Genomic DNA, 57,671 nt, shown 5'->3' on the forward strand with positions numbered 1-57,671 from the left:
CATCGCTGATGCGGCGCGCGGTGCGATAGACCTTGCCGATGCGGTCCTGCCGCGCGCAGCGGCGCTCCAGTTCGTCGTCCGCGAGCGCGTCGCTGTGCAAGTGCTCGCCGCCCATCAGCACGAAGTCGAGCGCGAGCACGTGGTCGCGTGTCTTGCCGTACGTGCAGCTGCCCTGCCCGCTCGCGTCGGTGTTGATCATCCCGCCGACCGTCGCACGGTTCGACGTCGACAGCTCGGGCGCGAAAAAGAGGCCATGCGGCTTCAGCGCGGCGTTCAGCTGGTCCTTGACGACGCCCGCCTGCACGCGCACCCAGCGCTCGTCCGCGTTGATTTCCAGAATCCGGTTCATGTTGCGCGACAGATCCACGACCACACCGTCGGTCAGCGACTGCCCGTTGGTGCCCGTGCCGCCGCCTCGCGCCGCCACCGCGACGTCGCGGTGCGCGGGCTCGGCGAGCAGCCGGGCCACCAGCCGGACGTCGTCCGCATGCGCGGGACAGATCACCGCTTGCGGCAGGCGCTGGTAGATCGAGTTGTCGGTGGCCTGAACCGTCCGGTTCGCATGGTCCGCGCGGATTTCCCCGGCGAATCCGGCCGCCTGGAGGGCGGCGAGAAAGTCACGGTACGCGTTCGCGGGCGGGCTGGCGGGACGGGGCAACGGGGCGATCGACATGGGGTAAAAGCGCAAGGTGGACGAACCGGTGTGCTCGCGTGCTCGGAAACATGAGTTTTGAGCAAGTTTCCACGCGACCGGGAATTCCAGTATCTTTGTAAATTCCGCGAGAAACAAACGAATTCTCATCCGGCGAATATTGCATAAAACTCATGAATTACCGTCGCCTCACCCCATCGATGTCGCTGCTGCTCGTGTTCGAGGCAGCCGCGCGGCACGAAAGCTACACGCGTGCAGCCGAGGAACTGTCGCTGAGCCAGAGCGCGATCAGCCGGCAGGTCCAGACGCTCGAGGATCAACTCGGCGTGCCGCTGTTCCGGCGCGAGGGCCGTTCCGTGAAGCTGACCGAAGTCGGGCGCCGCTACTTCGTCGAGCTGAGCGGCGCACTGGGGCGCATCCGCGGCGCGACGCTGCAGGCGATGTCCCACCAGGCCGGCGCCGGCACGCTGCGGCTCGCGACGTTGCCGACGTTCGGCTCGAAATGGCTGCTGCCGCACCTGCACGACTTCTACGCCGCGCATCCGGGCGTGACCGTGCACCTTCATTCGCGGATCGGCGCGATCGATTTCCTCAACGACGACCTCGACGCAGCCATCACCGTCGGCGCGGACGACTGGCCCGGCCTGCACGCGCATCGGCTGTACAACGAGTTCCTGATCGCGATCGCGAGCCCCGATGCGGGCAGGCGCCGCAAGGCCGAAGCACGCACGCCTGCCTGGGCCGCGCAGCAGACGCTGCTGGGCGTAACGAGCAACCAGCAGGCGTGGGCCGAATGGTTCTCGCACTATCGGCTCGACCATCGGCAGATGCGTATCGGCCCGAGCTTCGAGCTGACGTCGCACCTGATCCAGGCCGTGCGGGCCGGGATGGGGATCGGGCTGGTGCCGAAGGTGCTGGTGGAAGACGAACTGAGCCGCAACGAGCTCGTGTCGATCGGTGACGCGATTACCAGCCAGCGCAGCTATTACCTCGTCTATCCGCCGGGGAACGAAACGCTGCCGTCGCTCGTCGCGTTCCGCGAATGGTTGCTGAAATCGTGCTGAAACACCGCGGGTCAGGCCGCGATCCGATGATCGCCGGTCACGCGCGCCATTCGTCGAGAATCTGCTCGGCGAGGTAGTCGCACGGCGCACGCGCGGACTGCGCACTGCGCGCCAGCACGACCTCGAGCTCCCCCAGCGGCGGCAGCCCGTGGGCCTCCGAAAGCTGAACGAGATGATCGGGAATGCAGCAACGCGCCAGCGGCGCGACAGCGAGCCCGGCCTCGACCATGCTGAGCAGCCCGAGGTAGCTCGGGCTTTCATACGACATCCGGAACGGGATGTGCTGCCGGTTCAGCGCCTTGATCGCGTGATCGCGCGCCATGCTGCCGCCGTGCGTGAAAAAGGCCACCGGCAGCGGCCGCTCTTCCCAGACGTTCCGTTTCGGCGACCCGGTCCAGACGATCGGCTCCATCCGGATCAGCTCGCCGGTCACGCCCTTGATCCGCGTGAGACACGCGAGGTCGACCGTGTTGTCCTTCAGCATCGGCACGAGTGCGCTGCTCGGCTGGCCGATCACGCGCACTTCCACGCGCGGGTGCATCGCGGCGAATTTGCCGAGCACCTGCGGCAGCAGCGACGAGATGTAGTCGTCCGGCACGCCGATCGTCACGCGGCCGCGGATCTCCGGGCGCACCACCGACGCCCACGCCTCGTCGCGCATCGCCAGCATCCGGCGCCCGTATTCGGCGAGCGTCCTGCCGTCGTCGGTGGCCGTCACGTTGCGCGTATCGCGGATGAAGAGCGGCTTGCCGAGCGCATCTTCCAGCGCCTTGATCTGCATGCTCACCGCCGACGGCGACCGATGCACGGCCTGCGCGCCCTGCGCGAACGATCCGGATTCCGCAACTGCCACCACCATCGCCAGCACATCGAGGTCGAGCTTCTTCATTTCATTCAGAAAATCTGATCAATCGATTCAGTTTATCCCGTTTTACTGTTCATCTCCACGGTCGGACAATGAATCCCGTCAGCACTCGTTGCAGGAAGCGGAAAACATGCACACGTCCGGATCGCTCTACGGATTTCTCGCCATCGGCGGCATGCTCGCGGTCACGCCGGGGCCGAACATGGTCTACGTGATGTCGCGCTCGATCGCGCAAGGGCGCGCGGCCGGGCTCATTTCGCTGGCCGGCGTGATGATCGGTTACCTGATCTACATGTTCGGCGCGGCGTTCGGTATCACGACGCTGTTCATGAGCGTGCCTTATGCGGGCAGCGTGCTGGGCGCGATCGGTGCGGCCTACCTGCTGTACCTCGCTTGGCAGGCGGTCAGGCCCGGCGGCCGTTCGCCGTTCGAGGTGCGGACACTGCCGAACGAGCAGCCGCTGCGGCTGCTGGCGATGGGCGCGACGACCAGCGTGCTGAATCCGAAGCTCGCGATGCTGTTCGTGTCGCTGCTACCGCAATTCATCGACTACCGGCAAGGTAGTGTGTTCGGCCAGTCGCTGTTTCTCGGTTCACTGCTGATCGCCGCGTTCGCGTCGGCAAACGGGCTGGTGGCGATCTGCTCGAGCAGCATCGCGAAGTTCCTGCACGGGCGCCCGATGCTGCTGCTCGCGCAGCGCTGGGCGATGGGTCTTATCCTCGGCGGCCTCGGTGTGCAGATGGTTGTCGACGCATCGAAGATGGCGGGTGTGGCGTAATGGCCGCGAGTATGTCTGAAATGAAATCGGCCAGCAGACGCCACACTGCCGGCTGTCACGCACATCAAGCTTTGAACGCGCCGTCGATGCAGCGCATTCACTTCGTCAGCAGTTCGGCTTCCAGCTCGCGCAACCGTTCCGGAAACCGGACGCGCAGCACCAGAAACCACCCGAGCCCGATCGCCAGCAGCGCGACGAACACATAAGGCAGCCATGCGTAGACGCCTTCCGGCACCGGATACACGCTGCCGGCGAGCGGAATCGCGAGCAGCACGACGGCAACGACGCTGATCGCCACGTGCCGCGCGCGAAGCTTGCGCTGCCGGTGCAGATAAAGCGGCGCGCCGATCGCGACCAGCACGTAGGCGAGCAGCCAGCCATACGTCGCGATCGAGCTGAGATAGCCGTACGAATCGAGCAGCGCCGTGCCTCGCGCCGTCAACACCAGCGCGGTCGCCAGCGCCAGCGCCGCAATCAACGCGACTGCGACGTGCGGCGTCGCATTCGTCGCGTGCGCACGCCCGGTCGACGCATGCAGCACACCCTGCCGCCCGAACGTGTAGACGATCCGCGCCGCCGCATTGATCGACGAGAAGAACGCCGCGAAGAAGCTCAACGCCACCCCTGCGTCGATCAGCACGCCGATCCACCCGGCCCCCAGTCGATGCGCCAGCACCGCGAGCGGGCCGTCAACGCGGTCGAGCGGCGGCGTCTGGCCGTGGAATGCGCTCACCATTCCGTATGCGCCGATCACGAACAGGATCGCGGGCCCGACCACGCTGATCAGCACCGCGCGCGGAATCGCGCGAAACGGATCGCGCGCCTCGGCGCCGAGCACGGTCGCGCTCTCGAAACCCGTGAAGCTGAAGAACGCGAGCACCATCCCGAGCTGAAGCTGCGTCGGCTTCACGCCTTCGAGCGTCAGCTGTGCGCGATCGACCGGATGCGTGCCGAACGCGATCGTTGCGATCACGACGCCAGCGATCAACAGCAACGTCGCGAGTTCGACGAGCAGCGTGAAGCGCGTGGAAAGCCGGATGTCGCGAAACGCGATATACCACGCGGCGAACGCGGTAACGATCGTGAGGCCCAGCACCGTGCCGACCGGCGTCGCGCTGCCCAGCATCCCCGTTTCGCGGCCGAGCACGAGAAACGTGTTGATCGTTCCCTGCAGGATGCCTGCTGCTGCCACCGCATAGGCGATCAGCAGCGACCAGCCGCAGATGGCGCCCCAGATCGGTCCGATGCCGGCCGACACGTATGCGTACAGCGCGCCCGGCGACGCCGAATCCCGCGCGAACACCGAGATGCTCCACGACGAGAACAGCAGCGCGACGATGGCGAACACGTATGCAAGCCACGTGCCGTTACCGGCAGTCGCGAATACGGCAGGGATCAGCACGCCGATCCCGCCCGACACGCCGACGAGCCCGATCGACTGCGCAATCAGTTCGGGCAGGCTCAGGTAGTTGCGCCGCAGGCCGCCCGCCTGCGGCGCGGCGTCTTGCGCAGGCAGCGCCTGCGCGGATGTCGCTGGATAACTCATCGATTTGCCTCGTCAGGGATGAACCGGTGCGGCGTGCGCCGCGTCGGCGTCGGCGGCCGCCCGTCAATTCCAGGAATGGCGCGCAGGCTTCACGCCGTTCAGGTAGTAGTTGCCGATCGCGTGGTACTTCCAGCGCACCGGGTCGTGCAGTGTGTGCACGCGCGCGTTGCGCCAGTGGCGGTCGAAGTTGTATTTCGCCAGCGTCGATTTGCTGCCGCCGAGTTCGAACAGCTTGCTCGCGGCAAGCAGCGACACTTCGGTCGTCGCGATCTTCGCCTCGCCGACCGCGATAGCGGCCTGCGCGACCGCCTCCTCGCCCGGCTCGCGCTTCGCCGCGTCGACGAAGCGCCCCGAGCGCGCGAGCAGCGCTTCGGCCGCATGCACGCGGTACGCGATATCGCCGATCTGCGCGACCGTCAGCGGGTCCTCGCTCGCGCGTTCGACGCCGCTGTCGATCCACGGGCGCGCATGCTGCCGCACGAACGCGATCGTGTCCTGCAGCGCGGCGCGCGCGATGCCGAGGTCGATCGCGGCGGTCGTGATCTGCGCAAACGGGCCCGCGAAGGTCGGGCGGTCGTACGAACGCTGCGTGTGGAAGATCTCGATCGCGCTCACACGCACGTTCTCGACGATCACCGTGCCGCTCGCGGTCGTGCGTTGCCCGAAGCCGCTCCAGTCGTCCACCACGGTCAGCCCCGGCGCGCCCTGCCGCACGAACGCGAGCACCGCCTGGTCCGACTCGTCGAGCGCGAGCACCGGAATCCAGTGCGCGAACAGCGTGCCGGTCGAATAGAACTTGCGGCCGTTCAGCACGAACGCGTCGCCGTCGCGGCGCACGCGCGTCTGGATATCAAGCACGTTCTTGCCGCCGGCCTCGGAAAACGCATTGCCGTAGCGCGTGCCCTTCAGAACGAGATCGAAGAAGAAGCGCTTTTGCGCGTCGCTGCCTTCCAGGCGGATGTCCTCGATCAGGCAGTAGTGGTTCTGCGGTATCTGGCCGACCGACGGGTCCGCCTGCGACACGATCGCGATCACCTCGGCGAGCGTCACGCTCGACACCTCCGCGCCGCCGTATTCACGCGGGACGGTGATGCCCCACAGGCCGCTCGACGAGAACAGGTCGATCTCGTCGAACGGCAGTTTCCGCTCGCGGTCGCGCAGCGCGGCGTGCTCCGCCAGTCGCACCGCGACCTGGTGTGCGACGTCGATCGCTTCGGCGTCGGAGCCGATGACGGGAACGGACGTAGCGCCCGCTTGCGATTGCGTGTTTTCTTCGATGATTTCCGTCGACATGAAATTTCCGGCAAAGCTCTGGAATCGGTTGACGACGCCGTGCAGGCAGCCGCCGACCTCCTGTTTCGATATCCGAAACGTCAAACCGGATACGCTCACGATGGCCGCCGCCGGCGCACCCTTCGATCGTCCGGCGCGGCCCGCTTGACCGCCTGCGACTCGCTGGCCGCCTACCTCACGCGGCGACTGCCTGCCGCTGCGCCTCGAGTTCGCGCACGAGCGGCAGCACGCGCTGGCCGAAGTACTCGACTTCCTCGATGAAATGCAGGAACCCGGCGAGCACGAGATCGACGCCGATCGCCTTCAGCGCGACGATCCGCTCGGCGATCTGTTGCGGCGTGCCGATCAGGTTCGTGCGGAAACCGTCGTTGTACTGCACGAGATCCTCGAACGTGGATTTCGCCCAGCTGCCCTCGCCTTCCGGCGACGCCTTGCCGGCTTCCTTCGCCGCATCGCCAAACGCGTGCACGGCCTCGACGTGTGCGTGCCGGACGATGTCGTCGAGCACGGCCCGCGCCTCTTCCTCGGTGTCGCGCGCGATCACGAACGCGTTGACGCCGATCCGCACGCGGTGGTTGTTCGCGGCCGCCTTCGCGCGGATGTCGTCGATCTGCGCCTTCAGGTTCTCCGGCGTATTGCCGTTCGTGAAGTACCAGTCCGACACGCTGGCCGCGTTGTCGCGCGCCGCACGCGAACTGCCACCCTGGAAGATCTCCGGGTGCGGTTTCTGCACGGGCTTCGGGCTCAGCGTGTAATCGTTGAAGCGGTAGAAGTCGCCCTTGAATGTGAAATTGTCCTGCGTCCAGATGCCCTTCAGCGCCTGAATGAACTCCTTCGAGCGCCGATAGCGTTCGTCGTGCTCGAGCCACGGCTCACCGATCGCGGTGAATTCACCCTTGAACCAGCCGCTGACGACGTTGATCGCGATGCGTCCGTTCGAAATGTGGTCGATCGTCGCGAGCTGCTTTGCGACCACGGCCGGATGCCAGGGCCCCGGCAGGATCGCCGCGAGCACCTTCAGTTTGGTGGTCGCGTGCAGCAGCGCCTGGCTGAACGAGACCGACTCGTGCTGGTGTTCGGCGCCATAGCCGGCCGTGAAGCGGATCTGGCTCAACGCGTAGTCGAAGCCGGCCGCCTCGGCCGTGCGCGCGAGCTTCTGGTTGTATTCGAGGCTCCAGTCGGTACGCTGCTCGATCGTGCTGACGACGAGTCCGCCGCTGACGTTCGGCACCCAGTACGCGAATTTGACGCCGTCGGCCGGAGATTTGTGAATGCTCATGAGAGGTCCTGATCGAAGGGGGAAACGAAAGACGGGCTATGCGGCCGCGGCGGCAAGCGTTCTCGGACACAGTTGCGGCGCCGCACGCTCCATCGCGAGCGCGATGCGTACGCGCAGCGCGGGGTTCGCGAATTCGTAGTGGTCGAAATCGCTTTCGGCTACATACAGGTCGATCGGCAGCGTGCGTGACGGACGTTGCAGGCCGCCCGACAGGGCGACCACGTCGAGGGTGTTGCTCATGCCATGCGTTCCCGTTGTCAAGCCGCGCGTTGCCGCGCCGATACGGTGTGGGGTTCGCAAGGAGCGTGCCATTCTCGACGGATGCGCGATCGTGGAGATCATCTGCATCACGAAGTTTTATTCAATCGCCCATCGGGTAAGGCTTACGCGGACAAATAGCCAGCCATGGAAAGCGTTTCACCAATCGCATCGCATCGATATTCCACAGCGCGATGAACCGACGGAAACAGCGTTGCTGATGCGCTGCTGCTCAATCAGCAGTTTCGCGCCCTCCGTTCGTCGGATCGCTGCGATCGGACACCGTTTCATCCTGCACAGCAATCCGGCTTTCGTTATCAGAAATCGATGTTTCCCGTCCGGCCCAAAACACTGAACACTCTGATGACCAGGCAGCAACCGGACCGCGGCGCCAGTCGACGCTGGTTCGAACCGTTCGATCGACTCACGCCTTCATCGCCATGACCTCCCTGTTTGCAACGCTGCGTCCTGTCAACCTTCGTGTCGTCACAGCGCAGCCGGACGAATCGCGCGGCGCGCCCGTTCTCGAGCGCTCCACGCACCATGTGCGGGCCCGCGCCCGCGCGCCCGTGTTCGTCGACCCGCGTTCGCTCGCGCTGCTCGAACGCGTGCGGCTCGTCGCGCCGAGCGACGCAAACGTGCTGATCGTCGGCGAGACCGGCACCGGCAAGGAGTTGATCGCGCGCCAGGTGCACGACGGCAGCCATCGTTGCGGCGGCCCGTTCGTCGCCGTGAACTGCGGCGCGCTGTCCGACACGCTCGTCGACAGCGAACTGTTCGGTCATGAGAAAGGCGCATTCACGGGCGCGGTCGGCGCGAAGCCCGGCTGGTTCGAAGCCGCGAACGGCGGCACGCTGTTTCTCGACGAAATCGGCGACCTGCCGCTGTCGATGCAGGTCAAGCTGCTGCGCGTGCTGCAGGAGCGCGAGGTCGTGCGGCTCGGCTCGCGCACGGGCATTTCGATCGACGTGCGCGTGGTGGCCGCGACCAACGTCGACCTGCAGCAGGCGGTGATGGACGGACGGTTTCGCGGCGACCTGTTCTACCGGCTCAACGTCGTGCGGCTCGACGTGCCGAGGTTGCGCGAACGGCCGGGCGACATCCTGCCGCTCGCGCGCCACTTCTTCGACGAATACCGCAGCCGCCTCGGCCATGGGCCGCGCAGCATCGACCCGCGCGCGGCGCGCCGGCTCGAAGCACATTCGTGGCCCGGCAATATCCGCGAACTGGAGAACGTGATCCATCACGCGCTGCTGGTGAGCCGCCACGATGCGCTGCAGGACACCGACCTGAACCTGTCGTCGTCATGCGTGCCGGCCGTGGCTGCCGGCGTGCGGGAAGCGGTAGGTCGCGTGCCCGCTCAGGATGCGCTCGAACTGGCACTGTGCGCGCTGTTCGACGAGGCGCACGAGAACCTGTTCGAACGCATCGAGGATACCGTGATGCGGGTCGCGTTCGATTTCAGTCACCGCAACCAGATCCAGGCCGCGCGACTGCTCGGCATCAGCCGGAACGTGTTGCGTGCGCGGCTGATTCGCGCGAAGGTGATCGCGGCGGTCAAGTAAGCGCGATCGTGCGGCTGCATGCGCTGCCGCGAGTCAGCAATGCGGGCGGCGGACGCTTCGGCACGTCGCAATTCATCGCCGGCATGAGCTGGCGAAGCCGACGCGCGACTCGCCTCCGCAACGGCGAGCAGCGCGTGGTCCAGCTGCTCGCCGTGCGGTACGCCACTATTTCCCGACGCCGCCCGTCACGCCGCCGAGCAACGATGTAACGGGGGCGAGCGGATTCGCCGAGGAACCCGCTCCGCCCGCCGCGCCACCGAGCGTGCCGGTGACCGTCGACACGAGATTCGTCACCGGCGCCAGCGGGCTCGCCGCGCCGGCACCGTTCGTGCCGCCGAGCGCACCGGTCAGCGACCCGAGCGGCGTCGAGCCGAGCCCCGACAGCAAGCCGCCGAGCGGGCCGGACGGGCTCGAACCGTTCGACGGACCGTTCTGCACGGTGGCGACGGAAGCGCCCGCAAGACTCACGATCAGCCCGGGAATCGGCGCGACGCCGTTCGGACCGTTGTAGTTCACGAGTCCACCCGCGTTCGTGACGGTATTGCCGATCGCGCCGACGAGCGCCCCCACCGAGCCGACGGCTGGCTGTGACGAAACGGATCCCATCCGCGAGCCCGTCGTCGCCAGCGCGCTGCCGACCTGCCCAAGCAAGCCTGCCACCGGCTGCCCGAGGCCCGTGGTCGCGCCAATCTGTTGCGTCGCCTGACCGGCCGTGATGACCAGCGGTGTGACGGCCGAACTGAGCGGCTGCGTGACCTGCTGCACGGCACCCGATGCCAGCGTCGCGCCGACCGTGTTGCCCGCCGCGCCGAGTCCGCCGGCCACGGTGTCGAGCACCGCGCCGACGGGTGTCGTCACCGGCGCGAGCGGCGCCAGCGGCCCCGAGCCGAGCGCGCGGACGGTCTGCGCGAGGCCCGCAACCGGATTCGCCGTTGCGCCGACGACGTCGCCGAGGCCGGCGACCGTCGTACCGACCGGGTTGGACGTCGAACCGATCTTGCCGAGCCCGTCGCTGAGCGCATCGGCCGCGGCGCGCGAAATCGTGCTGACGCTCGAGATCGTGTCGCCTGCGCTGCGCGTCACGGTATTCCCGAGGACCGGTAACGACATCGCGCTGACGGTCGAGCCGACGCCGGCCGCGAGCGCGCCCGCGGTACTCACGACGCCGCGCGTGCCGGGGGCGCCGCTGGTGCCCCAACCGCCGTCGGGGGTGTTGCTGTCGGGCGTATTGCCGCCGATGGTTGCGCCGCCGGTGCTCGCGGCCGCGCTCGACGGCGCGGCGACGTCGGTGCCGCCACAGGCGGCCAGCATGCCGGCGGCGGCGAGCAACGCCGTGAACGTGACAATGCGGGTTCGATACATGGTGGTCTCCTCGCGGTCCAGGCGATGGAATGTTCGATTGAGGACCGGAGGAGAATCAGCATTTTCCATGCCATTGGCGCCAATCGAACGGGCCGTCCCGCCGCCACGCCAGCATCCGCGCGCCCGTGCAAGCGCCTGCCCGCGATCACGATCGATACATTTCTGGCCCATGAGCGGCTCTGTTTTCGTTACATTCGTGCTACGAATGCTTCGATGTTACGTAACGCCGGCCGCGGCACGCCGCATTCGGCGCGGCGCCTACCATTCACAGTACGAAAACCGACGGCACCGCATGCGTGCCGCCGGGCCTCGGCCCACCGTCAGGAACCCGTTGCCATGAAAAAGCTCGTGAACCACCCGTCCGCTGTCGTGCGCGAAATGCTCGAAGGCATCGCGCGGCAATCGCCGCATGTCGCGATCCTCGGCGACGAGCAAGTGCTCGTGCGCCAGCCGCTGCCCGAGCCGTCGCAGCGCCCCGTCGCGATCGTATCCGGCGGCGGTAGCGGTCACGAGCCCGCGCACGGCGGCTATGTCGGCGAAGGGATGCTGAGCGCGGCCGTCTGCGGCGAAGTGTTTACGTCGCCCCCGACCGACGCCGTGCTCGCCGCGATCCGCGCGTGCGCCGGCCCGAACGGCGCGCTGCTCGTCGTGAAGAACTACACGGGCGATCGCCTCAATTTCGGGCTGGCCGCCGAACTCGCGCGAGCCGAGGGCATTCCGGTGGAGACCGTGATCGTCGCCGACGACGTGTCGCTGCGCGGCCGCGTCGAGCGCGGGCAGCGACGCGGAATCGCGGGCACCGTGCTGATCCACAAGCTGGCCGGCGCGGCCGCCGCGCGCGGGTTGCCGCTTGCCCGCGTCGCGGCAATCGCGCGCGACGCGGCGGCCGAACTCGGCACGATGGGCGTCGCGCTCGACGGCTGCACGATCCCCGGCGCCGACAAGTCGGGATTCAGCCTCGCCGATCACGAGATCGAACTCGGCCTCGGCATCCACGGCGAGAAAGGCGTCGAGCGCACCGCGCCACAGGCGGCCGACGCGTTGGTCGAGACGCTGCTGTCGAGTATCGTCGCCGACCTCGTGCTCGATCGCGGCGAACGCGTCGCGCTGCTCGTCAACGGTCTCGGCGCGACGCCGGACATGGAACTGGCGATCGTGCTGCGCGCCGCGTACGACAACCTGAGCCGGCGCGGCATCACCGTCGCGCGGGCATGGGGCGGCACGTTTCTGTCGGCGCTGAACATGCCCGGTTGCTCGATCTCGCTGCTGCGGCTGAACGACGAACGCGTGGCCCTGCTCGACGCGCCGACGCACGCGCGCGCATGGCCCGGCGGCGGCGCCGTCAACGCGCAGATCCGGGTGGCTGCGGCTGCCGCGCCCGACCAGCCGCTGCCGCAGCTCGATGCGGCCGGCCACGCGTGGGCGGCGCGGCTGCAGCCGGCGCTGCACGCGATCGCGCAAGCGTTGATCGACAACGAAGCCACGCTGACGGAACTCGACACGGCCGCCGGCGACGGCGATCTCGGCGCGAGCATGCATCGCGCCGCGCAGGCGATCCTCGCGTTGCCGGAAGCCGCATACGGCACGCCGGCCGGCACGCTCGCGGCGCTGGGCACCGCGTTGCGCCGCGCGATCGCGGGCAGTTCGGGGCCGTTCTATGCGACCGCGCTGCTGCGCGCGTCGCGGCGGCTCGCCGATGCTGCGGATACCGCCGCACCGTCGGCACGCGACTGGGCTGCGGCATTGCGCAGCGCGGCGGATGCGATCTCCGAACTGGGCGGCGCACGTGCCGGCGATCGGACGATGCTCGATGCGCTGGTGCCGGCCGCCGATGCGTTCGATCGCGCGCTCGATCATGATCGCGACCCAGCTGGCGCATTGGCGCAAGCCATCGAGGCGGCCGAACACGGCGCGCAACGAACGGCCGGCATGACGCCGCGCGCGGGGCGTGCGAGCTATCTCGGCGAACGCGCGATCGGCACGCCGGATGGCGGCGCGGTGGCGGTCGCATGCTGGCTGCGCGCGTTGTTGCCGCACGTGCGCTAAACAGCGGTCGAGGGCTGCGCGAGCCAACGCGCGCAGGCCCTCGTGCGAGACGCATACTCCATGCGGAAGCCTGATCGCTGCACCGCGCGACCACGCGATCGAACTCATTGTGGCCCCGGCGCGGCAACGCCGGAACTGGCAATGACGCGCGTCGTGTGTCGCGAACCGGAGAACGCACACGCCCGCGATCGTCGCGAGCGCGGCGTTGCATGCCGCATCCGTCGTCTCCGCACCGATGCACACGCGCACCGCGTTCGGCCGCTCGGTGCAGCCGACGAGGAACGGATCGGGCGACGTCACCTCGATGTCTCCGTCGTTGCTTCCACATGGTCGCTCAGAAAGAGTGCAATCGTGTGCGGAACCGGGACGGTGCGGCGCGCGTGGCGTGATCCGGTTGGTTGGCGTGGCCGGTGCGCGGTCATCCAGGATCGCATCGGGCTTACAACGTCCCTACAACCCTAGGCCGACAGCCAACCCGCCACGTGCGATCGCCGCGTTCGAGCCGGATTGCAGGCGATGCATAAGAATCCGCCGCACGCTTGCAATCTGACAACTTGACCATCCCCGGATCGACCGCCTAAATTGCTCGTTGCAGATCGGCGCCCCGGCGTGCGGCATGACATGCGGATGACACAAACGATAGTTTGCTATCGAATGTTTTTGCCCCTATCATCTCGCCCATGACCAACCTGCACGACCTCCGCCTCGCCGTCAGCAGCCTGCTGGTGCTCACCGCGCGCAAATGGCGCCGCACGAGCGACACCGTGTTGACGGCGTACAACGTGTCCGAAGCGTGCGCGACGCCGTTGCTGATTGCCGGCCGCCTCGGCGAAGGCGTGCGCCAGGGCACGCTCGCCGAACACGTCGGTATCGAGGGGCCGTCGCTCGTGCGCCTGCTCGACCAGCTGTGCGCGGCCGGCCTCGCTCGCCGCGACGAGGATCCGCACGACCGCCGCGCGAAGACGATCTCGCTGACGGCCGCCGGCCGCGCGGTCACCGCGAAGATGGAGGAAGACCTGCGCATGCTGCGCGCCCAGGTTCTCAAGGGCGTCACGCGTGCCGATCTCGAAGCGACGCTGCGCGTGCTGAATGCGTTCAACGCGGCCGATGCGCAGCATCCGGCATCGCGTCCGTCTAATCCCGCCGATTCCGCGTCATGACCTATCCGAGCCTTCGCGACTGGCTGTTCTCGGGCAAGACGTTCGCCGCGTCGATGCTGGCGTTGTACCTCGGCCTGTATTTCCAGCTGCCGCGCCCTTACTGGGCAATGGCGAGCGTCTATATCGTGTCGAACCCGTTCGTCGGCGCCACGCGCTCGAAGGCGCTGTATCGCGCGCTCGGCACCGCGCTCGGCGCGGCCGCCGCGATCCTGTTCGTGCCGCCGTTCGTCGAGACGCCGTTCCTGTTCAGCATCATCGTCGCGACCTGGTGCGGCACGCTGCTCTACCTGGCGATCTCCGACCGCACTGCGCGCAGCTACGTGTTCATGCTCGCCGGCTATACGATGCCGCTGGTCGCGCTGCCGACAGTGACCGATCCGTCGACGATCTTCGACGTCGCGATTGCGCGGACCGAGGAAATCGTGCTCGGCATCGTGTGTGCGAGCGTGGTCGGCAGCGCCGTGTTCCCGAACCGGCTCGCGCCCACGCTGATCGAGCGCACCGACGCATGGTTCAAGGACGCCGCGTTCTACGGCCGCGAGACGCTGTCGGGGCATATCGCGGGCAAGGCGTTGTCGGCATGCCGGCAACGCCTCGCCGCGACCATCACCGGCCTCGAGTTCCTCTTGAGCCAGCTGAGCTACGACCATGCGCACCCGCGCGTGCTCGCTCGTGCGCAGGCGCTCGCGGGCCGCATGCAGCTGTTCCTGCCGCTGATGTCCTCGCTCGCCGATCCGCTGATCGCGCTGATGCGCGACCTGCACGTGCGACCGCCGGCACTCGACGCGCTGCTCGCCGACGCGGCAAAGTGGTTCGACGCGCCGTTGCCGGCCGTGAAGGCCGGCACCGACGGCGATGTGGCCCACGATCCGGTCGCGGACAATCTGCGCGAGCGCATCGCGTCGCTGCAGCCGTCCGACAGCGCGCTCGCGAGCTGGGACGGTGCGCTGCTGTCGAACGCGCTGTGGCGGCTGCATCAGGTCATCGACATCTGGCAGGACTGCCGCTCGCTGCGTGCGCTGATCGCGAATGAGTCGGGTGTCTGGCAGCCGCGTTACCGACACTGGCGGCTCGGCGGCACCGAGCGCTTCTTCGATCGCGGGATGATGCTGTTCTCGACGCTCACCGTCGTGCTCGCGATCGTGTTCGCATGCTCGCTTTGGATCTCGTCAGGCTGGCACGACGGTGCCGCGGCCGTCACGCTCGTGGCCGTGTCGTGCAGCTTCTTCGCCGCGCTCGACGAACCCGCGCCGCTGGTGTTCAAGTTCTTTCTGTCGACGGCCGCGAGCGTCGTGTTCGCCGGGTTGTACCTGTTCGTCGTGCTGCCGCACGTGCACGACTTCCCGATGCTCGTGCTGATGTTCGCGGGGCCGTTCATCCTGATCGGCACGCTGCTGCCGCGCCCGCAGTTCAACATGGTGACGATGCTCGTCGCGGTGAACACCGCCACCTTCATCAGCATCCAGAGCGCGTACGATGCCGATTTCTTCGTGTTCCTGAACAGCAACCTCGCGGGCGTCGCCGGGCTGCTGTTCGCGTACGTGTGGACGCGCGCGACCCGTCCGTTCGGCGCGGAACTCGCGGTGCGGCGCCTGCTGCGTTCGGGCTGGGAAGACGTCGCGCGCTCCGCGTCGACGCAGCCGCTCGACGACCAGCGCAACCACGCATCGCGCATGCTCGATCGCGTCACACAGCTGCTGCCGCGCCTCGGTGCGTCGGACGACCACCGCCATCCGTCGATCGAGAGCTTCCGCGACCTGCGCATCGCGCTGAACGCGCTCGACCTGCGCCGCTCGCGCCGCAAGCTGACAGGCGACGTGCCCGACGCGATCGACCGCGTGCTGGCCGGCGTCACCGATCACTACGCGCGCTGCGCGGCCGCGAATGCGCGACAGCCTGCACCGCCGGCGTTGCTCGGATTGATCGACGACGCGCTGCAGCGCGTGGCCGGCCGCAACCTGCCCGGCACGTCGGCCGCATCGGCGGGCGACGGCACGACGCACGACGCTCCCGCGGCGGCGCCCACGCCCGCGACACACCGCCGGCTGCACGATACGCTTCACGCGCTCGTCGGCTTGCGCCTGTCGCTGTACCCGGCCGCGTCCGCGCAGCCGCCGCATGCCGCAACGGACGGAGCGCGCGCATGATCCCGCTTTCCAACCTGTCTTTCCGACCGCGACCATGATCGGCGAAATCGACATCTTCGGCGTATTCGTGCCGGCTCCGCTCGTGCTGATGCTGATCGCCTACCTGATCAACATCGTCGTGCGCGCACTGCTCGAACGCGTCGGCTTTTACCGCCTCGTCTGGCACCGTTCGATCTTCGACCTCGGCATCTACGTGTTTGTGCTTGCCGCAGTCGTCATCGTGTCTCACCATCTCGTGGCTAGCTAACCATGAAAAAAACCTGGCTCTCGGCAGGGCAGATCCTGCTCACCCTGATCGTCGTCGTCGTGGCCGCCCTCGTACTGTGGCGGATCATCAACTACTACATGTTCTCGCCGTGGACACGCGACGGCCACGTGCGCGCCGACGTGATCCAGGTCGCGCCCGACGTGTCGGGGCTCATCACCGCGGTGCAGGTCGCCGACAACCAGGAGGTGAAGCGCGGCCAGGTGCTGTTCGTGATCGACCAGGCCCGCTACACGCTCGCGGAGCGGCTGGCCGAAGCGACGCTCGCGCAACGCCGTGCGACGCTCGCTCAGGCAAAGCGCGAATATGCGCGCAACCTGCAGCTCGGCAACCTGGTCGCCAGCGAGCAGGTCGAGGAAAGCCGCACGCGCGTCGAGCAGGGCGAAGCCGCCGCCGCCGATGCACAGGTGTCGCTCGACACCGCGAAGCTCAATCTGCAGCGCACGACGATCGTGAGCCCCGTCGACGGCTACCTGAACGACCGCGCGCCGCGCGTCGGCGAATACGTGCCGGCTGGCCGCGCGGTGCTGTCCGTTGTCGACCGCAACTCGTTCCGCGTTGACGGCTACTTCGAGGAAACCAAGCTGCGCGGCATCCAAATCGGCCAGCCGGTCGACATCGTCGTGATGGGCGAGCCGCATCCGCTGCGTGGCCATGTACAGAGCATCGTCGCCGCGATCGAGGATCGCGACCGCACGCAAGGCGCGAACCTGCTGCCGAACGTGAACCCCGCATTCAGCTGGGTGCGGCTCGCGCAGCGCGTGCCGGTGCGCGTCGTGCTCGACGAGGTGCCAGACGACTTCCGGATGATCGCCGGTCGCACCGCGACCGTCGCGGTGCGCACCCACACGCGCCGCGACGACAATGCGAAGCTGGCTGCCGGCGCCTCCGCGGCAGCCGTGCCGCCTGCGGCATCCGCACACGCGGCCGTCAGCGCGACGGGAGCATCGCAATGAAGCGGCACGGCTTGCGCCTCGCGGCGGCACTCGCGCCGCTCGCGCTCGCACTCGGCGCGTGCAAATCCGTCGGCCCCGACTACAAACTGCCCCAGCAGGCATACGTGAATGCGCCGCTCGCGAACCACGCGCTCGACGACGCGAACGGCACGCTCGTGTCGCGCGATGCGGTGCCCGGCAACTGGTGGCAGCTGTACGACGATCCCGTGCTCGATGAACTCGTGCGCAGTGCGCTGAAATCGAACACCGACCTGCGCGTCGCCGCGGCCAACCTCGCGCGTTCGCGCGCAGCGCTGGAAGTCGCGAACGAGCAAGGCGGCTTCTCCGGCAGCGCGGAAGCAGCCGTGCAGCGTGCGCAGGAATCGGCCGAGCAATATCTGCTCGAAAACAAGCTGCCGGTCGTGAACGAAGGCGCGGTCGGCATCAGCGTGTCATACGAGCTCGATCTGTTCGGCAAGCTGCGGCGCGGCGTCGAGGCCGCGCGCGCGGACAGCGAAGCCGTGCAAGCGGCCGCCGACCTCGCGCGCATCACCGTCGTCGCGGACGTCGTGCGTGCGTACGTCGAATCATGCTCCGCCGGCGACGAACTCGCGATCGCGAAGCAGTCGCTCGCGCTGCAGCAGCAGCGCGTGAAGCTGTCGCAGCGCCTGCGCGACGCGGGACGCGGCAACCAGACCGACGTCACGCGCGGCGTCACGCAGGTGCGCACGCTCGCGGCCGACATCCCGCGCTTCGAAGGCCGCCGCAAGATCGCGCAATACCAGCTCGCCGCGCTGCTCGCGCGTTCGCCCGCCGACCTGCCGAAGCGGGTCGCCGAATGCGAGCGCCTGCCGAAGCTGCGCCAGCCGATTCCGATCGGTGACGGTGCCGCGCTGCTGCGCCGCCGTCCCGACGTTCGCGAAGCCGAGCGTCAGCTCGCCGCCTCGACCGCGCGGATCGGCGTCGCGACCGCCGCGCTGTATCCGTCGATCAGCATCGGCGCGTCCGCCGGTTCGGTCGGCGTCGCCGCCGACCTGTTCTCTTCCACCACGAATCGCTGGTCGTTCGGACCGCTGATCAGCTGGTCGTTCCCGATCAACGGCCAGCGCGCGCGCGTGCGCGAAGCGGAAGCGGCGACCGGCGGCGCGCTCGCGCACTTCGACGGCGTCGTGCTGAACGCGCTGCGCGAAACGCAGTCGAGCCTCGCGGCCTATGCGGCCGACGTGCAACGCACCGATGCGCTGCGCACGGCCTACGAATCGGCGCGTAGTTCCGCTGACGAAACGCACCGGCTGTATGCCGCCGGCCGCGAGTCGTTCATTTCGGATCTCGATGCGACGCGCACGCTGACGAGCGTGCGTGCGCAGGTCGCCGCAGCCGAAGGCCAGGTCGCCGCCGACCAGGTGAAGTTGTTCCTCGCGCTCGGCGGCGGATGGGAAGGCGATGGAACGGCCGCTGCGGCGCAGCAGACCTCGGCGGCGGGGGCGCCGGCTGCCGCGTCGGCCGCTGTAAAGTAAGCGCGCGCGGGGCGGCACGGCGTACACGAAATGCCTGTTGTCGCGCAGCATCGTGCGCGGTTTCGCATGTCCAGTATGCCGATGCCGACGTCGCGCTTCACCTGCATTGCCGGTAAACTCGTCCGCGGTTTCCGCCATTCGCTCGCCGCCCGCCGGGCGGCCCTTTCCCGGAGAGTCATCATGCGCACCAGCGCCCGCAATCAATTCGCCGGCCAGATCAGCGCCGTCAAGCCCGGTGCCGTCAACGACGAAATCACGCTGCGTACCGAGGACGGCCTCGACATCGTCGCCGTGATTACGCACGGAAGCGTAGCATCGCTCGGTCTCGCGGCCGGCGCGAAGGCCTTCGCGCTCGTCAAGGCATCGTCGGTGATCGTGATGGTCGACATCGACAGCAGCAAGGTGTCGGCGCGAAACAGTGTCGCGGGCACCGTGTCGTCGATCGCGAAGGGCGCGGTCAATTCGGAAGTCGTGATCAAGGCCGCAGGTGGTACGGAGATCGTCGCGATCGTCACCAACGACAGCGTCGATCGTCTCGGCCTCGCAAGCGGCAAGGCCGCGTCCGCGCTCTTCAAGGCGTCGAGCGTGATCGTCGGGGTCGAGTGATCGCCCGGTCGATCGTGCAACGACGTCCCGCCATTCGCCGCGCCCGGGGGGGCGCGCAACGCGCGGCCGGCTTGCAGGCGCATACGATGACGTCTGCGCTCGAGCATGCGCATCGGCGCATATTGCAAGCGCTGCTGTCCGGCGCGGCCGACGCCGATTCCCCGGATGCAAGTCTGTTCGGTGAGCTCATTGCGGCACGTGCATGCCGCAATGAGCTCGCGCTGCTCGGCCTGTCTCCCGCCCGGTTGAGCGGCCTGCTTGAGCGCCAGTTTCCGCACCTGAATTCCACCGATGCGGCCGCGTTCGTGCCGGTGCTCACCATCGCACCGCTGCCGGCCGTGCACGCGCGGTTCGTCGCGACGCTGCACGCGCTGCTGATGCGGGATGCGCATCCCGCCGCCGCGCACGACGATGCCGACTGCGTCGCTGCAATCGTCGCGCATGCGTGCCTGCGCCCCGATCACCTGTGGCGCGATCTTGGTCTTGACGGACGCGACGCGGTCACCGCGATGCTCGATCGCTATTTCCCCGCGTTTGCCGCACGCAATGTCGCGCAGCTGCGCTGGAAGAAATTCCTCGCCCAGGAAGTGGCCGCATCGCTTGGCCTCCAGCCCGGGCCCGCGCCCGGATGCCCGGGCTGCGAGGATTTCGAATTCTGCTTTCCCCCGGGACGATAATCGCGACCGCGGCCTGCGCGGCTTGCCGGTGCGCATCGTTTGACCGATGATGCGCGCCATCCGTCCGCGCATTTTCCCACGCGTTCGTTCGACCGCAACGCTCATTGGAGAAACAGCCTTGACCGACTTTGCGAGTCCCAATCTGCCGTCGCGCGATTTCGAAGCCACGTCGCTGTTCTACGCGAAGCTCGGGTTCGTCGAAACCTGGCGCGACGATGGCTGGATGATCCTCAGACGCGGCGATCTGCTGCTGGAATTCTTTCCGCATCCCGGTCTCGATCCGGCCACGAGCTGGTTCAGTTGCTGTTTCCGGCTCGCTGACGTCGGTGCGTTTTTCGACGAGGTACTCGCCGCCGGCATTCCGGAGCAGACGACCGGCTGTCCACGCGCGCATCGACCGAAGCGCGAAGGATGGGGCGGTACCGTCGGCGCGTTGATCGACCCGGACGGGTCATTGATCCGATTGATTCAGACGGAAGACTGAGTCGCGACCGGCCGGCCGCATCGAGCAACGCCGACGCGGCGCCGCGGGCACCCAATAACGTCCCCATAAACCGGTACCTTTGCGATGCGCATTGCACGCAGCGCGCGTCATTCTGCTTTGCCGCGCAAATCAGTGCCGATGGCGGTGGTGAATGTCCGGGAAATGCGCGTGACTGTGCGTGATCGGCAGGTGCACGTGCGGATGCGTGTGCGGTGCATCGCCATCGTACGGAAAATCGTGCGTGTGCTGATGATGTTCGTCGTGCCGATGCCGGTGCGTATGCTCGAGTCGTTCATGCGCGTGCTCGTGTTCGTGCCGTTCACGCACGTGCAACCAGATGCCGAGCGCCATCAACGCGGCCGCGATCCAGAACGTGACGGACGGCAGAGCCGGCCAGATCAGCAGCGACAGCACGACGCCGAACAGCGGCGCCACCGAAAAATACGCACCCGTGCGCGCGCTGCCGAGATGGCGCAGCGCCACGACGAACAACACGAGACTGATCCCGTAGCCGCCGAGGCCGGTCAGCATCGCGGCGGCCGCGGCCGGAATGGCGGGCAGCGCCGCGCCGGTCGCGAGCGCAATGCCGATGTTCACGGGCCCGGCGACCAGGCCTTTCGCGCACGCGATGACCATCGCATCGTTCGCGGCGACCTTGCGGGTCAGGTTGTTGTCGATCGCCCAGCACAGGCATGCGCCGGCAATCAGCAACGCGCCAATCGGCACGCCCGCGCGCCCCGGGCCCCACGACAGCAGCGTGCCGCCGGCGACGATCGCAAGCATGCCGAGAAACACCTGAAGATCCACGTTCTCGCGAAACACGACCCACGCGATGACCGCCGTCAGCACGCCTTCGAGATTGAGCAACAACGCACTCGTCGCAGCCGGTGTGCTCGACAGCCCGAGCATCAGCAGCGCCGGGCCCGCGACGCCGCCGGCCGCGATCGCGCCGGCAAGCCACGGCAGATCCGAGCGTTGCAGCGGCGCGGCGTTCTCGGCCGGCGCGCGGCGGCGGTGCAACCCGCGCAGCAGGATCCCGACGCCGAGGCCGATCCCGCTGCCGAGATAGAACAGGCCGGCGACCATGAACGGCGACATCGCGCCGATCAGTGCCTTGGCTAGCGGCGTCGCGGCGCCGAACAGCGCGGCGGCGGTGAGTGCGACGAGGATCGCGGAATGTCTCGGAATCATGATGCGGTCTTTGCGTAGAGCATTGTGCGTATGGAATCGGCAAGCTTCGTGTGATGCAGTGGCGCGTACGGTTCGCCAGATGCCATTCAATTTCGGGGAATGTCGGGCGAGTTGCGCTGGCTTTGAGGTACCTGTCGCGTCATGCGGTGCCGGCAACGTGCCGGCCCGACGATTCGTGCTGGGGAGATTATCGCGCGTGTGTCACGGGTCGCCAACTGACGGACGGGCGACCGTGCGGTGCGTCCGGACATTACCCCGTGGTCTGTCGAATACGGCCGCACCTCACGTTTGACAGCGGCTCACGTGCGAGAAATTCGCGTAGGGGCGAATCCGGTTTTCACCTGGAATCCAACCACATTAGGAAAACGAATTATTGTGATGAAACACGAGTGGATGGGCGTGGGTCACCAACACGATGACACACGCGTCGGCCGTCTGTCCGCAAGCATCGATGCGCAGCCGCGCGCGACGCCCGTCTACGCAACGTTCGCCGGGTTGCGGCGCCACCGCGTATTCATGATGCACGCCGCCCCTGATCGATATCCCGTCGCCTCGCCATGCTTGCGCGGTGTGACAGATAGCTTGCGCACACGGCGTCCACTGACACGCTTTCGTCGTCGGGTCACTTGGCAGTTCGATGAGGATTGGGTGAGGCTGACTGGCTGTGCCGCCAGCGGCGGCAGTCCCGACCTGCCCCGGAGGACAGGTCGGTCTGTCATGTGATGTGATGCGCTGCATGCGCGGCGCAGGCAGGCCGTCACCGCGCGGTCGCGCGGCGACACATCGCGCGTTACTCGCTCGCGGCCGTTTGCTGCTCGGGCTGCGGTGCTGCGTCTTCCGGTGCTTCCGCGGTCGCCTGCTGCGGCGCGGCGGCGGCCTGCGCTTCCACCTTCGGCTGCTGCGGTGCGCCCTTCGCCGCTTGTGCGCCACCCTTGTTGCCCGGACGGCGCGACTTCAGCCGGCGCGCACGCGCCGCGTCGTCGTGCGTCACGCGCCCCGCTTCGTTACCTTGCAGATCGACCCGCACCGCGTCTTCGACGAGACACGACCAGTAACGATTGCCGCGGCACCACGTGGACATCGCCTCGCGCAGCTCGGCCTCGCTCAGGCCGACGGCTTGCGCCTCGCGAGCGAGGTCGTCCCAGATACCGACCTTCAGCGGCACCTTCGGAGCCGGATTCTTCGGGAACGCGCGCGGGAACCGGCGCTGCAGTTTGCCGATCGCAACGATGACCGGATCGACCGGCGTCGACGGCTTCGCCGAAGCGGGCTTCGCGCCGGACGACGCTTTCGCCCCGGCACCCGATTTGGCCCCCCGAGCTGGCCGGTCGCCGGATTTCGGCTTCGCGCCTGCGTCCGGTTGCGTAGCCGGTCGCTTCGCGTTGCGCTCCTGCTTGGCCTTTGCTGCGAGCTGCGCCCGCAATTCGGCAAGTTGTTCAAAACCCATAAATTCAATCCACCAGGAATATAAGGTGTGGTTCGTGCAGCCATTCCGCACATCGGCGTTCGCCGCATCGCCTGCGGCGCGTCTGCCACCGACGCGGATCATTGCGGGGCCGCATCGCCACCACCACTGTTTCAGGCACCCGGCCACGATGCCGGACAAAGGCAGGAGTGGAAGTATACCGGTACCCGCGGCCGCCGGTTGACTCACCGGTTCGCATTTGACGGATCCGGGGGAACGAGAATGCGTCCGCGCGGTCGTGTTGCGCATTATGGCGGCGTTTTCTCGGTAGATCGACACTCGCGTTACGTAGTGTCGTTTCCGGTACTCTCGGCTTCAGTGCGCCGGTCACGCGACGCATCGGTTACTCCACAGTCCGAAATGGCGAGCGATGGTACGGATAGCGAAGACGCCAAATTCTGCCGACTCGCATCGTCCGGAAGACCGGGCTTTCGCATACGATCCGTGCGGCGTGGCGAGTGTGCATCGATCTCTGCCGCCACGCTATTAGTTGCGCCCGCATCGATCGTCGAGCGTACGACGGCATCGGAAAGTGAGCAGTATGGGCTGGCTCGACAGTTGCCATGCGTATGGCGCTTCACGCGATCTCGTGAAAAGCCTGTGGCCCGAATACCATCAGCCGCCAGTGTCGACAAAGGCCAACTAGGGCATCGACATTCCATGGTGCCGCTGCCGCAAACGAGGATGCAATTCGCACGAGCAGTGTCTCGCGAAAATTGCGCGTCGCCGGAATTCGCTGCAATCGGGCACAGCACGGCAGGCATCGCGCTCCGGTCGTTGCGCGCGGCTGCGGTTCCGCTTCGGCTGGCTTGATCGCCGGCAATCAGAACACGCCGAGTGCAAGACCCGCAGCGAGCCCCGCGCCGATCTCCGCGCAGCGCGCGAGATCCTCGCTACCAATCATCTTCGGCGCGAGGATCCGCTCCGGCGTCTGCGCATGGGTGCAGACGATCAGGCCCGGCATCACATTCCTGAGCCGCCATCCGGTCGCGATCCGGTCGATCTGACGCAGCGCGTTCTGACCGTCGCTGCCAGCACAGATCATCGCCGCATAGGGGCGGCCGTTCACACGATCGAGCGCAGCGTAGTAGCAACGGTCGAAGAAGTCCTTCATCAGCCCGGACATCGCGGCGAGATTTTCCGGTGTAGCGAACAAATAGGCGTCGGCGGCGAGTACGTCGTCCGCGCTGGTCGCATCCGCACGCTGCAATCTGACGTTGACGCCGGATTGCTCGCGCGCGGCATCCGCGGCCGCTTCGGCCATCTGCTGCGTGCCTCCGGTCATCGTGTGATAGACGATCAACAGCGTCTTCATCGGTTTTCGCTCACGTTCGGTTTCATTTGCGCCTGCCGCACGCGCCGGTACGGCTCAATCCGGCTACGTCGACGTCCGTATCAGTGCCTGCGTCCGCTGGTTGTCGAATGGCGCTTTCCTCGAGGCAGAGGATGAGACTCGCCTTGCGTATATCGACGCAATTGTTCCGCTTCGCGCTTCGCACGACGCGCGGTCAATCCCGCCCGGTACCTTACACACCGGCGTGGTCTGCGCGCGAGTAGTACGCAAGAAACATGTCGGCAGCCGTTTCCGCGACCTTCTGTTGTTCCTGCGCGCCGAGCGGCGGCTGGCCCATCGTCACTTGCGGCCAGAACGCGAACGCTTTCACGATCCCGTGCAGTTGATGCGCGGCGAAAACGGCATCGGTCACCGACAACCGGCCAGCCGCCGCAGCTGCACGAATCCAGACCGTCACGTCTTCTTCGCGCTCGCCCATGCGTTCGACCATGTCGCGCGCGCGTTCCGGCGAATGGATAGCCGCACCGATCGCGACGCGGGCAAGTGCAAGAAATGCTTCGTCATTCAGCAACCGCAACTTGCGGCCCAGCAGCGCGAGCAGTTGATCGCGCAGTGGGACGTCGGCGCAGTAGGCCGGCGCGCCGGCGCTCAGCGTCGCGTCCCACAGCTGATTCAGGATCGCCGCGAACAATGCTTCCTTGCCCGGGAAATGGTTGTAGACGGTGCGCTTCGACACGTCCGCGCGCGCTGCGATGCGATCCATGCTGGTCCCGTCATAGCCAGCCGCAAGGAATTCCTCGATCGCCGCGGCGAGTATTGCCGCACGCTTTCGGTCGGTCAGCCGTTGAGGAGAAGTGCTCGTATCCATTCAAAAAATTTTACACCCCTGAGTTTACTTTTCCCAGGGATAAACTACACTGCTCGGTGTACTTTATTTTCCGGACGAATCGACATGGCTTCGCCTCTCGTATTTCTTCATCGCGTACTGGGTTTCGCCGCCGCCAGGCGTGGCCGCACACTGTCCGGCGAGTCGCCGCAGCACAACGGCGAACGCTTCAGCAACGTTGCACCGGCACCGGCCGAAGGCTTCGGCAAAACACTTGGCATCGCATGGAACATGCTGGTCAACAAGCCACGCAACACGGTTCCGACAGGCGCATTGCCCATCGATTCACTGACTCGCGAACAACTCGGCGCGGCCCCCGACCGCAGCCTGTATCGGCTAGGGCATTCAACACTGCTGTTGAAACTGCGCGGCGAATTCTGGCTGACCGATCCTGTATTTGCCGAACGCGCATCGCCGTTCCGGCGCATCGGCCCCAAGCGCTTTCATGCGCCGCCGATCGCGCTCGTGGACCTCCCGCCGTTGCGTGGCGTGCTCCTGTCGCATGATCACTACGATCACCTCGACCGTGAAACGGTGCTCGCACTGGCAGCCACCACTGGCGTGTTCGTTACCACGTTGGGCGTCGGCGACCGGCTGATCGAATGGGGTATCGACGCGAAAAAGGTACGCCAGATCGACTGGTGGCAAAGTGTCGACGTCGATGGTCTGACGCTGACCGCGACACCGGCACAGCACTTCTCCGGACGCAGCCTGTTTGACGGCAACAGCACGCTGTGGGCGTCGTGGGTCATCGTCGACGACGATTTGCGGGTGTTCTTCAGCGGCGACACCGGCTACTTCGACGGTTTCCGGACTATCGGCGAACGGCTTGGGCCCTTCGACGTGACGCTGATCGAGACCGGGGCATACGACCCACAATGGCCCTACGTGCACATGCAGCCGGAAGAAACCGTGCAAGCGCACATCGACCTGCGCGGTCGCACGCTGATGCCGATTCACAACGGCACGTTCGATCTCGCGATGCACCGTTGGCAAGAGCCGTTTGAGCGCGTCACCGCGTTGGCCATGGTACGCGGGGTCGAGTTGTCGACACCCAGGATGGGCGAGCGACTCGATCTGAATGCGCCGCATCGCGGCGAACGTTGGTGGCGAACGGTCGATGAGCCAGCAAAGACTCCAGCAACGAAGACGCGCTGGTGGCAGCAGCTGTGCGTATGGCAGGCGACGAAGTAGGTTCGCTGGCCGCGGCGGTTTCTGGACGAGAACGCCGCGGCGGTGAATTTTCCTGGTGATATACGGCTTCGCAACGGGCTCTTTGGTCGATCGTCGGCGACGATGATCAATCACCCCCGACAGCAGACATCCGGCGAAGGCCAAGATATACACGGTCGAACCAATTGTGGCGATGCGCTTCACCTTCTTGACGCAAAGTCTGCAAATTCCCGCTCCATCTGCACAGTGATAGATACAGGCCAAGCCCATCGGAAACTGCCTTCCGAGGCCGTCTGTAGAATCCGTCTTCGCTCAACGCCGCCGTTGGGACGAGGCGCCCGCTTCGGTTTCTCCCGTCACGTACAGGTTTGCAATCCGCGCTGTTGGCGCAGCGCGTTGTCACGTGACAACTAGCGATGACGAACTCACTACACCTCTTGAATCCGCTGCTGGCCTGTTCCGCTCGATGTTTGAGATCCCCGCAGATCGATCGAACTGCGCGCTCATCGGCGAAACGTATCGTTTATCACAAAATACGTTTCAATTGATACGTCATTGCTTCAGCCGTCATTATCTAGACCCAATAGCGCGCCCCGGGTTCATGCGCCCCCATTTCAACCGTCGTCGATGCTCATTTTGCGTGAAACAACATGAAGAAAGTAGCGCAACCCATTGCTAGGCAAGGGTTTCCGCAAAGACACCCATTTAGAAGAATTGTTTCACGCCCTGCTGATTTACGCCATTTCCCCTCGGCGACGCGCAGGAATTCGCGCCCCAAAAGCCCGTCAAGAATGTGAGGCGACGCCGATGCTCTCGATCGTCCGATCGACGGCCCACACAATAAGACTCTGCTGTACCCCTCCCCTGTCTCATCGTCGTTGCCTGTAGATGCAGATCAGCCCATTTATTAGGGCCACATCATTCGCTGGAATTAGTGTTCCATCGGACGCTGAGAGCATGCTCGCTCGGGCGCGTCTAGAGATGACATCAATTTGCTCGACCAACATAGATCACTCACTTATCCCCGGCTAGCCAGCACCTCCTCGTACTTCGTCGCTGACGATGCCGCGTCGATGTCGAGTCGATCCTTTCGGCGTCCATCCGCAACGGTTGTCACGTGACAACAACCCGATCGCTTTCGCGTCAGTAACCGGGCCCAATCGAACACGACCAAGCCATATATCCCATGAACTTCTTCACGCCCGCGACTTCTACAGTGGGTGCGCCGAGGCTGACGATATGTGTCCAGAAGCAACGCCTTGCCGTGTTGTCACGTAACAACACGCAGCAGTCGCCAGCACCAGCACCAGCACCAGCCGTCATATCTGAACACTGACCGCCGTAATGAGGAGCGAGGAAGAAAAAACACCGGAATTATCAGCGCGCGTCGCATCGGCATGCCTGCCGTCGAGCACCATTTGAGATCCGAGCCAGCCAAATTCGACTTGTCACGTGACAACTTTGGATCCCGACGCCGCCGCGGGCCACAAGCTGAATGCCAAACTACGGCAGAATTCCCACCGATCGCGAGACACATTCAGGAATCGGCACTGTGACCTCTTGTCGCTACTAGCACTGAAGTCCTCAGTACTTCATCAGCACCTTCCGTCTCGAATGCAATGTCATCTATTTTTATTTTTCACCCACTTTCAAATCACAAATACTTGCTTGCCATTTGACGTACTTGTCACGTGACAACAACATCTATAAGAAAATTTCCATTTTCATATAGCACTTTCTGGACTTTCCAACAATAAATGCATATATTACGAAAAACTCCTAGGAGGGAATTTAATGGCTTTCAAGATCGCCGTCAGTAATCAAAAAGGTGGTACTGGAAAGACCACCATCTCCGTCAATATCGCTGCTGCCTTCGAGGCAGGTGGCAACAAGGTCGCCTTGATCGATGCCGACCCTCAAGGCACATCAGTCAGATGGGTGACGAGCGGCGAAAATACGCTCCCGATGACGGTTCTGTCGTTGGCCCCAGCCGGCCGCGGCATCGGCGGCGAGATCAAGAAGCAGGATGCGAATTTCGATGTGATCGTCGTCGACTGCCCGGGCAACCTCGAAGACCCACGCATCGCGTCCGTGCTCGAGGTCGCCGATTTCTGCCTCGTGCCGCTGTCTCCGTCGCCGGCCGACCTGTATAGCACCGTCGCGATGATTCGCATGATCGAATCGATGCGTGCCGTTCGTAACCCGAATTTGTCTTCCGCATTGATGCTGAATAGCGTCAATGGAAAAACTAAAATGCGAGAAGAAATTTTAAAAATTCTAAGGGCTGAAGAAATAGGGGAGCATCTGCTCGACAGCCAGATCGCGCAGCGCGAGGTCTACCGGCAGACGTTCGCCCTCGGCACCACAATCCATCATCACAATCGATACCTGAAGGGGCTGAAGGAAGCCCGCGCGGAAATCGAGAGACTGGTCACCGAAATGGCCCAATACATCGCGTCGACGCGCGCTACCGGAGCCGCTCATGGCTAAGGACACATCGAAAGAGAAGAAACCGACCGGCAACCTGCATCTCGCAGCCGGCTTGCTGCGTGGGCTCGCACAGGAAAACGCGGCGCTGGAAACGCGCCTGCCGGAGCCGACGCCCGCGTCGAATCCCGCCGCCGAAGCCACACCCCCCGTCGCCCCGACCGCCTCCGCCTCCGACGCGCTCGACCTGGGCGCGCCGCAGAAAGTCGCGGTCAAGGACTGCATCCCGAACCCGTTCAACCCGCGCGTGTTCTATTCCGAGTCGAGCCTGCACGAGCTCGCTTTGACGTTGAAGCGGGAAGGACAGATCGAGCCGATCAAGGTCACGCGTCTCCCGGAGTTTCCCGGCAAGCTCGTCGTGATCGACGGGCAACGCCGCTTGCGCGCGACGAGCATCAACGGCGACGAAACGATCAACGCGACGTTTCGCACGGACCACACACCCGAGCAGCTGTACACGATCGCGTATCGCGCCAACCACGACCACGAACGCCAGACCATCTTCGACGATGCAGTCGCATGGAAGCGTCTCCTCGACGAAAAGGTCTTCCCCGACCAGAACACGCTCGCGGAGAAGATCGGCAAGGACAAGGCATCGATCAGCAAGACACTATCGCTGAACGCACTGCCGAACACGCTGCTCGAACGGATGGCCAGCGCGAACGATGTGGTCGGGTTGCAGGCCGCGTACTTCCTGAAACTGATTTTCGAGCGCCTGGGCGAACCCGCTGCCGATCGTCTGCTCACGGCGGTGATCGACCGTAAAAAGTCGGTGCGCGACCTCGAGAATTTCCTGCGCGCACAGAGCGACGGCAACAAGAAGACGGGGCGCACGCGTTACAGCGTTCGACACGATTTCGCGCTCGAATCACGCGCGATCGGTCAGCTGAAAACCTATCCGGACGGGCGTCTGGATCTGCAACTGAAGGGAGTCGATGCGTCCCATCAGGAAGCGCTGGCCGACCGGCTCAAGACCGTGATCGATGCATACGTCGCCGAACTGGCGGTAGCCGCGCAAAAGTAAAAGAAGGCGCCCAAAAGCAAAGGCCTCGCACCTGCATGGCACCGCGCGTCGGATGAAGTCCGGTGCACGGTGCATGCCAGGCTGCGAGGCCTTGATCAGTTGGTCGCGAGGCTGCTTTTCAGCAGGAATTCCAGCAAATCGTCTGAGGTGGGTTCGCCCCAGGTGTCGAGCGCCAGCCACCGGAAGAAGCTGGTTTGCGCCAGCTTGCTCGCCTTCTTCTTCGGCGACAGCGTGAGATCCTTCGACCCAGCCACCGTTTCGTTGTAGCGCTCGATCAGCTTGGTCTGGTCGTCGATCTCCAACTCGCGGAAATACGCGCCGGCTTCGTCGACCTTCGCGGCCAGGTACTTGTCGCGAATCTGTTCCTGCTTGCTCTGCCCGGATTCCTTTGCCGGCGCGGCCGTCTCGGTCCCCTGTCCGTCGGCCAGCGTATAGCCGTGCGTCAGCGCCTTGCGGAAATACGCGGCCACGTTGTCGACCGGCGCTGCATTCTTTTTCGTAGTCCGATTGAGCGTATAGGCGATCGCCGCCTTGATGCGCTGCACACCGTACTGCGTAATCAACCGACGCGCTTCCGAACGCGGGATGCCGAACTTGGCGACCTCGTCGACGAGTGCTTCGTTCTTGACGTCGCCTTCCTCGACCGTATCCGCGCTCTGCTTGCGCGTCACCTTGAACTGGACGGCCTCCACGCTGCGACCTGACTTGTGTTCGATCAGCTCGAGCGTGTGGTCGGAAACTTCGTTCACCTCCTGAATGCACGGCACCAGGACCTTGCTCTTGAAGAGCTTGTACTCCTTATAAGACTGCGACGCCTTGTCCTGACCGAGAATGAGATCACGGAATTTCGGCAGTGGAATTTTTGCCGTGATGCCGATCCCCTCGTAGCGCACCGTGTTTTCCCAAAGGGCAAGCGAGTGCGAGCGCCGAAACTCGCGCGCGATCCGCATATCGATGAGCGCGTAGATTTCCGGATTGAGCAGCTCGCTGCGAATCTGGTCGGAGAAGCTGTACTTCAGCACCGATTGCTCGAGCTCGGCGCCGGCGAGCAGGCCTGACGCCTTCCACACCGTCGAGCGGTCGGCGGCAAGGTAGTCCCAGTTGACGACGGTACTGATCAGCGAGTTGACCGTGTCCTTCACATACTTCGTGTTGTTGCTGTTCAACCCGCTCTCGTGCGACAGCGCGGCGATCGAGATCGAAAAGCTCGTCCGGCCGGGCTCGAACGCTTCCTGACGAAGGGCGTTCTTGATCAGCGAGCTGAACATCTTGCGCTGCTGCAGACCGATCTTTCCGGACTTCGGAGCGATATGAATTGCCTGGACCGCCTTGCGCAGCAGATCGGGTGGCTCGGGCGTCTGAAATAGCGAAACCTGCTTGTCGGAGCCTTTGATTGCGGGCTTGCGCGGCATCGTGATGTCCGGAGAAGGTGACCGTGTTGATGGCGGACTTTATACCTTTTCGAGCCATCGAGCAACGCCTTCATCTCCAGTATCACTTTTACTATCGTCGATAAAGCATTGTCTCAAAATGAAAAATTCCATTTTCACGATTTGTGCGAAACCCCATATCCATATACCTTTCCACCAAAAACAGCTCCCAAAACCTGCTACCTGTGTTGGCTGTCGCCAGAATCCGGCACGGGACTTGCCCTACTGAAGGTACCCATTCATGGGAAATAATCCGGTGGAACTGGATGTGCGGACCCGATTCGTGGTGCCCTGCAACACGGTCTGCGATCTCCCATAAAACGCTACCTTTAGCACGTCCCATGGATAGGTACCTATCAAGATCCGCCAGCTTGGCGTTTTATCTTCATCTGTGGCAGGCAGGCGGAAATACCTCCCATAAATGACTACCTTAAGATTTCCCCACAGATGGTGACCTATCCGCAGGCCTGATCCTGTTTATGGGACCCCAGTTCCTCAGGAACAAGCAGAATGAGATCATTCTGTCCGCGCCACCACCCATAAACGGCTACCTGGAATCCATCCCATAACCGGCAACCCAATATGAAATGCTGTGCCCGGCACCGTAGACGAATAAGCAAGAGGGCACCATAAACGGGTACCTATAGATTCCCCCATAGAGGGCTACCTGAGGCGTTTTTGGGCCCGATTCCCATAGCTGGCTACGCGTGCCCCATATCCACAACCCCCATTTCCCACAGCGCGGTACCCGATTCCCCAAATCCACAGACCTGAAACCCCATATTCTTCCGCCTGTGCCCCCATAAATGGGTACCGAACCCCTGTCAAACCCTTACCAGACAAGGCTGTGAGCCGTCTAAAAGTAGTTAAAGATGTAAACGTTGTTTATCAAAGATGTAAACACACGTGCGCCTGTGCAGAAAAACAACCCCCATAAACCGCTACCCAAGCGAACCAGTGAGGCTCGACAAGCACAGCAATCCTGACGCAAGGCCTGTGGATCCCTCGATATCTGCCTCATTTTGCAAGCGTTCCAGGCCTGACAAGGCTTCCAATGAAGGTGAGTACCTACTAACAAATGCTCAAACGTAGAAACTTATGGGAGGGAATTGGTGTTTTCGGGACATAGGTTCCCACCTATGGGATTGAAAAATGCAGGCAGCGGTCCGTTTTCCGTCAGGGATTACCCGCAGACGACGGCAGCCCCGCTCGACACAGAAGCACCGCGAGTTTCCGTCACGGCGGTGAAAAATCGCCGGAATTCATTCTCAGGCCGTTTTTTTTGCGTCAGCGCCGGGGCTTCCGCGGAAAAGTCTTCGGCTGTCACGTGTTGATCTGCCTGTCACTTTCCAGTCGATGGCGCGTGCACAGACGAAATTGGCTGGCTCTCGACCCGCTCATTCTTCATCGCGGTTTTCTACCTTTTGGTCAGTATCGGATTTGGTACAGCGTTCCGATCGACGCGACCAGAATCGCATCGCTGTGCCGATCGAGACGCTGACCGCGGCCGCTTGATCACGACGATCCTGGCAACTGCCTCGAACGTGAGGCTGGCGTCATCAACATGGCTCATCCTCATCGGATCCGCACTCGACTCCCGAAAATTCTCACCGCTGGAAGTTGCCCCGTCCTGTAAAAGCTCACCTACAAGGTGTCCGTCGGATTAACAAACCGTGCGCGCGACGCCTCCGCACCAGATGCGGCCGCACAATGGAAAAGCTGTGATGAATGCGCCACGCGCTGGACGTGTCGCCGTCCTTGCCGCACAAGCTCGAGACGCTTCGTGACGTCGGTACGATGCCAAGCGCCACGCATTCGCACAGGCGACCGCTCGCGTGATGCTCGTGCGCAATCGTGAACGAATGCCGATCGAAGAGTTCACCTTGCGCGGCGAAGGTCGCCTCTACCTGCAAACGTCATCTCCCACATCTGGCGACGAATAGAATCGAACAGGTAGCCATGCGTGCGACATGCGGGGGAATGCGACAGGCTCGGTGCAGAATGAATCGTGGTCGTTTATGGGAGGAACCGTCGTTCGCGCGGGAGCGAGTCACAACATGGCGCACAGGTTCGCGATTTCGTCGTCTATCCCGCTCATGGGGCGACGATCGCATTGCACGAGCAGCAGATTCCACAGGTGAAACAGTCGGCGTCGTGCGAGTGCATGCATCACCGAAATCGATCTCATCCTCATCGGCAATCTGCACCGTATCGGTGGAACGATCCGCTTCGCCACGCGGTTGCCGCGGTCGTGCATGCTGAGTGATTCCCGAGCGCGATGCGTCGTCGTGGCCCCTGCAAAACGCGGATCGGGCGGGCGCGGGATACGTGCCGATACGACGTCTCCCATACGTGTATCCCCAAGAATGCACGCATGATGGCGCCACATTTTTTGCAACGCGGTTATGATGCAAAGGCCCTGACCGCGACATGAAGACCGACCAGGGGCAGGGGCGGTATCTCGATGTGCTTTCACTCCGTGACCAATCAGAAAAGAGAGTTCAGCGATGCGAATCCAGATCAAAAAACTGACGCTGGCTGCTACAGCAGCAGCGTTCCTCTTCGGCTCGGCCGCTCCGGTGTTCGCGCAGACCGACGCCAGCGCACCGGCCGCATCCGCCGCATCGGATGCGAAAGCCGCGAAGCGTGAAGCACGCAAGGCAGCTCGGGCAAAACGCAAAGCCGAACACAAGGCAGCGCGCGCGAAGAACAATGCCGAGCTGAAGAAACTCGAAGACGCTGGTTACAAGCCGGCGGCCAACGATCCGAACTATCCGCAGAATCTGCAGAACGCTGAGAAGAAGGCGGGCGAAGCCGCTGGCGCAAGCCAATAAGCGTTCCCCCCACGAGACAAACCCCGGTGCGAACCGGGGTTTGTCGTTTCTGCGCTGAAACGCGATGCGCGACCGGTCATCGTGCAGGTGCGACATCCGCATCAATTGATTCGACATCCTTTGTTTTTTTGGTGGGATGAATGCCATCTCGATGCGTCGAATCTTCCTGCTCTCCGTGAACGACACGCGCCATTCTGCTTGTTCAGTTTCAGAGGAATCCTACGGAACACAACTGACCGCTGGATGAATCACGAGACGAAAAGCGATCATGCACGAGCAATACGGCTCCGCACAAAGGCACACGAAACCCGCACCAATTGAGACGGTGCGCGTGGCGCAACGACTGGTCGCCGACATATCGACTTGGTCAGCGCCGCGCTTCCGCCGTCGCGCTCCCAGTCGCTTTTAACCAGTCCTTGAAGGCCCGCACGGCTTCGTCTTCCGCGCGCGCAGTCGCCACGTAAGTGAAATAGCGCCACGGCGGCAGTGCCGGTTCGCTGAACGGCCGCACCAGCCGGCCTTCGGCGATGTCGTCCGCGACGAGCGCAATCGGCCCCATTGCGACACCGAGGCCGTCGAGCGCGCCTTGCAGCGTCAGATAGAAATGCTCGAGCGTGAGCGAATGCCGCGGCACCAGATTCGCGTGCCCGGCCGCTGCTAGCCACTCGGGCCACATACCCGGGTACGTCGCCGCGTGCAGCAGCGTGAAGCCGGCGAGATCGGCCGGCGTACGCAACGGCCGGCCCTCGAGCAGCTTCGGCGCGCATACGGGCAGCCGGATTTCGGACAGAAACTCCTCGGCAACATATCCGTCGATCGCTTGCGGGCCGCCGCGGACGATCAGGTCGACCTTGTCACGCAACTTCTCGATCGGCTCGTTCGACGTTGACAGCCGCACCTCGATGGCCGGATGCGCAACCTGAAACGACGACAGCTTGGGCACGAGCCAGCGCAGCGAAAACGTCGCGGGCGCGCTGACGCGCAGCACGCGCTGCTGCCCCTGGCCGAATTGCTGCGCGGTGGCGAGCGCGATCCTGTCGAACGATGCACCGACCTCGGCAAGGTATACGCGACCGGCGTCGGTCAGTTCGACGCGCCGGTTGTGCCGCTCGAAAAGCGGTCGGCCAAGCCATGCCTCGAGTTGCTGAACATGCCGGCTGATCGCGCCATGCGTCACGCACAGCTCGTCGGCGGCGAGCGTGAAACTGCCGAGGCGGGCCGCGGCTTCGAAAGCGCGCAGCGAATTCAATGGAGGGAGTCGTCGGGCCATGCATCGTTTCGTGTGAAATTTACTCACACGACTGCTCAGATTTAATCGTTTGATCGGGTGATCCTAGTCCGCCAATATGGCACACGAACGGCCGATGCGGCCGAAACGGATGTCTGGATTTCTCACATGGAGTATGGAGCATGCCGAACGTGGTGGTGGTGGGCGCCCAATGGGGCGACGAAGGCAAGGGGCGCGTCGTGGACTGGCTGGCGGCGCAGGCCGATCTCGTCGCACGCTACAACGGCGGCCACAACGCGGGCCATACGCTGGTCGTCGGCAACAAGACCTACAAGCTCGCGCTGCTGCCGAGCGGGATTGTGCGTGGCAAGCGCGGCGTGATCGGCAACGGCGTGGCGCTCGATCCGGAGGCGCTGCTGGACGAGATCGGGCGGATGGCCCAACTCGGGCTGTCGGTGACGCCGGACAATCTGTCGATCGCGGAGAACGCCACGCTGGTCCTGCCGATTCACCGTGCGATCGACCAGGCGCAGGAGCGTCTGCGTCGCGAACCCATCGGCACCACGCTGCGCGGGATCGGGCCAGCTTACGAGGACAAGGTTGGGCGCCGCGGGCTGCGGGTCGCGGATCTGGCCGAGCCGGGCCGGCTTGCCGACAAGCTCGACGTGCTGGTCGATCACCACAATGCATGGTTCCGCGGCCTGGGGCTCGAGCCGTGCTCGCGCGACGCGATGCTGGCAACGCTGGTCGACATCGCGCCGAAGATCCTCCCGTTCGTGCGTCCCGTGTGGGCCGACCTCAACGACGCGAACGACCGCGGCGAACGCATCTTGTTCGAGGGCTCGCAGGCCGTGATGCTCGACATCGACTGGGGCACCTATCCGTTCGTGACGTCGTCCGGCACCGTTGCATCGGCCGCGGCGGCCGGCACAGGGCTCGGCGCGTCGAAACTCGGCCACGTGCTGGGCGTAACCAAGGCGTACGCGACGCGCGTCGGCGGCGGCCCGTTCCTCACCGAACTGACCGACGCCACCGGCGAATCGCTGCGCGCGCGCGGGCAGGAGTTCGGCGTCAACACCGGCCGGCCGCGCCGCTGCGGATGGCTCGATGCCGCGCAGTTGCGGCAGGCCGTCCGGATTTCGGGTATCGATTCGCTCGCGCTCACCAAGCTCGACGTACTCGACGGCTTCGCGTCGATCGAGCTGTGCGTCGGCTACGAGCTCGATGGCGCACGCGTCGACCATCTGCCCGCGAGCCTCGATGCGCAGGCGCGCGCAACGCCCGTCTACGAAACGTTCGCCGGGTGGGACGGCACCGTGAAGGGCGTGCGCGAGTGTGCTGCGTTGCCGCGTGCCGCGCAGAATTTCATCGCGCGCGTCGAGGCGGTCGCGGGTGCGCCCGTGTCGATGATCACGACCGGCGCCGAGCGCGACGACACGATCGTGCTGAGCAACCCCTTCGAGCAGGGCTGAGCGCGACGCGCACGTGCAATGCGTGCGCGGCAGGCCGCCGCCGTGCGGCCTGCATCGATCCGATGCCGGCAGCGGTTGTCGCGTGAGCGAGGGCCCGCCGGAGCGGCGCACGGCAAACTGGACACGCCTGCACCGCTGCGGTACTGTTCCGCACAATTCGCGCCAGACCGGGCTGTGCCGGGGCGGGCGCCGCCGCGAAGCGATTTCAATCCCGGGGACATGTCGATGGACACGTTACAGATGATGCGCATTTTCGTCCGGGTGGCGGAGGAGGGCAGCTTCACGAGCGCGGCCCAGCGCCTGGACATCACCACCGCCTATGCCTCTCGTTCGGTCGCGCAACTCGAAACGCATCTGCGCACGCGTCTGCTCAACCGGAGCACGCGCCGCATCGCATTGACCGACGCCGGACAGCGCTATCTCGACCGCTGCCAGCGCATCCTCGGCTATATCGACGAAGCGGAAGCCGAGGCGGCCGACGCGCAGGCGAAGCCGTCGGGGCGCCTGCATGTGCACGCGACCACAAGTTTCGGCCAGGCCTACGTGGTGCCCGCGGTCGTGCGATACCGGCAGCGCTATCCGTCGGTGGCGGTCGAACTTACGCTGTCGCAGCACGTGCCCGACATCATCGACGAAGGTTACGACGTGTCGCTGCAGCTGAGCGCGACGGAGCTGCCCGACTCGGGTCTGGTGTCGCAGCGGCTCGGCGATGTTCACAGCGTGCTGTGCGCGTCGCCCGCGTACCTGAAGGAGCGCGGCACGCCGCGCACCGTGCGCGATCTCGAAGCGCATTCGTGCCTGCAGATCGTCACGCCGATCTTTCCACGCGACCGCTGGCACCTCGACGGCCCCGACGGTCGCGAGACATTCGAGCTGCCGCTGCCGGACTTCCAGGTGAACATCGCCGACGCGCTCGGCGCCGCGCTGCGCGCCGGCCTCGGGATCGGCTCATTGCCGATGTCGAGTGCGGTGCCCGCCCTGGCGAGCGGCGCGCTGGTTCGCGTGTTGCCCGAGTACCGGCTGCAGAAGCTGACGGTCTACACGCTGTATGCGTCGCGCCAGTACCTCGACGCGAAGATCCGGACGTTCGTCGATTTCCTGCGGGAATGCGTGCCCGAAATGCTGGCCGCCGACGAGGCCGCGCTGCGCGGTTCCTGCGAGTCCTGAGCGGAGGCGAACAACGAGTTTCGGGTCGCATGACTCGTCACTTGCAACGTCGTCCGTGAATCGACGACCAGCCGTGCGGGATATTTTTTGCATACCGAACTTGATGATGACGGCACTGCGGCATGACGTCTTCGATTGGATGCGTCGATCGACTCGCGCGTTTATGAGAACCCCAGTCCGGAGCCGGCCGTGCCACTCGCATTCCGTCTTGCGTGCTTCGGTGTCGAACCCGTGATGCGCGAGACGGTCGCATAAGAAATTCATCCCATAAAACGACAACGCCACGGCTGCAAGTCCGTGGCGTTTCGCTTCATGAGGATCGTTACCCGTCAGCGGCAGGTGCCTGCTGTGGTATTACTGCTGCTGGCCCCAGAGCGTGCGCCCGAAGAACGTCAGCGTGCGGTCCCACGCGATCTGCGACCACACCGGATCGAACTGCGTGCCGCCGATGCGGCCGGGGCCGACGGCCGTTTCGTTCGCGAACGCGTGATGGGCGAGATAGCGGTGGAATTCGATACCGACCTTCGCGTCGGTCAGCTTCTTCTCCAGCGCATCGACCTGGTCGATCGCGAAGAACGCATCCTGGGTACCCCAGTGACCCATCAGCGGCACCTTGATCTTCGACGGATCGAGGTAGTCAAGCGGAGGGAAGCCGTACCACGTGACGCCGGCATCGACATCGGCGAACTGCAGCGACAGCAGTGTGAGTGCGCCGCCCATGCAGAAGCCGGTGACCGCCACGCGCGACGCGCGCGTCTTCAGGTATTGCACTGCGCCGGGAATGTCCTGCGACGCGGCGTCGCCGAAATCGAGGCCGGTCATCAGGTGGTGCGCTTCTTCCTCCTCGACCGTCGACTTGCCGCGATACAGGTCGGGCACGAGCGCGAAGTAGCCGCAGCGCGCGAGGCGATCGGCAACGCCGCGGATCTGGTCGTTCAGGCCCCACCACTCCTGGATGACGACGACCGCGGGTGCGCCTTCGGTCTTTTCCGGCGTCGCGAGGTAGCCCTGCAGTTCCTGGCCGTCGGGGCGGCGAAACGTGATCATGGAACCGGATGTTTGAGACATGAAACCGCTCCTTTTCGAAAAATGCGATGAGTGCGGCATCGGGTCGGCCAGCGAGTGAGGTATGCCCGGGTGACTCGAGGCTTCGCTCGCGTTCGCTTAGGCCGGCGCCGACCACGCGGCCATTCTATGCGCAAACGCCAGCCGTCTGCGTGAACGGTTCGGGGCTGCAACCGATCCACGCTGCGCATCGATCGTGCGTCGCGGAGCGCGTAAGTCGGAGCCACCGAAAACGCAACACCCCGCCCCGATGAACGGGAGCGGGGTGTTGCGTCGACAGCGCGCGTATCGAGGTACGCGCTGCGTACGTCGGTCTTACTGACCGAAATAGACCGAGTCTCGAGCGGTTTGCTTGACCGCGATCACGCGGCCGGCACGCACGCCGGCGGCGGCTTGCGCGCCGTAACCCGTTGCGTCGCTGTTCGTCACGCGGGCCTGCGCGGTTTGCAGCGCATTCGGATAGTGGGCGTCGGACACTTCCGGCTTGTAACCGGCTTGCTCGAGCTGCACGAGTTCTGCGCGGACCTGGGCGCGCGTCAGCTCGCCCGACGAGTTCGACTGGGCGAATGCGCCAACGGATGCGGTAAGGGCGGCGGCAGCGGCAACTGCGTAGATGAACGACTTCATGGTGACCTCCGGTTTTCGTAGATTTCGCGCTTCGCTTATTGCGTTCAGCGGTTGATTGCATCGTAGCGATCGCGATACCGGTCGGAAATAGGCGTTCCAGCGAATAATTATTGCAACTGAGTAAACGATTCGCGGGGAAAGCGGGATTTTGTCTGATGAGTATGGGTATGCCGGCACGCATTCGATGAGTGTGATTGGGGGCGCCGAACCAGGAGCTGGCGCGATCCGGGACAGAGGTGTATTGCAACCGCACGCCGACTTCGGCCGATGGAAAGATCAATTAAATCGGATAACGAAGCATTGGTCGCGAACAAGGGAGTGTGTTCGCCCCTCGCTGTGCAATCCGGGCCGACTCCGCCTTCTCGCACATCGACGTGAGTATTAGCGGCCGCATCGTCGTGCGTACCGCGTCACTCACTCCTCGACGATCGACTGTCGTTTCCGGTATTCGGCGGGCGTGATCCCGACGTGCCTCGCGAACGACCGTCTGAGCGTATCGACATTCGCGAAGCCGCATTTTGCGGCGACCTGCTTCGGCGTGTCATGTCCGTTTTCGAGCAGTTGCCTGGCAGCGGAGATGCGGGTCGCTTCGACCCACGCGGCCGGCGTCATGCCGACCTCCGCGCGAAAGAGCCGCGCGAAGTGGCGCGGGCTCATGCCCGCATGCTTCGCGAGTGCCGCCACCGAGTGTTCGAGTTCAGGATGGCTGGCGATCCAGCGCTGGACTTCCTGCAGCACGGAGCGTCCGGCCGGCCGTGCCTCGCCGCTGCGGCTGAACTGGAGCTGTCCGCCCGGGCGCTTGAAGAACATGACCAGTTGCGCGGCGACGCGCCGTGCGATTTCCCGGCCGAGATCTTCCTCGACCAGCGCGAGCGCGAGATCGAGCCCGGCCGTGACGCCCGCTCCGGTGCGCAGCTTGCCGTCGCGTACATACAGCGCGTCCGCTTCGACCGTGAGCGACGGATACGCATCGGCGAGCGCGTCGGCGGCGGCCCAGTGCGTCGTCAGGCGTCGTCCTTTCAGCAGGCCGGTCGCCGCGAGGATGAACGCGCCGGTGCAGATCGAGCCATACCGCTTGCTTTGCACGGCGGCCGAGCGCAGCCACGCGAGGACGTCGGTTCTCAGCGCGACCGCGGCGGCACCCGGCGCACCGGCGACGAGCAGCGTGTCGAGGCGATCGGGAATGTCGGGAGCGATCCAGTCGGCCAGCAATTGCGCGCCCGATGACGCGCGGATCGGCCCGGACTCGCTCGCGATGATCCGCAGCGTATAGAACGGCTTGCCGCATTCGGCGTTAGCCTGGGCGAATACGTCGAGCGGCGCGGAAACGTCGAGCAGTTGTACGCCCGGTACCGCGAAAATTCCCACGACCTTCGGCATGTTCGGTTGTGTGTGGTATCAAGGTGTCAAACGTGACGCGTAGCAGTATAGACGCGCAACGCGAGGCGACGAGGGAGCATCGACGCACTTCGCGGGCGCGGTTCAAGGGTTGCGGCCGCGATGGCCGTCGATCGCGCGAAATGGCAGAATTCGTCGTAATACGCCGATTGATGCCAAACCCTGGCCTCCGGAGAATGGGTGCTGTCTTCAATGGAGGTCGATCATGACTGTGAACGTCGCCGGCATCACCGTTCCCGATAGCCAACTCGCTCGCGAGATCACCGAACTCGTACGGGATACCGAGTCCGAGTTGCTGTTTCACCATTCCAGCCGCGTCTACTACTTCGCCGCGCTTGCGGGGCAGCACCGCGGGCTCCGCTACGATCCCGAACTGCTCTATTGCGGCTGCATGTTTCATGACATGGGGCTCACGCATCGGCACAGCAGCGCGTGCGAACGATTCGAAGTGGACGGCGCCAATGCCGCCCGCGATTTTCTGAAGAGCAAGGGCATTTCGCAGCAGGACATCGAGGTCGTGTGGACTGCGATCGCGCTGCACACTACGCCAGGTATTCCGAAGCATATGCATCCGGTCGTCGCGCTCGTCACCGCAGGGGTCGAGATGGACGTGCTGGGCCTCGCGTATCCGGAGTACAGCGACGTCGAACGAGATGCCGTCGTCCGCGCACATCCGCGCACGCCGCATTTCAAGGAAGACATCATCCAGGCGTTCTACGACGGCATCCGGCACAAGCCGGACACGACGTTCGGCAACGTGAAGGCCGATGTGCTGGCCGACAAGGATCCGCATTTCCATGCAGGAAATTTCTGCAGCGTGATCCGATCGTCGGCATGGGCCGGCTGATCGGCATCGGCGCCGGGCAGGGCGTGGGAGGGGGGCGCCCTGGGCCGCGCACGTCGCGCCTGCCGATCACTATTCCTTAGAAAAGTTGTTACGTGACAACCACATGACGTCGATGCAGGCCTTCATATCCTGAATTTCATCGCCTTGGCTTCCGCAGGGAATCGTCGATTCGCTCGATCCGGGCGACGGGTAATGGGGCCGGAGTCGGGTGCCGAAAGCCCGGTCCGACGCCCGGTGAACCCCTGACGACAAGAATCCGCCCGCCTTCGGCAAAACGCCTATAATGATTGGGCAAATTGCCGGAGAAGAATCATGAGCACGATCGCGTTTCACCCTTCGGGCGTCGCGCACCCGCGCCAGGCCGAATTCACGATACTCGAGCAACTGCTCGCGATTCGCGTGCGCTCGGGCGCCGATCTCGCCGAGCTGGCGAGTGCGCGCGTCGACGTCGCGGTAATCGATCGCCTGTCGGAGCGCGGCCTGAAGTCGGATGAACTCGCCTTCATCATCCCGCGGCGCACGTTGAGCCATCGTCGCCAGGCGCACGAGCGCCTGTCGCCGGAGGAATCCGACAAGGCGATCCGGCTTGCACGCATCGTCGCGCAGGCGACGGCCACGTTCGGCGACCAGGACAAGGCAATGGCGTGGCTGCGCAACGGGCTCCAGCGCTTCGGCGGCCGCACGTCGCTCGACATGTCGAGCACCGAGCACGGCGCCCGACTCGTCGAAGAGGCGCTCACGCAGATCGACGAGGGGTATTTCGCTTGACGACGCTGTGGCGGATCAGCAATTACGCCGATCTGAAAGGCATCGGCGGCTTGCGGGCCGGCGGGCGCTGGCATTTTGCCGGGCAGCCCGTCGTCTATCTCGCCGAGCATCCGGCGCTCGCGCTGCTCGAGACGCTCGTCCACTTCGAAATGGCCACCGTTGCGCAATTGCCGAGCGCATACCAGTTGCTGCGCGTCGAGGTATCCGAATCGGTGGACGTTGCCGAGATCGCGGAAGGCGATGCGCCGGCCGACTGGCGGGAGAACGTCGACTGGACCCGCAGCGCCGGCACCGAGTGGCTGCACACGCAGCCGAGCGCACTGCTGCGCGTACCGAGCGTCGTCGTGCCGCACGCGCACAACTTCCTGTTGAATCCGCTGCACCCGGCCGCATCCGACGTCCGCGTCGCGGAAGTCATGGAGTCGCCGTATGACAGCCGGATTCTGCGGCTGGTCCAGTCGAACAAGAGCGAATAGGGCGCGTCGCGCACGACGAGCCGCAGGAACATGTCGTTCATTGCGTCGCCGCAGCGTGCCGCGGGAAACGGTAGCGCCGCCTCAGGCGCACCCGCCGACATCGACCGCCATCCCACCAGCAGCCCTTTACGCAGGAAGCGAACGTGCGGCGCAGGCCACGGCATGGCAAATCGCCGACGCGTCGTCATGACGTGCGCAATGCCGCGACAGTCAATGCGCTGACCCTCGGATTACATTTTCGTAATCGAGCTGTCCCGCTGGTCGGCGAAGCCTTTCGCCCGCCGATTTACCGGTAACATCGCCGCATATTCCAACCGAATGCGATGGAGCCGAGCATGCGCATCCTGATAGTCGAAGACGAACCGAAGACGGCCGCGTACTTGAAGAAAGGGCTCGAGGAATCCGGCTTCAGCATCGATCTCGCAAAGGACGGCGCGGAAGGGCTGATGCTCGCGCAGGAAGAGAACTACGACGTGATCGTGCTCGACGTGATGCTGCCCGTGCTCGACGGGTGGGGCGTGCTCAAGCGCCTGCGCGATACCCATACCACGCCGGTGCTGTTCCTGACCGCGCGCGACGATGTGCAGGACCGCGTGCACGGTCTCGAACTGGGCGCCGATGATTACCTCGTGAAGCCGTTCGCATTCGTCGAACTGCTCGCGCGCATCCGCACGCTTGCTCGCCGCGGGCCACCACGTGAGACCGAGCGCATCGTGGTCGGCGACCTGGAAATCGACGTCGTGCGCCGCCGTGTGAAGCGCGGCACGGTGCGGATCGACCTGACGCCGCGCGAGTTCTCGCTGCTGCAGTTGCTCGCGCGTCGGCAAGGCGAAGTGCTGAGCCGCACGCAGATCGCGTCGTATGTCTGGGACATGAACTTCGATAGCGACACCAACGTCGTCGAAGTCGCCATTCGGCGACTGCGCGCGAAGATCGACGATGCGTTTCCGGTCAAGCTGATCCACACGGTGCGCGGCGTAGGCTACGTGCTCGAACCGAAGGACGGTGCATGACGCTCGGTCGATCGCTTGGCGCGACGCTCGCGCTCTCGTTCGGCGCGACGATGCTCGCGGTCTTCGCGCTCGTCGGCACGTACGTGTATACCGGCCTCGACCGGCAAGTGAGGACGCAGGACGATCTGGACATCGTGCTTGCCGCACGACATACGCGCCGGCTCGCGGGCGAACTCGATTCGCTCGACGCCGTGCGCGCGCACGCGGACCGGCTGACGAGCCAGGTGCTCGGGAACGCGGCACTCTCGATGGCCGTGGTCGACGATCGGGGCAATGTGCTCGCGCGGCACAACGTCAGGCGGACCGAGCGCGAGGATCTGCCCTCGGCCGCGTCGGGCACGGCGTCGCCCGCGCCGCCTGCGTTGCCCGATGCCGAACTGTTTCCGCCCCACGCGACGCCGGTGCCGGCGGCCGAACGGATCACCGTCGACCGGATCGCGACATGGCGCGCCGACGACGGCACGTCGGTGCGCGGTGTCGTGGCCGGCGCAATGCTGCGCGACGGTACGCAGATCCGCATCGCGATCGCGCGCGACATGAGCGATCGCGCCGAACTGCTCGACGGCTATCGCAACAAGCTGAAGCTCGCCGGCGGGCTGGGCGCGCTGTGCGCAATGCTGCTCAGCTACTGGCTGATCCGCACGGCGCTCGCACCGCTGCGCGAGATCGTCGCGAACACCGGCCGGATCACCGTCGACAAGCTCGACGCGCGGCTCGACGCCGCGCGTGCGCCGCGCGAACTGCGTGCGCTCGTCGATGCGCAGAACGCGATGCTCGGCCGCCTGCAGCAAGCTTTCGGACATTTGTCGCAATTCAGCGCCGATCTCGCGCACGACCTGCGCACGCCGCTGAACAACATGCGCGGCGCGACCGAAGTAGCGCTTGCGCGGCCGCGTTCGCCCGGCGAATACCAGGCGCTGCTCGAATCGAATCTCGAGGAATACGACCGTCTCGCACGCATGATCGAGAACGTGCTGTTTCTCGCGCGCGCCGAACACCCGACCTTCGTGACGCGGCAGCGCGCGTTTGACGTGCATGACGAGCTGACGCGCATCGCCGAATACTTCGAAGGGCTCGCCGATGAAGCGGGTTCCACGCTGCGCGTCGAAGGGCACGGCCAGCTGATTGCCGATGTCGAACTGTTTCGCCGCGCGGTCGGCAACCTGCTCGCGAATGCGCTGCGCTATACGCCTGCGGGCGGCGTCATTGCGCTGAGCGTCGACGAAACGGCGGACACGGTACGCGTCGTCGTCGAGAATCCGGGCGAGCCGATCGATCCCGCGCTGCTGCCGCGCATCTTCGACCGATTCGTGCGCGGCGACCCCGCGCGCAGCGGCGGCGTGCCGGGCGGCACGGCCGGGCTCGGGCTCGCGATCGTGCGCTCGGTGATGGAGCTGCACGGCGGCACCGCGCGCGTCGAAAGCGACGCGGCGGGCACGCGGTTCATCCTCAACTTCGTCAGGAGCCCTGCGTCTTGATCGCCGTCCCCGATCCGGCGGCGCAAGCGGCGATATCCGCGTCCGCGTGCCAACCGCCGCCCAGCGCCTTCAGCAATCCGACCGACGCTTCCATCCGGCGCGCGGCGATCTCGTCGGCCTGGCGCCGATTGGTCAGCGCGATCGTCTGCGCGGTCACCACGTCCAGATAGCTGACGGCGCCGGCATTGAAGCGATTCGTCGTCAGCCGCAGCGACAGGTCGGCCGCGTCGGTCGCGCGCTGCTGACTGGCGGCCTCGGACGCGAGCGCATCGAGCGCGGACAATTGATCCTCCACCTGCTGGAATGCGCCCAGCACGGTCTGCCGATAGTCGGCGACCTCGCCATCGTACTGCGCGTGCGCGCCGCGCAGCGTCGCGCTGCGCCGGCCGCCGTCGAACAGCGTGCCGACAAGTTGCGGGCCGAGCGACCAGAACAGGCTTGGCGCGGTCAGCCACGGCGCGAAGAACCCGCTTTCGAGCCCCGCGCTCGCCGACAGCACGAGGTCGGGGAAGAACGCGGCGCGCGCTTCGCCGATCTGCGCGTTCGCGGCCGCGACGCGGCGCTCGGCAGCCGCGATATCCGGCCGTCGTTCGAGCAGTTGCGACGGCACGCCGGCCGGAATGGCAGGCACGTCGAACGCTTGAACGCGCGCAGGCAATGCGAACGTCGATGCGTTTTCGCCGACGAGCGTTGCGATCGCATGCTGGAGCTGCGCACGCGACGCGTCGATGTCGGTATCCTGCGTGCGCGTCGCTTCGAGTTGCGTTTCGGCTTGTGCGACGGCGGACGCATCGATCGCGCCGGCCGCGAGCTGCTGTTTCAGCAGCTTCAGCGCATCCGCATAGGCCCGCACCGTGTCGTCGAGCAGCTGCTTTTGCGTGTCGAGCGAACGCAGCGCGAAATAGTCGGTCGCGAGTTCGGCCGTGACCGACAGTTTGACGGCTTGCAGATCGGCCGCACTTGCGTCCGCGTTCGCCTGCGCACCTGCCACCGCATCGCGCACACGGCCGAACACGTCGGGTTCCCAGCTTGCCGCCACGCCGACCTGATGGTCGGGTGTCGTCTTGCCGGCGAGTGACGAACCCAGCTTGTTCCGCGATATGCGTGAACGGCTTTGCGCCACGCCCGCCGTGACTGTCGGCAGAAACCCCGCATGCTGGTAGTCGACCGTCGCGCGCGCTTGCTCGAGGTCGGCAACGGCTTTCTTGACGGTCTGGTTCGACACGTCGACGCGCGCTTCGAGCGCGTTCAGATCCGCGTCGTTGAACACCGTCCACCACGCGCCGCGCGACGCGGCATCGGCCGGCGCCGCGACTTGCCAGCCCGGTTGCGCGGCCGACGTGCCGGCATAGTGCGTGGGTACCGCGACGGTCGGCGGCGAATAGTGCGGCAGCGTCGAGCAAGCGGCCAGCGCGGTGACAACGCCGAGCGCGACGACGCGGCGGGCGAAGGGGAGTGGGTGAGGAAGGCGCATGGCGGGAATCTCACAGGTAGGCATGGCGGGTCAGGTGCGGGCGTTCGCGGTACGCGCAACCGGCGCGGAGGCGGGCATGGACGTCGCCGCGCGTGGCGCTGACGGCACACCGCTTGCCGTGGCCGGTTGCGCTGCCGGCGAAGCGGCCGGCACTGCGCCGTGTTCGACCGACACGATCTTCACGGTTTCGCCGCTTGCGATCGAATCGCCCGGGTTGTCGATCACGCGATCGGTCGCGCCGAGCCCGGCGACGATCTCGACATGCGTGCCGAAATCGCGTCCGATCTGCACGGTCTTCAGCGCCGTGTGTCCATTCGCGTCGACCGTTGCAACCGTCACGCCGTTCGGCCGGTACAGCAGTGCACTGACCGGCAGCTCGAACGCCGGCGCCGCGCTCGGCACGAGCAGGTGCGCCTGCGCATACGCGCCGGGCAGCAACGCGCCATCGCGATTGTCGACGTCGACCTCGACGCGCAGCGTGCGCGTGACCGGGTCGATCGCGCCCGCGCTGCGGGCGACGTGCGCGGCGAAGCGCCGCCCCGGATACTGCTGCGTGGTCAGGTAGACGGCCGTGCCGGTGGAGACGCCGGCCGCGCTGTCCTGCGGCACGTCGACGAACACGCGCAGCGTGTCCGTCTGCTCCAGATGGAACAGTTCGCCCGACAGTCCGGGGCTGCCCGGCGTGCCGCCCGCCGTCACGAGCGTGCCGACGTCGACGTTGCGCGCGGTAATCACGCCGTCGAATGGCGCGCTCACCGATTCGAACGATACGAGTTCGTTCAGATGGGCGGTATTGGCCTGCGCGGATGAGAGCATCGCGCGCTTCGCGTTCATGTCGGCCACCTTCGTGTCGGTGTCCTGCTGCGACACCGATTGCGTCTTCAGCATGTCCTGCCAGCGCTGCGCGGTCGATTTCGCATAGTCGTAGTTCGCTTGCGCGGTCGCCGCGTCCGCGCGCGCCTGGCGCAGCTGCGCGTCGAGGTCGGGCGCGGTGATCTGCGCGAGCGTTTGCCCGGCCTTCACATGCGTGCCGATGTCCGCGCTCCAGTGGGCGATGTAGCCGCTGGTACGCGCGTAGATCGACGCTTCCGCATACGGCGTCACGGCACCCGGCAGCGTGAGCGTCTGGTCGGCCGGCGCGGCGCCGGGCTGGATCACGGTCACCGGCAGCGCCTGCTGCGCCGCCACCTGGTGGCGCTGTGCGGCGCGCGCGGCGATGCGCGGCACGATGCCGATCGCGAGCAGCGTGGCGGCGAAGGCAATCGCGGCAAGCGGGACGGCCAGCTTGCGGCCGCGCCGGGACGGCGGCGTTTCTGGCGTTGCGTCGCGCGCGGTAGGCGGCATCGTTGCCGGTTCGGCAGCCGGCGGCGGGGTCAGCGGTTCGATCGTGTCGTTCATGATGAGTTCGATGTCAGGCGAGTCGTAGGGAATCGGGATGCGTTCTTGATCAGCGCACCACCGGCATGTCCTGCACGCGGCGGGCGACGGCCGCTTCGCGGCGTCGGTCGAGCCACGCGTGGATGAAGCCGAACAGCACGGGTACGAACAGCAGTGTCGACAGCGTGCCGAACGCCAGCCCGCCGATCACCGCACGGCCAAGCGGGGCATTTTGTTCGCCGCCGTCGCCGAGGCCGAGCGCCATCGGCAGCATGCCGATCAGCATCGCGAGCGCGGTCATCACGACAGGACGGAAGCGGCTGAATCCGGCCTCGAGCGCGGCCTGCCACGGTGATGCGCCGCTTGCGATCAGCTCGCGCGCCGCGTTGACGACGAGGATGCTGTTCGCGGTCGCGATGCCGATGCACAGGATCGTGCCGGTCAGCGCGGGCACCGACAGCGTGGTGCGCGTGACGAACAGCATCCACGCGATGCCCGCCAGCGACGCGGGCAGGCCGCCAACGATCACGAGCGGGTCCAGCCACGACTGGAAGTTGACGACCATCAGCAAGTAGACGAGCGCGATCGCGATCGCGAGGCCGCCGAGCAGTCCGGTAAACGATTCGTGCATCGCCTGCACCTGGCCGCGCAGCACGATCGACGAACCGGGCGGCAGTTGGGCGCGCGCATCGTCGACGAGCTTCGTCACGTCGGCCGTGACGCCGCCCAGATCGCGTCCCTGCACCGACGCGAAGATGTCGAGCACGGGCTGCACGTTGTAGTGCGACACCACGGCCTGCTGCGTCGCGCGGGAGAACGCACCCATTGCGCCGAGCAGGTTCTGTGCGGGCGCGCCTGCGGCCGGACCGCCGGCGGGCGTCTGCGGCGGGCGCGCGGCACCCGCAGGCAGCGGTATGTTCGCCAGCGCCTGCAGCGAATCGACCGAATACTGCGGGGCCTGCACGATCAACGGGTAGCTGACGCCGTTGCGCGGATCGAGCCAGAAGTTCGGCGTCGTCTGCGAACTGCCCGACAGCGCGATCAGCAAGTTCTGCGCGACGTCGCGTTGTTCGAGGCCGGCCTGAATCGCCTTCGTGCGGTCCACGTCGACGTTGATCGCCGGCTCGTCGCCCGGCTGCTGGATGCGCGTATCGACGAGGCCGCGCACGCCGCGCAGCTTCGCAAGCAGCGCGTTCGCCACCGCGCGGTTCTGGTCCAGCTTGTTGCCGACGATCTGGATGTCGACCGGCGCGGGCAGTCCGAAATTGAGAATCTGGCTGACGATGTCGGCCGGCAGGAATGCGAACGTTACGCCCGGGAACGATTGGGCCAGCAGGTTGCGCAGCTTCGCGACATACGCCGCCGTCGGCGCGTGGTTCGGCTTCAGCGTGATGTTCACGTCCGCATCTTCGGTGCCGATCGGGTCGGACGAGTCGTACGTGAGGTTGATCCCGCTCACCGGCACGCCGATGTTGTCGAGCATGCCGGCCAGCTGGTTCGCCGGAATCACGGTACGGATGCGCGCTTCCACTTCGTCGGTGAGGCGCGCGGTTTCTTCGATCCGCGTGCCGGTCGGTGCGCGCAGATGCAGACGGATCTCGCCCGTGTCGACCGACGGGAAGAAGTCCTGGCCGGCGAATGCGAACAGGCCGGTCGATGCGGCGCACGCAAGAAGAAACGCGGACGCGAAACGGCGGCGATTCGAGATTGCTGCCGACAGCAGCGCGCGATAGCGCAGCCGGACCGCCTCGAAGCGACGTTCGAATGCGGCCTGGAATCGTGTGATGCGCGCCAACACGCCACGCGGCGGGCGGCCTTGTCCCTTTGCGCGCATCAGGACCATGGCGAGCGTCGGCACCAGCGTACGCGAGAAGAAATACGACGCGACCATCGCGAAGATCACCGCTTCGGCCAACGGCACGAACAGGTAGCGCGCGACGCCCGTGAGCATGAACATCGGCACGAACACGATGCAGATCGACAGCGTCGATACGAAGGTCGGCACGGCAATTTCGCCCGAGCCAGTCAGAATGGCATCTTCCAGCGGCGCGCCGCGTTCGAGATGGTGCGTGATGTTCTCGATCGCGACGGTCGCGTCGTCGACGAGTATCCCGACCGCGAGCGCGAGCCCACCGAGCGTCATGATGTTGATGGTCTGACCGAGCGCGCCCAGCGCGAGCAGCGATGTGAGCACGGCGAGCGGAATCGATACGGCGATGATCAACGTCGCGCGCCAGCTGCCGAGGAACAACAGGATCATCAGCGCGGTCAGGCAGGCGGCGATCAGCGCTTCGCGCACGACGCCCTGCACCGCCGCTTTCACGAACACCGACTGATCGCCGAGCGCGGAGATGTGCAGCGCATTCGGCAAGCCGGCCGCGATCTTCGGCAGCATCGCCTTGACCTGGTCGATGATCGTCAGTGTCGACGCGCTGCCGGTCTTCTCGACGGTCAGCAGCGCCGCGCGCTTGCCGTCGACGCGCACGATGTTGGTCTGCGGTGCGTAGCCGTCGCGAACGTGCGCGACGTCGTGCACATAGACCACGTTGCCGTCGATCGTCTTGACGGGCAGGTTGTTCAGCGCGGCGACCGTCTGTGTGCTGCCGTTCATCTGCACGTTGTACTCGCGCGTGCCGATCTTCGCGGTGCCGCCCGGCAGGATCAGGTTCTGCGCGTTGATCGCGTTCACCACGTCGATCGGCGCGAGCCCCTTCGCCTGCAGCGCGCGCGTGTCGAGATCGACGACGATCTGGCGAATCTTGCCGCCGAACGGCAGCGGTACCGCCGCGCCTTGCACCGTCGCGAGCTGCGTGCGGATGAAGCTGTTGCCGAGGTCGTACAGTTGCTGTTCGGCAAGCGTGTTGCTCGACAGTCCGAGCTGCAGGATCGGCACCGTCGACGCGTTGTACGTGATGATGTTCGGCGGCAGCGTGCCGGGCGGCAGGATCCGCAGGATCGACGCGGAATTGCTCGCGGCTTCCGCGATCGCGCGATTGATGTCCGCGCCGGGGTGGAAGAAGATCTTCACGACCGACACCCCGTTCAGCGACTGCGATTCGATGTGCTCGATGTCGTCGACGTCCGACGTCAGTGCGCGCTCGTAGTTGGACGTGATTCGCTTGGCCATGTCCTCGGCGGAAAAGCCGTTGTATGACCAGACGATGCTGACGACCGGAATGTCGATGTTCGGGAAGATGTCGGTCGGCATGCGCAGGATCGCGAGCGGTCCCGCGATGAAGATCAGCAGTGCGAGTACGACGAATGTATAGGGCCTGCGCAACGCCAGCCGGACGATCCACATGATTTTTTTCCTCGAAGCAGGGCATGGGTGCCGCATTCGATGCGGTGAGCATGCAGTCTGCTGGCGCGGCGTTGACCCGTTGCTGACCTGAACATTACGAAACCGTTATCCGTGCGTGGGCGACGGATTTCAAAGTTGTCATCTGCCGGTCAGCGTGGGGTGCGGGTCGATCGCCAGAATGGACGTGTCAGGCGGCGAATCGCGATTGCGGTCACGCCGGCGGCGCATCGACGATGCGTCTTCATTGAACCGTTCTCGGGAGTTTCATCATGAATCGCAAACTGATCGCAGCCGCGCTGCTCGCCGTCGTCGTCGGAACGCCGGTCGCCGCCTTCGCACAAACTTCGTCGTCCGGCGTGACCCGTGCCGAGGTAATCGCCGATCTCGTTCAGGCACAACGCGACGGCACCGTGCCCACGTCGAACTCCGACTATCCGCCGAGCGCGGCGACGGTCGCACGCAACCGCGAGCTCTACGCGATCGCGCACGGTGACCAGCGCACCGGCATGGCCGCCGCGGCAACGACCGTATCGACCGCGAGCGCGCAATGAAGCAGGGGAACGCGACGAAGCTCCGTTCCCGGATGGTGGTCGCCGCGCTGCTCGCGGCGACGGCCATGCCGGCCTTTGCGCGCGGGCAGCCGGAATTGCCGAGCGACGACGGCGGCCGTGCGAGTGTGCTGCGCGAGCTCGTTCCGACGCAGGCGTCGGATGATGCGCGATCGCGCACGGCATTCGCCTCCTCGCATGGCGGCGGCAATGCACACGGGACTGCCGCGACATGGCGGGTCCGAGCCTCGTCGAGCCCACAGGGGTGATCCGGGGTGCCGCCTCGAGATCCTTTTCACGCACGTACGTCGAAGTCGGCGCGACAGTGAGCGGCGACGGTGTAACCCTGTCGCGCGTCGGCCATCACTCAGGCGATCGGCTGGTTCGCATCGCCAGTTTCGCCCACCGTGTCTGAAGTCCCGATACCGAATCCGTACGCACGGCCACGCATGCGGAGCCCGCATGCCGGCCCGGACGATGGTGTCAAAAAGGTGTCGTGCGGATTGGCACGGGAGACCGGCGGGGTAACCGCCGGCGTCGTCAAGCAAGCCTTTGGGATGCCTGCAGGAATGGTCGCTTTCCCTGCTAGCCGGTGCGTTGTGCCCGGCGCACCGAAGCATGCGATCGGACGGCGCCAATCACGAGCCGGTTCCGATGATTGTCAAACAGTGTGAGTCAATCGTCAGCATTTGCAACGGAAGTAACAGTCCCCGCAATTCGACGGTTTTGGGCGGCGGCGCCGCTACATTAGCTCCACCTGCCGCACGTCGCGGTGAGGCATGCGACCAGCCGCGGAACGCGGCCCGCAGCAACAACGTCTTTGGGGAGAATGACCATGAACAAGATTCGCACGATTCTGCTTGGCGCCGCGCTGACGGCAATCGCATCGGCGGCTTTCGCACAAACGGCCCAGACGGGCGCTGAGGGTTCCGCCGGCGTCGGCGCCCAAGTCCAGACGCCGCTGCTCGGCGGCGGCGTGGGCGTGCAGGCAGGTGCCGGCGCGAATGCCGCGGGCTCGGGTTCGGGCGCAGGCAACGTCGTCGGCGGTGCGCTGAACGGCGTGGGCAAGACGGTTGGCGGCGTCGGCTCGGCGGCCGGTAACGCGGTCGGTGGCGCGACGCAGGCAGTCGGCTCGGCCGCCGGTTCGGCGAAGGACGCGGCGGTATCGGCCACGCACGCGGCGAAGTCGCACGTGAAGCACGTCGCGAGCTCGGCGAAGAACCATGCGCAAGGCGCGGTGTCGACGGCGGGCGATGTCGCCGGCGGCGCGAAGGCGAAGGCTGGCGAAGCGCTCGAAGGCGCGACCAACTCGGTGCAGGGCGGCGCATCGGTCGGCTTGAAGGGTTCGGCGTCGGCGCAAGGCGGCGCGCTGTAAGCAACCTGCGCCCCGCACAGGCCCGGCCCGCTTCGATGCGGGCCGGGCTTTTTTTATTGATGCGCCGTGCATCGTGACAGGAAGCGTGTGCCGCGGACCGAAACAGGCGGTCCGTATACTCTCTGCCCATTGCCTGCACGCCATGCTTAAATAGGGGGCTCCCGGCATGGTCCGGTAACATGCCGAGGCATCACGAATTCGAAGTACGGGGAGACGGCGAACGCCGGTGTCATCGGCGTCGCATTGTTCGCGCGGAAGGAAAGCGCCGAGGAAGCGCTGCGTCGCAACGCGACTCCGCCCCGGACAACGACAACGGCTTTGCACTGCCGCCCGTGACGCGCGGCGAGTGACGCCGACGAACTTCACCGTCGTCGGGATGCTGGGCCGTGGTCTGCGCGGTGCCCGCTTTCAGGTACCATCCCGACCCGCTGGCGACGGGCGGCCGTGCCCGGCGTTCGATCGCGCACGATGCCGGTCGACATCGCTCCTTCGTCATGAAACAGAGGAATCTTCGTGAAGTTCATCCACGCGGCAGACATTCACCTTGACAGTCCGTTGCACGGCCTGAGCGCGTATCCCGACGCGCCGGCCGCGCAGTTGCGCAACGCGTCGCGCGAGGCGCTGCGGCAGCTCGTGGATCGTGCGATCGAAGAGGAAATTGCGTTCCTCGTGATCGCCGGCGACCTGTACGACGGCGACTGGAAGGACCACAACACCGGCATTTTCTTCGGCCAGCAAATGGGCCGCCTGCGCAAGGCCGGGATTCGCGCATTCGTGCTCGGCGGCAATCACGATGCCGAAAGCGAGATGACGAAGAAGCTCACGTTGCCCGACAACGTCACCGTGTTCGGCCACCGCAAGCCGGAAACCCACCGGCTGCCGGAATTCGACGTGGCGCTGCACGGGCAGAGCTTCAAGGACAAGGCTGTCGTCGACAATCTCGCGATCGGCTATCCGGACCCGGTGCCGGGTTACTACAACATCGGCGTGCTGCACACCGCGCTCGAAGGCTATGCGGCGCATGCGAACTATGCGCCGTGCACGCTGGCGGAACTGCACGCGAAGGGCTACGACTACTGGGCGCTCGGCCACGTGCACGAGTTCCAGCAATGGTCGGGGCCGTCGACCGTCGTGTTTCCCGGCAACCTGCAGGGTCGCCATATCCGCGAGACGGGCCGCCGCGGCGCGGTGCTCGTGACGATCGAGCAGGGGCGCACGCACATCGAACGTCTGTATCTCGACGTATTGCGCTGGGAAGCCGTGTCGGTCGACGCGTCCGACTGTCTCACGGTCGCCGACCTGTCGAGAAAGATCGGCCAGTCGCTGGAGGCGCTGCTGAACGTCGATGGCCATGTGCCGCGCGCGGTGCGCGTGACGGTCACGGGGCGTACGCCCGCGCACGGCCTCTTTTTCGGGCGCGCCCCGCAACTGCGCGCGGAGGTGCTGAACCAGATCGGCATCATCGGCAACGAACGGCTGTGGCTGGAGAAGGTTCGGCTCGCGACATCCGCGCCCGAGCAGCCGCAGGGCGAGAGCGAGCAACTCGAGGCGCTGGAGGATCTCAAGCAGATCCTGGCCGATGCCGCGCACGATCCGGATTTCCTCGCGCTGCTTGAGCGCGACCTGAAGCCGTTCGTCGGCAAGGTGCGCAGCGACGTGAAGGAGGAGGTGCCGCTGCTGACGATGGCGCGCGCCGGCGAACTCACGGCGCTGGTCGAGCAGGTCGGGCCCGCGTTGCTCGCGCGGCTGGCGAGGGGGGAATAAGCGATGCGCATCAGCCAGCTCGATCTGATCAAATACGGCAAGTTCACCGACGAGACGCTGCGCTTTCCGTCGGCCGGCCAGGATTTCCACGTGATCGTGGGGCCGAACGAGGCCGGCAAGTCTACGATCCGGACGGCCGTGTCGGAACTGCTGTTCGGGATGAAGCTGCAGACGCCGCTCGACTTCCTGCATGCGACGCCCGAACTGCGGATCGGCGGCGTGCTGGAGAGCGGCACCGGCGCGCTCGCATTTCATCGCGCCCGCGGACGCAGCCCGCTGCGCACACCCGCCGACGACAAGCTGCCGGACGACTATCTGAACGCCATCGTCGACGGCGCGACGCGCGAGTTCTTCGAGCAGATGTTCGGGCTCGACCACGGTCGGCTCGTCGACGGCGGCCGGAGCATACTCGATGCGTCCGACAAACTCGGCCAGGTGCTGTTCGAATCGGCGGCGGGTGTCGGCACGCTCGGGTCTGTGCGCGAGGAACTCGACGCGCGCGCGGGCGAGCTGTGGGCGCCGCGACGCAGCGGCAGCGCATTCGCGCAGGCCGAGGCATTGTTCAACGAAGCGGTCGGCGAACTGAAGGCGGTCCAGGTGCGCACGCGCGACTGGGTCGATCGCAAGGAAGCGCGCGATGCGGTCGAGCAGGAGATCGAGCAGGCGCGCGCGGAGCAGCGCCGGCTTGAAGCGCTGCGCTCGAAGCTCGAGCGCGTGCGGCGGCTGGCGCCGTACCTGAAGGAATTGACGATCAAGGAAGCGGCGCTGGCCGAACTGGGCGCCGTCGTCGAATTGCCGCCGACCGCGTACGCAGACCTGCTGAAAGCGCAAGGCGATCTCGCGGCCGAACAGAAGGTGCTCGAGGAGCGCCGCGCGAACCTGCTCGCGAAACGGCAAGCGCGCGACGCGATCGATCCGGATGTCGACGCGCTGGCTCTCGAAGGCGACATCGAAGCACTCGACCGGTTGCGCGGCGCCTGCATGAATCACGCACAGGATCTGCTGTTGCTCGGCGCGGACGTCGAGCGGCATCTGTCCGCTGCCGGTTCCGCCGCGGCTCAGCTCGGCTGGCCGACCGACGAGGCGTCACTGCGCGCGGCACTGCCGAGCGCGCTGTCGCTGAAGACGGTCGCGAACCTGTTGCGCGATCACGGCGCGCTGCATCAGGCGCTGGCCGGCGCGCGCGAATCGCTCGACGAACGCACGCAGGAACTCGCGCAGGCGCAGGAACAACTGGCGCGTCTGTCGACGGTCGATGTGCCGGAAGTGCTTCGAGCGGCGCTTGCCGACGCGCAGGGCTTTCGCAGCAGCGGCCAGCGCGAACAGGCGCTCGAACGCGACATTGCCGCCGCAGAGCGCGCGCTCGCCGATGCGCTCGATGCGCTCGGCCAGTGGCGCAAGCCGGTCGACGCGCTGCGGGTGCTCGATGTGCCGTCGGCGGCGCGGCTCGGCGCGCTGCTCAACGAAGCAAGCGAGCGCGCGAGTGCGGCGGCTGCCGCACGCGATGCGCGGGACGGCGCGCAGGAGGAACTCGAGCGGCTCGAACTGCAGGAGAAGCATTTCGCCGAGACTCACAAGGTCGTCACGACCGCCGAGGTGCTGGCGGCGCGCGCACGCCGCGACGATGCGTGGGGCGATATCCGCAGCGGCGCGGTCGATCTCGCAACGGGTGCGCCGGCCGTCGACGATGCGATACGCCTCGCCGACGAACTGGTCGATGCGCAGCTCGGTGCCACGCAAGCGGCGGCGACGTTGCAATCGCTGCGTCAGCAGGTCGAGTCCGCCCGCGCGGTATTGACGCGCCGGCAGGCGGCAGTCGACGAGCGCGAGCGCGAGCTGGCCGCGCACCGCGACGCATGGTCCGACCTCGCGACGACGGCCGGCGTGCCCGGCATGCCGCTGGCAGCGATGGGCGACTGGCTCGCGAAGCGCGACGTGGTGTTTGCCGCGCAGCTCGAGCTTGACCGCCAGCGCCGCGAATTCGAGGCGATCCGAGAAGCACGGGCCGGC

The 57,671-nt window shown here is 65.6% G+C and carries 46 protein-coding genes (2 of these 46 cut by a window edge); 27 read left to right on the forward strand and 19 right to left on the reverse strand.

Features of this window, described 5'->3' with window-relative positions; genetic code table 11:
- Nucleotides 1–673: the 5' portion of an FAD-binding and (Fe-S)-binding domain-containing protein gene (locus DIE08_RS25650; RefSeq protein WP_124904259.1), read on the reverse strand. It extends 2,387 nt beyond the left edge of the window; the window shows 673 of its 3,060 coding nt (coding positions 1–673); the start codon lies at nucleotides 671–673; its stop codon lies beyond the left edge, outside the window.
- Between the two features lie 152 nt (nucleotides 674–825).
- Between DIE08_RS25650 and DIE08_RS25655 the strand changes: the two genes are divergently transcribed.
- Nucleotides 826–1,716 carry a LysR substrate-binding domain-containing protein gene (locus DIE08_RS25655; RefSeq protein WP_124629306.1) on the forward strand — a complete coding sequence of 297 codons (891 nt, stop codon included), beginning with the start codon at nucleotides 826–828 and terminating at the stop codon, nucleotides 1,714–1,716.
- Nucleotides 1,717–1,753: 37 nt separating this feature from the next.
- Here the strand turns inward: DIE08_RS25655 and DIE08_RS25660 are convergent, their stop codons facing one another.
- The gene (locus tag DIE08_RS25660) at nucleotides 1,754–2,605 is read right to left on the reverse strand and encodes a LysR substrate-binding domain-containing protein (protein ID WP_124629304.1); all 852 of its coding nucleotides are present in this window, start codon (nucleotides 2,603–2,605) and stop codon (nucleotides 1,754–1,756) included.
- Between the two features lie 106 nt (nucleotides 2,606–2,711).
- Here DIE08_RS25660 and DIE08_RS25665 point away from each other — a divergent pair, with 106 nt between their 5' ends.
- Nucleotides 2,712–3,359, forward strand: a complete 648-nt coding sequence (locus DIE08_RS25665) for a LysE family translocator (RefSeq protein ID WP_124904261.1) — start codon at nucleotides 2,712–2,714, stop codon at nucleotides 3,357–3,359.
- Between the two features lie 97 nt (nucleotides 3,360–3,456).
- Here DIE08_RS25665 and DIE08_RS25670 read toward each other — a convergent pair whose 3' ends face one another.
- From DIE08_RS25670 to DIE08_RS25685, 4 genes are all read right to left on the reverse strand, one after another.
- Nucleotides 3,457–4,905: an APC family permease gene (locus DIE08_RS25670; protein ID WP_124904263.1), complete on the reverse strand. Its 1,449-nt coding sequence runs from the start codon at nucleotides 4,903–4,905 to the stop codon at nucleotides 3,457–3,459.
- Nucleotides 4,906–4,968: 63 nt separating this feature from the next.
- Nucleotides 4,969–6,198 (reverse strand): SfnB family sulfur acquisition oxidoreductase, encoded by a 1,230-nt coding sequence (locus DIE08_RS25675; protein WP_124904265.1) that lies wholly within the window; start codon nucleotides 6,196–6,198, stop codon nucleotides 4,969–4,971.
- Between the two features lie 175 nt (nucleotides 6,199–6,373).
- Nucleotides 6,374–7,477, reverse strand: coding sequence for a dimethylsulfone monooxygenase SfnG (sfnG, locus tag DIE08_RS25680; RefSeq protein WP_124904267.1), 1,104 nt, complete (start codon nucleotides 7,475–7,477; stop codon nucleotides 6,374–6,376).
- A 36-nt stretch (nucleotides 7,478–7,513) separates the two neighbouring features.
- Nucleotides 7,514–7,717 (reverse strand): hypothetical protein, encoded by a 204-nt coding sequence (locus DIE08_RS25685; protein ID WP_409360407.1) that lies wholly within the window; start codon nucleotides 7,715–7,717, stop codon nucleotides 7,514–7,516.
- 458 nt (nucleotides 7,718–8,175) lie between these two features.
- Here DIE08_RS25685 and DIE08_RS25695 point away from each other — a divergent pair, with 458 nt between their 5' ends.
- Nucleotides 8,176–9,300: a sigma-54-dependent Fis family transcriptional regulator gene (locus tag DIE08_RS25695; protein ID WP_124904269.1), complete on the forward strand. Its 1,125-nt coding sequence runs from the start codon at nucleotides 8,176–8,178 to the stop codon at nucleotides 9,298–9,300.
- Between the two features lie 165 nt (nucleotides 9,301–9,465).
- Here the strand turns inward: DIE08_RS25695 and DIE08_RS25700 are convergent, their stop codons facing one another.
- Nucleotides 9,466–10,662: a collagen-like triple helix repeat-containing protein gene (locus tag DIE08_RS25700; protein ID WP_124904271.1), complete on the reverse strand. Its 1,197-nt coding sequence runs from the start codon at nucleotides 10,660–10,662 to the stop codon at nucleotides 9,466–9,468.
- Nucleotides 10,663–10,998: 336 nt separating this feature from the next.
- On the opposite strand from DIE08_RS25700, the gene DIE08_RS25705 reads away from it, so the two are divergent.
- From DIE08_RS25705 to DIE08_RS25745, 9 genes are all read left to right on the forward strand, one after another.
- The gene (locus tag DIE08_RS25705; protein WP_124904273.1) at nucleotides 10,999–12,708 is read left to right on the forward strand and encodes a dihydroxyacetone kinase family protein; all 1,710 of its coding nucleotides are present in this window, start codon (nucleotides 10,999–11,001) and stop codon (nucleotides 12,706–12,708) included.
- A 680-nt stretch (nucleotides 12,709–13,388) separates the two neighbouring features.
- Entirely contained in the window at nucleotides 13,389–13,868 is a 480-nt protein-coding gene (locus tag DIE08_RS25710) for a MarR family winged helix-turn-helix transcriptional regulator (RefSeq protein ID WP_124904275.1), read from the forward strand.
- Nucleotides 13,865–16,015 (forward strand): FUSC family protein, encoded by a 2,151-nt coding sequence (locus DIE08_RS25715; protein WP_124904277.1) that lies wholly within the window; start codon nucleotides 13,865–13,867, stop codon nucleotides 16,013–16,015. Before DIE08_RS25710 ends, DIE08_RS25715 begins: the two co-directional genes overlap by 4 nt.
- A 34-nt stretch (nucleotides 16,016–16,049) precedes the next feature.
- Nucleotides 16,050–16,262, forward strand: a complete 213-nt coding sequence (locus DIE08_RS25720; protein WP_044849171.1) for a DUF1656 domain-containing protein — start codon at nucleotides 16,050–16,052, stop codon at nucleotides 16,260–16,262.
- 2 nt (nucleotides 16,263–16,264) lie between these two features.
- The gene (locus tag DIE08_RS25725; RefSeq protein WP_124904279.1) at nucleotides 16,265–17,236 is read left to right on the forward strand and encodes an HlyD family secretion protein; all 972 of its coding nucleotides are present in this window, start codon (nucleotides 16,265–16,267) and stop codon (nucleotides 17,234–17,236) included.
- Nucleotides 17,233–18,732: an efflux transporter outer membrane subunit gene (locus tag DIE08_RS25730; RefSeq protein ID WP_124904281.1), complete on the forward strand. Its 1,500-nt coding sequence runs from the start codon at nucleotides 17,233–17,235 to the stop codon at nucleotides 18,730–18,732. The genes DIE08_RS25725 and DIE08_RS25730 overlap by 4 nt, the downstream gene beginning before the upstream one ends.
- Nucleotides 18,733–18,912: 180 nt before the next feature.
- Nucleotides 18,913–19,338, forward strand: a complete 426-nt coding sequence (locus DIE08_RS25735; RefSeq protein WP_124904283.1) for a molybdopterin-binding protein — start codon at nucleotides 18,913–18,915, stop codon at nucleotides 19,336–19,338.
- A gap of 86 nt (nucleotides 19,339–19,424) precedes the next feature.
- Nucleotides 19,425–20,015: a nitrogen fixation protein NifQ gene (locus DIE08_RS25740; RefSeq protein WP_124904285.1), complete on the forward strand. Its 591-nt coding sequence runs from the start codon at nucleotides 19,425–19,427 to the stop codon at nucleotides 20,013–20,015.
- Between the two features lie 118 nt (nucleotides 20,016–20,133).
- Nucleotides 20,134–20,499 carry a bleomycin resistance protein gene (locus tag DIE08_RS25745; protein ID WP_124904329.1) on the forward strand — a complete coding sequence of 122 codons (366 nt, stop codon included), beginning with the start codon at nucleotides 20,134–20,136 and terminating at the stop codon, nucleotides 20,497–20,499.
- Nucleotides 20,500–20,628: 129 nt separating this feature from the next.
- On the opposite strand, the gene DIE08_RS25750 is transcribed toward DIE08_RS25745, so the two are convergent.
- From DIE08_RS25750 to DIE08_RS25765, 4 genes are all read right to left on the reverse strand, one after another.
- Complete coding sequence (locus DIE08_RS25750; RefSeq protein ID WP_124904287.1) at nucleotides 20,629–21,690, reverse strand: DMT family transporter; 1,062 nt, start codon at nucleotides 21,688–21,690, stop codon at nucleotides 20,629–20,631.
- A 790-nt stretch (nucleotides 21,691–22,480) separates the two neighbouring features.
- A complete protein-coding gene (locus DIE08_RS25755) occupies nucleotides 22,481–23,137 on the reverse strand; it encodes a ProQ/FinO family protein (RefSeq protein WP_059600773.1) in 657 nt (218 codons plus the stop codon).
- Between the two features lie 841 nt (nucleotides 23,138–23,978).
- Nucleotides 23,979–24,470 carry a flavodoxin family protein gene (locus DIE08_RS25760; RefSeq protein WP_124904289.1) on the reverse strand — a complete coding sequence of 164 codons (492 nt, stop codon included), beginning with the start codon at nucleotides 24,468–24,470 and terminating at the stop codon, nucleotides 23,979–23,981.
- Between the two features lie 211 nt (nucleotides 24,471–24,681).
- A complete protein-coding gene (locus tag DIE08_RS25765; protein WP_059600777.1) occupies nucleotides 24,682–25,317 on the reverse strand; it encodes a TetR/AcrR family transcriptional regulator in 636 nt (211 codons plus the stop codon).
- A gap of 84 nt (nucleotides 25,318–25,401) precedes the next feature.
- Between DIE08_RS25765 and DIE08_RS25770 the strand changes: the two genes are divergently transcribed.
- The 3 genes from DIE08_RS25770 to DIE08_RS25780 all read left to right on the forward strand — a co-directional run bounded on the left by DIE08_RS25770 (nucleotide 25,402) and on the right by DIE08_RS25780 (nucleotide 30,019).
- Nucleotides 25,402–26,529 carry an MBL fold metallo-hydrolase gene (locus DIE08_RS25770; RefSeq protein WP_124904291.1) on the forward strand — a complete coding sequence of 376 codons (1,128 nt, stop codon included), beginning with the start codon at nucleotides 25,402–25,404 and terminating at the stop codon, nucleotides 26,527–26,529.
- A 1,773-nt stretch (nucleotides 26,530–28,302) separates the two neighbouring features.
- The gene (locus tag DIE08_RS25775) at nucleotides 28,303–28,998 is read left to right on the forward strand and encodes a ParA family protein (RefSeq protein WP_006759638.1); all 696 of its coding nucleotides are present in this window, start codon (nucleotides 28,303–28,305) and stop codon (nucleotides 28,996–28,998) included.
- A complete protein-coding gene (locus DIE08_RS25780; RefSeq protein ID WP_124904293.1) occupies nucleotides 28,991–30,019 on the forward strand; it encodes a ParB/RepB/Spo0J family partition protein in 1,029 nt (342 codons plus the stop codon). The genes DIE08_RS25775 and DIE08_RS25780 overlap by 8 nt, the downstream gene beginning before the upstream one ends.
- 95 nt (nucleotides 30,020–30,114) lie before the next feature.
- On the opposite strand, the gene DIE08_RS25785 is transcribed toward DIE08_RS25780, so the two are convergent.
- The gene (locus DIE08_RS25785) at nucleotides 30,115–31,431 is read right to left on the reverse strand and encodes a replication initiation protein (RefSeq protein ID WP_059682318.1); all 1,317 of its coding nucleotides are present in this window, start codon (nucleotides 31,429–31,431) and stop codon (nucleotides 30,115–30,117) included.
- A gap of 2,525 nt (nucleotides 31,432–33,956) precedes the next feature.
- Here DIE08_RS25785 and DIE08_RS25790 point away from each other — a divergent pair.
- Nucleotides 33,957–34,283 (forward strand): hypothetical protein, encoded by a 327-nt coding sequence (locus DIE08_RS25790; protein WP_044848822.1) that lies wholly within the window; start codon nucleotides 33,957–33,959, stop codon nucleotides 34,281–34,283.
- A gap of 367 nt (nucleotides 34,284–34,650) precedes the next feature.
- On the opposite strand, the gene gcvA is transcribed toward DIE08_RS25790, so the two are convergent.
- Nucleotides 34,651–35,553, reverse strand: coding sequence for a transcriptional regulator GcvA (gene gcvA, locus DIE08_RS25795; protein ID WP_124904295.1), 903 nt, complete (start codon nucleotides 35,551–35,553; stop codon nucleotides 34,651–34,653).
- A gap of 140 nt (nucleotides 35,554–35,693) precedes the next feature.
- Between gcvA and DIE08_RS25800 the strand changes: the two genes are divergently transcribed.
- Entirely contained in the window at nucleotides 35,694–36,983 is a 1,290-nt protein-coding gene (locus tag DIE08_RS25800) for an adenylosuccinate synthase (RefSeq protein ID WP_124904297.1), read from the forward strand.
- A gap of 225 nt (nucleotides 36,984–37,208) precedes the next feature.
- Nucleotides 37,209–38,150: a LysR family transcriptional regulator gene (locus tag DIE08_RS25805; RefSeq protein ID WP_124629261.1), complete on the forward strand. Its 942-nt coding sequence runs from the start codon at nucleotides 37,209–37,211 to the stop codon at nucleotides 38,148–38,150.
- A gap of 354 nt (nucleotides 38,151–38,504) precedes the next feature.
- Here DIE08_RS25805 and DIE08_RS25810 read toward each other — a convergent pair whose 3' ends face one another.
- From DIE08_RS25810 to DIE08_RS25820, 3 genes are all read right to left on the reverse strand, one after another.
- Nucleotides 38,505–39,218 carry a dienelactone hydrolase family protein gene (locus DIE08_RS25810; RefSeq protein ID WP_124629259.1) on the reverse strand — a complete coding sequence of 238 codons (714 nt, stop codon included), beginning with the start codon at nucleotides 39,216–39,218 and terminating at the stop codon, nucleotides 38,505–38,507.
- Between the two features lie 312 nt (nucleotides 39,219–39,530).
- A complete protein-coding gene (locus tag DIE08_RS25815; protein ID WP_059682326.1) occupies nucleotides 39,531–39,842 on the reverse strand; it encodes a DUF4148 domain-containing protein in 312 nt (103 codons plus the stop codon).
- Nucleotides 39,843–40,256: 414 nt separating this feature from the next.
- Nucleotides 40,257–41,222 carry a GlxA family transcriptional regulator gene (locus tag DIE08_RS25820; RefSeq protein WP_124904299.1) on the reverse strand — a complete coding sequence of 322 codons (966 nt, stop codon included), beginning with the start codon at nucleotides 41,220–41,222 and terminating at the stop codon, nucleotides 40,257–40,259.
- A gap of 223 nt (nucleotides 41,223–41,445) precedes the next feature.
- Between DIE08_RS25820 and DIE08_RS25825 the strand changes: the two genes are divergently transcribed.
- From DIE08_RS25825 to DIE08_RS25845, 5 genes are all read left to right on the forward strand, one after another.
- On the forward strand, nucleotides 41,446–42,087 hold the full coding sequence (locus DIE08_RS25825) for an HD domain-containing protein (RefSeq protein ID WP_059600803.1): 642 nt from the start codon (nucleotides 41,446–41,448) through the stop codon (nucleotides 42,085–42,087).
- Nucleotides 42,088–42,399: 312 nt separating this feature from the next.
- Nucleotides 42,400–42,855 carry an antitoxin Xre/MbcA/ParS toxin-binding domain-containing protein gene (locus DIE08_RS25830; RefSeq protein ID WP_006753033.1) on the forward strand — a complete coding sequence of 152 codons (456 nt, stop codon included), beginning with the start codon at nucleotides 42,400–42,402 and terminating at the stop codon, nucleotides 42,853–42,855.
- Nucleotides 42,852–43,331 (forward strand): RES family NAD+ phosphorylase, encoded by a 480-nt coding sequence (locus DIE08_RS25835; RefSeq protein ID WP_124904301.1) that lies wholly within the window; start codon nucleotides 42,852–42,854, stop codon nucleotides 43,329–43,331. Before DIE08_RS25830 ends, DIE08_RS25835 begins: the two co-directional genes overlap by 4 nt.
- Nucleotides 43,332–43,666: 335 nt before the next feature.
- Nucleotides 43,667–44,344, forward strand: a complete 678-nt coding sequence (locus tag DIE08_RS25840) for a heavy metal response regulator transcription factor (protein ID WP_006759651.1) — start codon at nucleotides 43,667–43,669, stop codon at nucleotides 44,342–44,344.
- On the forward strand, nucleotides 44,341–45,822 hold the full coding sequence (locus DIE08_RS25845; RefSeq protein WP_124904303.1) for a heavy metal sensor histidine kinase: 1,482 nt from the start codon (nucleotides 44,341–44,343) through the stop codon (nucleotides 45,820–45,822). Before DIE08_RS25840 ends, DIE08_RS25845 begins: the two co-directional genes overlap by 4 nt.
- On the opposite strand, the gene DIE08_RS25850 is transcribed toward DIE08_RS25845, so the two are convergent.
- From DIE08_RS25850 to DIE08_RS25860, 3 genes are read right to left on the reverse strand one after another with little or no spacing between them, the layout of a single operon-like run.
- Nucleotides 45,803–47,296, reverse strand: a complete 1,494-nt coding sequence (locus DIE08_RS25850) for an efflux transporter outer membrane subunit (protein ID WP_124904305.1) — start codon at nucleotides 47,294–47,296, stop codon at nucleotides 45,803–45,805. The genes DIE08_RS25845 and DIE08_RS25850 overlap by 20 nt on opposite strands.
- Nucleotides 47,297–47,326: 30 nt before the next feature.
- Nucleotides 47,327–48,694, reverse strand: a complete 1,368-nt coding sequence (locus tag DIE08_RS25855; protein ID WP_124904307.1) for an efflux RND transporter periplasmic adaptor subunit — start codon at nucleotides 48,692–48,694, stop codon at nucleotides 47,327–47,329.
- Nucleotides 48,695–48,743: 49 nt separating this feature from the next.
- Complete coding sequence (locus DIE08_RS25860; protein ID WP_124904309.1) at nucleotides 48,744–51,974, reverse strand: efflux RND transporter permease subunit; 3,231 nt, start codon at nucleotides 51,972–51,974, stop codon at nucleotides 48,744–48,746.
- Between the two features lie 269 nt (nucleotides 51,975–52,243).
- On the opposite strand from DIE08_RS25860, the gene DIE08_RS25865 reads away from it, so the two are divergent.
- The 4 genes from DIE08_RS25865 to DIE08_RS25885 form a co-directional block, all read left to right on the forward strand.
- Complete coding sequence (locus DIE08_RS25865) at nucleotides 52,244–52,525, forward strand: DUF4148 domain-containing protein (RefSeq protein ID WP_059600819.1); 282 nt, start codon at nucleotides 52,244–52,246, stop codon at nucleotides 52,523–52,525.
- A gap of 832 nt (nucleotides 52,526–53,357) precedes the next feature.
- Complete coding sequence (locus DIE08_RS25875; protein WP_124904313.1) at nucleotides 53,358–53,897, forward strand: hypothetical protein; 540 nt, start codon at nucleotides 53,358–53,360, stop codon at nucleotides 53,895–53,897.
- A 513-nt stretch (nucleotides 53,898–54,410) separates the two neighbouring features.
- Nucleotides 54,411–55,661: a DNA repair exonuclease gene (locus DIE08_RS25880; RefSeq protein WP_124904315.1), complete on the forward strand. Its 1,251-nt coding sequence runs from the start codon at nucleotides 54,411–54,413 to the stop codon at nucleotides 55,659–55,661.
- Nucleotides 55,662–55,664: 3 nt separating this feature from the next.
- Nucleotides 55,665–57,671: the 5' portion of a YhaN family protein gene (locus DIE08_RS25885; RefSeq protein WP_124904317.1), read on the forward strand. 1,464 nt of this gene lie beyond the right edge of the window; 2,007 of the gene's 3,471 nt are visible here — the first part of the coding sequence; its start codon is at nucleotides 55,665–55,667; its stop codon lies beyond the right edge, outside the window.

Source organism: Burkholderia sp. Bp9004 (assembly GCF_003858025.1).
GTDB lineage: Bacteria > Pseudomonadota > Gammaproteobacteria > Burkholderiales > Burkholderiaceae > Burkholderia > Burkholderia diffusa.

What these genes read in the sequence shown, in the direction of transcription:
- DIE08_RS25655 (WP_124629306.1), top strand. Translation starts at nt 826, where the DNA reads ATGAATTACCGTCGCCTCACCCCATCGATGTCGCTGCTGCTCGTGTTC.
- DIE08_RS25660 (WP_124629304.1), bottom strand. Translation starts at nt 2,605, where the DNA reads ATGAAGAAGCTCGACCTCGATGTGCTGGCGATGGTGGTGGCAGTTGCG.
- DIE08_RS25665 (WP_124904261.1), top strand. Translation starts at nt 2,712, where the DNA reads ATGCACACGTCCGGATCGCTCTACGGATTTCTCGCCATCGGCGGCATG.
- DIE08_RS25670 (WP_124904263.1), bottom strand. Translation starts at nt 4,905, where the DNA reads ATGAGTTATCCAGCGACATCCGCGCAGGCGCTGCCTGCGCAAGACGCC.
- DIE08_RS25675 (WP_124904265.1), bottom strand. Translation starts at nt 6,198, where the DNA reads ATGTCGACGGAAATCATCGAAGAAAACACGCAATCGCAAGCGGGCGCT.
- sfnG (WP_124904267.1), bottom strand. Translation starts at nt 7,477, where the DNA reads ATGAGCATTCACAAATCTCCGGCCGACGGCGTCAAATTCGCGTACTGG.
- DIE08_RS25685 (WP_409360407.1), bottom strand. Translation starts at nt 7,717, where the DNA reads ATGAGCAACACCCTCGACGTGGTCGCCCTGTCGGGCGGCCTGCAACGT.
- DIE08_RS25695 (WP_124904269.1), top strand. Translation starts at nt 8,176, where the DNA reads ATGACCTCCCTGTTTGCAACGCTGCGTCCTGTCAACCTTCGTGTCGTC.
- DIE08_RS25700 (WP_124904271.1), bottom strand. Translation starts at nt 10,662, where the DNA reads ATGTATCGAACCCGCATTGTCACGTTCACGGCGTTGCTCGCCGCCGCC.
- DIE08_RS25705 (WP_124904273.1), top strand. Translation starts at nt 10,999, where the DNA reads ATGAAAAAGCTCGTGAACCACCCGTCCGCTGTCGTGCGCGAAATGCTC.
- DIE08_RS25710 (WP_124904275.1), top strand. Translation starts at nt 13,389, where the DNA reads ATGACCAACCTGCACGACCTCCGCCTCGCCGTCAGCAGCCTGCTGGTG.
- DIE08_RS25715 (WP_124904277.1), top strand. Translation starts at nt 13,865, where the DNA reads ATGACCTATCCGAGCCTTCGCGACTGGCTGTTCTCGGGCAAGACGTTC.
- DIE08_RS25720 (WP_044849171.1), top strand. Translation starts at nt 16,050, where the DNA reads ATGATCGGCGAAATCGACATCTTCGGCGTATTCGTGCCGGCTCCGCTC.
- DIE08_RS25725 (WP_124904279.1), top strand. Translation starts at nt 16,265, where the DNA reads ATGAAAAAAACCTGGCTCTCGGCAGGGCAGATCCTGCTCACCCTGATC.
- DIE08_RS25730 (WP_124904281.1), top strand. Translation starts at nt 17,233, where the DNA reads ATGAAGCGGCACGGCTTGCGCCTCGCGGCGGCACTCGCGCCGCTCGCG.
- DIE08_RS25735 (WP_124904283.1), top strand. Translation starts at nt 18,913, where the DNA reads ATGCGCACCAGCGCCCGCAATCAATTCGCCGGCCAGATCAGCGCCGTC.
- DIE08_RS25740 (WP_124904285.1), top strand. Translation starts at nt 19,425, where the DNA reads ATGACGTCTGCGCTCGAGCATGCGCATCGGCGCATATTGCAAGCGCTG.
- DIE08_RS25750 (WP_124904287.1), bottom strand. Translation starts at nt 21,690, where the DNA reads ATGATTCCGAGACATTCCGCGATCCTCGTCGCACTCACCGCCGCCGCG.
- DIE08_RS25755 (WP_059600773.1), bottom strand. Translation starts at nt 23,137, where the DNA reads ATGGGTTTTGAACAACTTGCCGAATTGCGGGCGCAGCTCGCAGCAAAG.
- DIE08_RS25760 (WP_124904289.1), bottom strand. Translation starts at nt 24,470, where the DNA reads ATGAAGACGCTGTTGATCGTCTATCACACGATGACCGGAGGCACGCAG.
- DIE08_RS25765 (WP_059600777.1), bottom strand. Translation starts at nt 25,317, where the DNA reads ATGGATACGAGCACTTCTCCTCAACGGCTGACCGACCGAAAGCGTGCG.
- DIE08_RS25770 (WP_124904291.1), top strand. Translation starts at nt 25,402, where the DNA reads ATGGCTTCGCCTCTCGTATTTCTTCATCGCGTACTGGGTTTCGCCGCC.
- DIE08_RS25775 (WP_006759638.1), top strand. Translation starts at nt 28,303, where the DNA reads ATGGCTTTCAAGATCGCCGTCAGTAATCAAAAAGGTGGTACTGGAAAG.
- DIE08_RS25780 (WP_124904293.1), top strand. Translation starts at nt 28,991, where the DNA reads ATGGCTAAGGACACATCGAAAGAGAAGAAACCGACCGGCAACCTGCAT.
- DIE08_RS25785 (WP_059682318.1), bottom strand. Translation starts at nt 31,431, where the DNA reads ATGCCGCGCAAGCCCGCAATCAAAGGCTCCGACAAGCAGGTTTCGCTA.
- DIE08_RS25790 (WP_044848822.1), top strand. Translation starts at nt 33,957, where the DNA reads ATGCGAATCCAGATCAAAAAACTGACGCTGGCTGCTACAGCAGCAGCG.
- gcvA (WP_124904295.1), bottom strand. Translation starts at nt 35,553, where the DNA reads ATGGCCCGACGACTCCCTCCATTGAATTCGCTGCGCGCTTTCGAAGCC.
- DIE08_RS25800 (WP_124904297.1), top strand. Translation starts at nt 35,694, where the DNA reads ATGCCGAACGTGGTGGTGGTGGGCGCCCAATGGGGCGACGAAGGCAAG.
- DIE08_RS25805 (WP_124629261.1), top strand. Translation starts at nt 37,209, where the DNA reads ATGGACACGTTACAGATGATGCGCATTTTCGTCCGGGTGGCGGAGGAG.
- DIE08_RS25810 (WP_124629259.1), bottom strand. Translation starts at nt 39,218, where the DNA reads ATGTCTCAAACATCCGGTTCCATGATCACGTTTCGCCGCCCCGACGGC.
- DIE08_RS25815 (WP_059682326.1), bottom strand. Translation starts at nt 39,842, where the DNA reads ATGAAGTCGTTCATCTACGCAGTTGCCGCTGCCGCCGCCCTTACCGCA.
- DIE08_RS25820 (WP_124904299.1), bottom strand. Translation starts at nt 41,222, where the DNA reads ATGCCGAAGGTCGTGGGAATTTTCGCGGTACCGGGCGTACAACTGCTC.
- DIE08_RS25825 (WP_059600803.1), top strand. Translation starts at nt 41,446, where the DNA reads ATGACTGTGAACGTCGCCGGCATCACCGTTCCCGATAGCCAACTCGCT.
- DIE08_RS25830 (WP_006753033.1), top strand. Translation starts at nt 42,400, where the DNA reads ATGAGCACGATCGCGTTTCACCCTTCGGGCGTCGCGCACCCGCGCCAG.
- DIE08_RS25840 (WP_006759651.1), top strand. Translation starts at nt 43,667, where the DNA reads ATGCGCATCCTGATAGTCGAAGACGAACCGAAGACGGCCGCGTACTTG.
- DIE08_RS25845 (WP_124904303.1), top strand. Translation starts at nt 44,341, where the DNA reads ATGACGCTCGGTCGATCGCTTGGCGCGACGCTCGCGCTCTCGTTCGGC.
- DIE08_RS25850 (WP_124904305.1), bottom strand. Translation starts at nt 47,296, where the DNA reads ATGCGCCTTCCTCACCCACTCCCCTTCGCCCGCCGCGTCGTCGCGCTC.
- DIE08_RS25855 (WP_124904307.1), bottom strand. Translation starts at nt 48,694, where the DNA reads ATGAACGACACGATCGAACCGCTGACCCCGCCGCCGGCTGCCGAACCG.
- DIE08_RS25860 (WP_124904309.1), bottom strand. Translation starts at nt 51,974, where the DNA reads ATGTGGATCGTCCGGCTGGCGTTGCGCAGGCCCTATACATTCGTCGTA.
- DIE08_RS25865 (WP_059600819.1), top strand. Translation starts at nt 52,244, where the DNA reads ATGAATCGCAAACTGATCGCAGCCGCGCTGCTCGCCGTCGTCGTCGGA.
- DIE08_RS25875 (WP_124904313.1), top strand. Translation starts at nt 53,358, where the DNA reads ATGAACAAGATTCGCACGATTCTGCTTGGCGCCGCGCTGACGGCAATC.